This is a genomic window from Amycolatopsis sp. M39, from assembly GCF_001651785.1.
GTDB lineage: Bacteria > Actinomycetota > Actinomycetes > Mycobacteriales > Pseudonocardiaceae > Amycolatopsis > Amycolatopsis rubida.
In genome coordinates this window covers 166,150-221,840 of record NZ_LWSF01000001.1, presented here as the reverse complement: position 1 = coordinate 221,840, position 55,691 = coordinate 166,150, and the positions used below count along the sequence as shown (strand labels likewise).

57 protein-coding genes and 1 tRNA gene (2 of these 58 only partly in view) are annotated in these 55,691 nt (G+C 69.0%); 28 read left to right on the top strand and 30 right to left on the bottom strand.

Annotation, left to right across the window (positions count from 1 at the left end; genetic code table 11):
* Positions 1-906: the 3' portion of a dolichyl-phosphate-mannose--protein mannosyltransferase gene (locus tag A4R44_RS01140; protein ID WP_067575533.1), read on the top strand. It extends 663 nt beyond the left edge of the window; the window shows 906 of its 1,569 coding nt (coding positions 664-1,569); the start codon falls outside the window, past its left edge; it ends in the stop codon at positions 904-906.
* Here A4R44_RS01140 and A4R44_RS01135 read toward each other — a convergent pair.
* Positions 857-1,636 carry a helix-turn-helix domain-containing protein gene (locus tag A4R44_RS01135; protein ID WP_232791454.1) on the bottom strand — a complete coding sequence of 260 codons (780 nt, stop codon included), beginning with the start codon at positions 1,634-1,636 and terminating at the stop codon, positions 857-859. The two genes, A4R44_RS01140 and A4R44_RS01135, sit on opposite strands and share 50 nt — an antisense overlap.
* 55 nt (positions 1,637-1,691) lie before the next feature.
* Between A4R44_RS01135 and A4R44_RS01130 the strand changes: the two genes are divergently transcribed.
* Positions 1,692-2,258 (top strand): class I SAM-dependent methyltransferase, encoded by a 567-nt coding sequence (locus tag A4R44_RS01130; protein WP_067575532.1) that lies wholly within the window; start codon positions 1,692-1,694, stop codon positions 2,256-2,258.
* A gap of 41 nt (positions 2,259-2,299) precedes the next feature.
* On the opposite strand, the gene A4R44_RS01125 is transcribed toward A4R44_RS01130, so the two are convergent.
* Positions 2,300-4,021 (bottom strand): serine/threonine-protein kinase, encoded by a 1,722-nt coding sequence (locus tag A4R44_RS01125; protein WP_067575531.1) that lies wholly within the window; start codon positions 4,019-4,021, stop codon positions 2,300-2,302.
* Positions 4,022-4,238: 217 nt separating this feature from the next.
* On the opposite strand from A4R44_RS01125, the gene A4R44_RS01120 reads away from it, so the two are divergent.
* Together A4R44_RS01120 and A4R44_RS01115 are read left to right on the top strand one after the other, a co-directional pair.
* On the top strand, positions 4,239-6,113 hold the full coding sequence (locus tag A4R44_RS01120; RefSeq protein ID WP_067575528.1) for a propionyl-CoA synthetase: 1,875 nt from the start codon (positions 4,239-4,241) through the stop codon (positions 6,111-6,113).
* A 393-nt stretch (positions 6,114-6,506) separates the two neighbouring features.
* Positions 6,507-8,081, top strand: a complete 1,575-nt coding sequence (locus tag A4R44_RS01115) for a beta-N-acetylhexosaminidase (RefSeq protein ID WP_067575527.1) — start codon at positions 6,507-6,509, stop codon at positions 8,079-8,081.
* On the opposite strand, the gene A4R44_RS01110 is transcribed toward A4R44_RS01115, so the two are convergent.
* The 4 genes from A4R44_RS01110 to A4R44_RS01090 form a co-directional block, all read right to left on the bottom strand.
* On the bottom strand, positions 8,058-8,747 hold the full coding sequence (locus tag A4R44_RS01110; RefSeq protein WP_093575521.1) for an MOSC domain-containing protein: 690 nt from the start codon (positions 8,745-8,747) through the stop codon (positions 8,058-8,060). The genes A4R44_RS01115 and A4R44_RS01110 overlap by 24 nt on opposite strands.
* A 273-nt stretch (positions 8,748-9,020) precedes the next feature.
* Positions 9,021-9,416, bottom strand: a complete 396-nt coding sequence (locus A4R44_RS01100) for a hypothetical protein (protein ID WP_067575525.1) — start codon at positions 9,414-9,416, stop codon at positions 9,021-9,023.
* A 153-nt stretch (positions 9,417-9,569) separates the two neighbouring features.
* Positions 9,570-9,941, bottom strand: coding sequence for a DUF779 domain-containing protein (locus A4R44_RS01095; RefSeq protein WP_067575524.1), 372 nt, complete (start codon positions 9,939-9,941; stop codon positions 9,570-9,572).
* Positions 9,941-11,464 carry an aldehyde dehydrogenase family protein gene (locus tag A4R44_RS01090; RefSeq protein ID WP_067575522.1) on the bottom strand — a complete coding sequence of 508 codons (1,524 nt, stop codon included), beginning with the start codon at positions 11,462-11,464 and terminating at the stop codon, positions 9,941-9,943. The genes A4R44_RS01095 and A4R44_RS01090 overlap by 1 nt, the downstream gene beginning before the upstream one ends.
* 106 nt (positions 11,465-11,570) lie before the next feature.
* Here A4R44_RS01090 and A4R44_RS01085 point away from each other — a divergent pair, with 106 nt between their 5' ends.
* Complete coding sequence (locus tag A4R44_RS01085; protein WP_067575521.1) at positions 11,571-13,043, top strand: helix-turn-helix domain-containing protein; 1,473 nt, start codon at positions 11,571-11,573, stop codon at positions 13,041-13,043.
* Between the two features lie 3 nt (positions 13,044-13,046).
* Here the strand turns inward: A4R44_RS01085 and A4R44_RS01080 are convergent, their stop codons facing one another.
* The 3 genes from A4R44_RS01080 to A4R44_RS01075 form a co-directional block, all read right to left on the bottom strand.
* Positions 13,047-13,958, bottom strand: a complete 912-nt coding sequence (locus A4R44_RS01080) for an NAD(P)-dependent oxidoreductase (protein ID WP_067576505.1) — start codon at positions 13,956-13,958, stop codon at positions 13,047-13,049.
* A gap of 22 nt (positions 13,959-13,980) precedes the next feature.
* Entirely contained in the window at positions 13,981-14,316 is a 336-nt protein-coding gene (locus tag A4R44_RS45175) for a DUF1963 domain-containing protein (protein ID WP_095213138.1), read from the bottom strand.
* A 205-nt stretch (positions 14,317-14,521) separates the two neighbouring features.
* Positions 14,522-15,166, bottom strand: coding sequence for a lytic polysaccharide monooxygenase (locus A4R44_RS01075; protein ID WP_067575520.1), 645 nt, complete (start codon positions 15,164-15,166; stop codon positions 14,522-14,524).
* Positions 15,167-15,324: 158 nt separating this feature from the next.
* Here A4R44_RS01075 and A4R44_RS01070 point away from each other — a divergent pair, with 158 nt between their 5' ends.
* From A4R44_RS01070 to A4R44_RS01055, 4 genes are all read left to right on the top strand, one after another.
* The gene (locus A4R44_RS01070; protein WP_067575519.1) at positions 15,325-16,110 is read left to right on the top strand and encodes an SGNH/GDSL hydrolase family protein; all 786 of its coding nucleotides are present in this window, start codon (positions 15,325-15,327) and stop codon (positions 16,108-16,110) included.
* Positions 16,107-16,685 carry a TetR/AcrR family transcriptional regulator gene (locus A4R44_RS01065; protein WP_067575517.1) on the top strand — a complete coding sequence of 193 codons (579 nt, stop codon included), beginning with the start codon at positions 16,107-16,109 and terminating at the stop codon, positions 16,683-16,685. The genes A4R44_RS01070 and A4R44_RS01065 overlap by 4 nt, the downstream gene beginning before the upstream one ends.
* 213 nt (positions 16,686-16,898) lie before the next feature.
* Positions 16,899-18,041, top strand: a complete 1,143-nt coding sequence (locus tag A4R44_RS01060; RefSeq protein ID WP_067575515.1) for a sensor histidine kinase — start codon at positions 16,899-16,901, stop codon at positions 18,039-18,041.
* Positions 18,038-18,688 carry a response regulator transcription factor gene (locus tag A4R44_RS01055; protein ID WP_067575514.1) on the top strand — a complete coding sequence of 217 codons (651 nt, stop codon included), beginning with the start codon at positions 18,038-18,040 and terminating at the stop codon, positions 18,686-18,688. The genes A4R44_RS01060 and A4R44_RS01055 overlap by 4 nt, the downstream gene beginning before the upstream one ends.
* On the opposite strand, the gene A4R44_RS01050 is transcribed toward A4R44_RS01055, so the two are convergent.
* Positions 18,655-20,082 carry an NAD(P)/FAD-dependent oxidoreductase gene (locus A4R44_RS01050; RefSeq protein WP_067575513.1) on the bottom strand — a complete coding sequence of 476 codons (1,428 nt, stop codon included), beginning with the start codon at positions 20,080-20,082 and terminating at the stop codon, positions 18,655-18,657. The genes A4R44_RS01055 and A4R44_RS01050 overlap by 34 nt on opposite strands.
* Positions 20,083-20,217: 135 nt before the next feature.
* Between A4R44_RS01050 and A4R44_RS01045 the strand changes: the two genes are divergently transcribed.
* Both A4R44_RS01045 and A4R44_RS01040 read left to right on the top strand, forming a co-directional pair.
* Positions 20,218-20,949, top strand: coding sequence for a DUF2786 domain-containing protein (locus tag A4R44_RS01045; protein ID WP_067575511.1), 732 nt, complete (start codon positions 20,218-20,220; stop codon positions 20,947-20,949).
* A 16-nt stretch (positions 20,950-20,965) separates the two neighbouring features.
* Positions 20,966-21,667 (top strand): GNAT family N-acetyltransferase, encoded by a 702-nt coding sequence (locus A4R44_RS01040; RefSeq protein WP_067576504.1) that lies wholly within the window; start codon positions 20,966-20,968, stop codon positions 21,665-21,667.
* Here the strand turns inward: A4R44_RS01040 and A4R44_RS01035 are convergent, their stop codons facing one another.
* Positions 21,668-22,597 carry a LysR family transcriptional regulator gene (locus A4R44_RS01035; RefSeq protein ID WP_067575510.1) on the bottom strand — a complete coding sequence of 310 codons (930 nt, stop codon included), beginning with the start codon at positions 22,595-22,597 and terminating at the stop codon, positions 21,668-21,670.
* A gap of 203 nt (positions 22,598-22,800) precedes the next feature.
* On the opposite strand from A4R44_RS01035, the gene A4R44_RS01030 reads away from it, so the two are divergent.
* Entirely contained in the window at positions 22,801-24,507 is a 1,707-nt protein-coding gene (locus A4R44_RS01030) for a 2-isopropylmalate synthase (protein ID WP_067575506.1), read from the top strand.
* Positions 24,508-24,628: 121 nt separating this feature from the next.
* On the opposite strand, the gene A4R44_RS01025 is transcribed toward A4R44_RS01030, so the two are convergent.
* From A4R44_RS01025 to A4R44_RS47700, 3 genes are all read right to left on the bottom strand, one after another.
* On the bottom strand, positions 24,629-25,276 hold the full coding sequence (locus A4R44_RS01025) for a response regulator transcription factor (protein ID WP_067576503.1): 648 nt from the start codon (positions 25,274-25,276) through the stop codon (positions 24,629-24,631).
* An 11-nt stretch (positions 25,277-25,287) separates the two neighbouring features.
* On the bottom strand, positions 25,288-26,619 hold the full coding sequence (locus A4R44_RS01020; protein ID WP_067575505.1) for a sensor domain-containing protein: 1,332 nt from the start codon (positions 26,617-26,619) through the stop codon (positions 25,288-25,290).
* Positions 26,620-26,785: 166 nt separating this feature from the next.
* Positions 26,786-26,938 (bottom strand): hypothetical protein, encoded by a 153-nt coding sequence (locus A4R44_RS47700; protein WP_157904803.1) that lies wholly within the window; start codon positions 26,936-26,938, stop codon positions 26,786-26,788.
* Positions 26,939-27,721: 783 nt separating this feature from the next.
* Between A4R44_RS47700 and A4R44_RS01015 the strand changes: the two genes are divergently transcribed.
* Together A4R44_RS01015 and A4R44_RS01010 are read left to right on the top strand one after the other, a co-directional pair.
* A complete protein-coding gene (locus tag A4R44_RS01015; protein ID WP_067575504.1) occupies positions 27,722-28,288 on the top strand; it encodes a TetR/AcrR family transcriptional regulator in 567 nt (188 codons plus the stop codon).
* Between the two features lie 23 nt (positions 28,289-28,311).
* A complete protein-coding gene (locus A4R44_RS01010) occupies positions 28,312-29,487 on the top strand; it encodes an MFS transporter (RefSeq protein ID WP_067575503.1) in 1,176 nt (391 codons plus the stop codon).
* Here the strand turns inward: A4R44_RS01010 and A4R44_RS01005 are convergent.
* A complete protein-coding gene (locus A4R44_RS01005) occupies positions 29,440-30,354 on the bottom strand; it encodes a polysaccharide deacetylase (RefSeq protein ID WP_067575494.1) in 915 nt (304 codons plus the stop codon). The two genes, A4R44_RS01010 and A4R44_RS01005, sit on opposite strands and share 48 nt — an antisense overlap.
* A 56-nt stretch (positions 30,355-30,410) precedes the next feature.
* Between A4R44_RS01005 and A4R44_RS01000 the strand changes: the two genes are divergently transcribed.
* Positions 30,411-31,205: an IclR family transcriptional regulator gene (locus A4R44_RS01000; RefSeq protein WP_198545131.1), complete on the top strand. Its 795-nt coding sequence runs from the start codon at positions 30,411-30,413 to the stop codon at positions 31,203-31,205.
* Between the two features lie 44 nt (positions 31,206-31,249).
* Complete coding sequence (locus A4R44_RS00995) at positions 31,250-32,341, top strand: NADH:flavin oxidoreductase/NADH oxidase (RefSeq protein ID WP_067575491.1); 1,092 nt, start codon at positions 31,250-31,252, stop codon at positions 32,339-32,341.
* Positions 32,342-32,999: 658 nt separating this feature from the next.
* On the opposite strand, the gene A4R44_RS00985 is transcribed toward A4R44_RS00995, so the two are convergent.
* Positions 33,000-33,731: an SDR family NAD(P)-dependent oxidoreductase gene (locus A4R44_RS00985; RefSeq protein ID WP_232791453.1), complete on the bottom strand. Its 732-nt coding sequence runs from the start codon at positions 33,729-33,731 to the stop codon at positions 33,000-33,002.
* Positions 33,728-34,045, bottom strand: coding sequence for a hypothetical protein (locus tag A4R44_RS00980; RefSeq protein ID WP_067575486.1), 318 nt, complete (start codon positions 34,043-34,045; stop codon positions 33,728-33,730). Before A4R44_RS00980 ends, A4R44_RS00985 begins: the two co-directional genes overlap by 4 nt.
* A 70-nt stretch (positions 34,046-34,115) precedes the next feature.
* Here A4R44_RS00980 and A4R44_RS00975 point away from each other — a divergent pair, with 70 nt between their 5' ends.
* The 3 genes from A4R44_RS00975 to A4R44_RS00965 all read left to right on the top strand — a co-directional run bounded on the left by A4R44_RS00975 (position 34,116) and on the right by A4R44_RS00965 (position 36,714).
* Positions 34,116-34,949: a LysR family transcriptional regulator gene (locus A4R44_RS00975; RefSeq protein WP_067575484.1), complete on the top strand. Its 834-nt coding sequence runs from the start codon at positions 34,116-34,118 to the stop codon at positions 34,947-34,949.
* 148 nt (positions 34,950-35,097) lie between these two features.
* Positions 35,098-35,637 (top strand): helix-turn-helix domain-containing protein, encoded by a 540-nt coding sequence (locus tag A4R44_RS00970; RefSeq protein ID WP_067575482.1) that lies wholly within the window; start codon positions 35,098-35,100, stop codon positions 35,635-35,637.
* Between the two features lie 189 nt (positions 35,638-35,826).
* Complete coding sequence (locus A4R44_RS00965) at positions 35,827-36,714, top strand: carbohydrate-binding protein (RefSeq protein ID WP_067575480.1); 888 nt, start codon at positions 35,827-35,829, stop codon at positions 36,712-36,714.
* On the opposite strand, the gene A4R44_RS00960 is transcribed toward A4R44_RS00965, so the two are convergent.
* Positions 36,711-37,667, bottom strand: coding sequence for a LysR family transcriptional regulator (locus A4R44_RS00960; RefSeq protein ID WP_067575478.1), 957 nt, complete (start codon positions 37,665-37,667; stop codon positions 36,711-36,713). The two genes, A4R44_RS00965 and A4R44_RS00960, sit on opposite strands and share 4 nt — an antisense overlap.
* A gap of 885 nt (positions 37,668-38,552) precedes the next feature.
* On the opposite strand from A4R44_RS00960, the gene A4R44_RS00955 reads away from it, so the two are divergent.
* Positions 38,553-40,313 carry a chitinase gene (locus A4R44_RS00955; RefSeq protein WP_067575476.1) on the top strand — a complete coding sequence of 587 codons (1,761 nt, stop codon included), beginning with the start codon at positions 38,553-38,555 and terminating at the stop codon, positions 40,311-40,313.
* 453 nt (positions 40,314-40,766) lie between these two features.
* Here A4R44_RS00955 and A4R44_RS48745 read toward each other — a convergent pair whose 3' ends face one another.
* The 7 genes from A4R44_RS48745 to A4R44_RS00925 all read right to left on the bottom strand — a co-directional run bounded on the left by A4R44_RS48745 (position 40,767) and on the right by A4R44_RS00925 (position 46,014).
* Entirely contained in the window at positions 40,767-40,976 is a 210-nt protein-coding gene (locus A4R44_RS48745) for a hypothetical protein (RefSeq protein WP_198545130.1), read from the bottom strand.
* 676 nt (positions 40,977-41,652) lie between these two features.
* Complete coding sequence (locus A4R44_RS47695; RefSeq protein WP_157904802.1) at positions 41,653-41,805, bottom strand: hypothetical protein; 153 nt, start codon at positions 41,803-41,805, stop codon at positions 41,653-41,655.
* A gap of 162 nt (positions 41,806-41,967) precedes the next feature.
* Positions 41,968-42,040: transfer RNA gene (locus A4R44_RS00945), tRNA-Ala, on the bottom strand.
* A 73-nt stretch (positions 42,041-42,113) separates the two neighbouring features.
* Positions 42,114-42,932: a gephyrin-like molybdotransferase receptor GlpR gene (glpR, locus tag A4R44_RS00940; protein ID WP_067575474.1), complete on the bottom strand. Its 819-nt coding sequence runs from the start codon at positions 42,930-42,932 to the stop codon at positions 42,114-42,116.
* Positions 42,933-43,093: 161 nt separating this feature from the next.
* On the bottom strand, positions 43,094-43,753 hold the full coding sequence (locus A4R44_RS00935; protein WP_067575472.1) for a GNAT family N-acetyltransferase: 660 nt from the start codon (positions 43,751-43,753) through the stop codon (positions 43,094-43,096).
* 3 nt (positions 43,754-43,756) lie between these two features.
* Positions 43,757-45,112: a gephyrin-like molybdotransferase Glp gene (glp, locus tag A4R44_RS00930; protein WP_202507365.1), complete on the bottom strand. Its 1,356-nt coding sequence runs from the start codon at positions 45,110-45,112 to the stop codon at positions 43,757-43,759.
* Positions 45,109-46,014 carry a UTP--glucose-1-phosphate uridylyltransferase gene (locus tag A4R44_RS00925; protein WP_067575470.1) on the bottom strand — a complete coding sequence of 302 codons (906 nt, stop codon included), beginning with the start codon at positions 46,012-46,014 and terminating at the stop codon, positions 45,109-45,111. The genes glp and A4R44_RS00925 overlap by 4 nt, the downstream gene beginning before the upstream one ends.
* Positions 46,015-46,038: 24 nt before the next feature.
* Between A4R44_RS00925 and A4R44_RS00920 the strand changes: the two genes are divergently transcribed.
* The 4 genes from A4R44_RS00920 to mscL all read left to right on the top strand — a co-directional run bounded on the left by A4R44_RS00920 (position 46,039) and on the right by mscL (position 48,870).
* Positions 46,039-46,629: a 5-formyltetrahydrofolate cyclo-ligase gene (locus A4R44_RS00920; protein WP_067575468.1), complete on the top strand. Its 591-nt coding sequence runs from the start codon at positions 46,039-46,041 to the stop codon at positions 46,627-46,629.
* 628 nt (positions 46,630-47,257) lie between these two features.
* Positions 47,258-47,587: an FmdB family zinc ribbon protein gene (locus A4R44_RS45165; protein WP_095213135.1), complete on the top strand. Its 330-nt coding sequence runs from the start codon at positions 47,258-47,260 to the stop codon at positions 47,585-47,587.
* A 129-nt stretch (positions 47,588-47,716) separates the two neighbouring features.
* Positions 47,717-48,376: an SAF domain-containing protein gene (locus A4R44_RS00915; RefSeq protein WP_232791452.1), complete on the top strand. Its 660-nt coding sequence runs from the start codon at positions 47,717-47,719 to the stop codon at positions 48,374-48,376.
* A 74-nt stretch (positions 48,377-48,450) separates the two neighbouring features.
* On the top strand, positions 48,451-48,870 hold the full coding sequence (gene mscL / locus A4R44_RS00910) for a large-conductance mechanosensitive channel protein MscL (protein WP_067575466.1): 420 nt from the start codon (positions 48,451-48,453) through the stop codon (positions 48,868-48,870).
* A gap of 4 nt (positions 48,871-48,874) precedes the next feature.
* Here the strand turns inward: mscL and A4R44_RS48740 are convergent, their stop codons facing one another.
* Together A4R44_RS48740 and A4R44_RS00905 are read right to left on the bottom strand one after the other, a co-directional pair.
* Entirely contained in the window at positions 48,875-49,048 is a 174-nt protein-coding gene (locus tag A4R44_RS48740; RefSeq protein ID WP_167545491.1) for a hypothetical protein, read from the bottom strand.
* Between the two features lie 64 nt (positions 49,049-49,112).
* On the bottom strand, positions 49,113-49,613 hold the full coding sequence (locus A4R44_RS00905; protein ID WP_009083558.1) for a molybdenum cofactor biosynthesis protein B: 501 nt from the start codon (positions 49,611-49,613) through the stop codon (positions 49,113-49,115).
* 123 nt (positions 49,614-49,736) lie between these two features.
* On the opposite strand from A4R44_RS00905, the gene A4R44_RS00900 reads away from it, so the two are divergent.
* Both A4R44_RS00900 and A4R44_RS00895 read left to right on the top strand, forming a co-directional pair.
* Entirely contained in the window at positions 49,737-50,795 is a 1,059-nt protein-coding gene (locus A4R44_RS00900) for an NAD-dependent epimerase/dehydratase family protein (RefSeq protein ID WP_067575464.1), read from the top strand.
* Between the two features lie 56 nt (positions 50,796-50,851).
* Entirely contained in the window at positions 50,852-51,700 is an 849-nt protein-coding gene (locus tag A4R44_RS00895) for an MBL fold metallo-hydrolase (RefSeq protein ID WP_067576499.1), read from the top strand.
* 18 nt (positions 51,701-51,718) lie between these two features.
* On the opposite strand, the gene A4R44_RS00890 is transcribed toward A4R44_RS00895, so the two are convergent.
* The 3 genes from A4R44_RS00890 to A4R44_RS00880 are packed head-to-tail and all read right to left on the bottom strand — an operon-like array spanning position 51,719 to position 54,878.
* Positions 51,719-52,768, bottom strand: coding sequence for a sensor histidine kinase KdpD (locus A4R44_RS00890; RefSeq protein ID WP_067575462.1), 1,050 nt, complete (start codon positions 52,766-52,768; stop codon positions 51,719-51,721).
* A complete protein-coding gene (locus A4R44_RS00885) occupies positions 52,765-53,466 on the bottom strand; it encodes a response regulator transcription factor (protein WP_067575460.1) in 702 nt (233 codons plus the stop codon). Before A4R44_RS00885 ends, A4R44_RS00890 begins: the two co-directional genes overlap by 4 nt.
* An 8-nt stretch (positions 53,467-53,474) precedes the next feature.
* Positions 53,475-54,878, bottom strand: coding sequence for a hypothetical protein (locus A4R44_RS00880; RefSeq protein WP_067575458.1), 1,404 nt, complete (start codon positions 54,876-54,878; stop codon positions 53,475-53,477).
* A 159-nt stretch (positions 54,879-55,037) separates the two neighbouring features.
* Here A4R44_RS00880 and A4R44_RS00875 point away from each other — a divergent pair, with 159 nt between their 5' ends.
* Complete coding sequence (locus A4R44_RS00875; protein WP_067576498.1) at positions 55,038-55,682, top strand: glycosyltransferase family 2 protein; 645 nt, start codon at positions 55,038-55,040, stop codon at positions 55,680-55,682.
* Positions 55,679-55,691, top strand: partial view of a DUF2064 domain-containing protein gene (locus A4R44_RS00870; protein WP_067575456.1) — the start only. 659 nt of this gene lie beyond the right edge of the window; the window shows 13 of its 672 coding nt (coding positions 1-13); its start codon is at positions 55,679-55,681; the stop codon falls past the right edge of the window. Before A4R44_RS00875 ends, A4R44_RS00870 begins: the two co-directional genes overlap by 4 nt.

Genomic DNA, 55,691 nt, shown 5'->3' with positions numbered 1-55,691 from the left:
CGGTGGTGGCGGTTCGCGGCCGGGCTGATGATCGGCCTGACCTTCGGTGTCAAATGGTCGGCGCTGTACTACATCGCGGCGTTCGGCCTGCTCACCGTGTTCTTCGACGTCGCGGCCCGGCGTGCGGCGGGCGTGCGGCGGCCGTGGGTCGGCACGATCCGGCGCGACGTCGCGCCCGCGCTGTGGGCGATCCTCGTCGTGCCGGTGCTGATGTACCTGGCGGCGTACTGGGCGTGGTTCGCCAGCGAGACCGCGACCGACCGGCATTACACCGAGATCAAGAACCTCGGCCCGGGCATGTTCGGCTGGATCCCGCCCGCGCTGCGCTCGCTCGGCAGCTACACCGCCAACGTGCTGCATTTCCACGAAACCCTGCTGACGCCCAAGGACAATCCGCATCCGTGGGAGTCGAAGCCGTGGACCTGGCCGATGGGCCTGCGGCCGATGCTCTACTACTACGACGGCAACGTCACCGGCTGCGGCGAATCGCGCTGCCTTGGCGCGACGATGCTGATCGGCACCCCCGCGATGTGGTGGCTGGCCGTCCCGATGCTCGGCTGGGGTCTGTGGCGCTGGTTCTTCCGCGCGGACTGGCGCTACGCCGCCGTGCTGACCGCCTACTTCGCCGGCTACCTGCCCTGGTTCACCAACATCGACCGGCAGATGTACTTCTTCTACGCCACGCCGATGGCCCCGTTCCTGGTGCTCGGCCTGGTGCTGGCCCTCGGGCAGATCCTCGGAAGCGCCAAACGCGGATTCGAACGCCGGGGCACCGGTCTGCTCGTCGTCTCGCTCTACGTCGGGCTGGTGGTCGCGAACTTCGCCTGGCTGTGGCCGGTCCTCAATGGCATCCCGATCACGAACGCCCATTGGCAGGCGGAAATGTGGCTGCCTTCGTGGCGCTGAAGTAGGCGCCCGGCGGCACTCCGACCGCCCGGCGGAAGGCGGCGACGAACGCGCTCGCCGTCGCGTATCCGACCCGGTGCGCGACGGTCGTCATCGGCGTTCCCCGCGCCAGCAACGGCAATGCCGCGCGCATCCGCGCTTGCGTGCGCCAGGTCCCGAACGTCATCCGGCAGTCGCGGACGAACGCGCGGGACAGCGTCCGCTCGCTCGCACCGACTTCCCGGCCGAGCTCGGCCAGGCTGCGCGAGTCGGCGGGGTCGGCGAGCACCGCGTCGGCGACGTCCCGCGCTCGTGGATCGGCAGGCGCCGGGACGACGATCGGCGCCACGTCCATCGGCTCCAGCAGATCGAACGCGACGGCTTCGGCACGGCGGCGGGCGTCGTCGCCGATGCCGTCCGCGGACAGGTGCTCCAGCAGCTCCCGCAGCAACGGCCGGACGATGACGATTCGCGGCGACGGCCAGTCGACCGGGCACTGTTCGGGATCGGCGTAGATACCGCGCAGCTCGACGTTCCCGGCCGCGCCGGTGCGATGCCGGACACCGACCGGGATCCAGAGCGCGCGCGTGGACGGCAGCACCCACTGCGCGTCGCCGACCATCACCGCGGCGACCCCGCGCGCGGCCCAGACCAGCTGGTGCGCCGGATGTTCGTGCCAGGGGAACCAGGCTCCGGCCGCGATCGGGAGGTCGCCGAGCAGCATCGCGCCGGTTTGACCGTACTGCGACATGAGGTGACAGCCTATCGTCTTCCGGTCAGCGCGGCTCGTCCCTAGCGTCGGGACCATGCCGATGAACCTGATGCACCGCAAGCTCTGCAGCTCGGAAAAATGGGCCGCCGCGGTGGCCGAGGTGCTGCCGGACTGGCTCGCCCGCTTCGACCTGGGCGACGACGTGCTGGAAATCGGGCCGGGTTTCGGGGCCACCACGCGGGTGCTGGTCGACGCTCTCCCGCAGCTGACCGCGCTCGAAATCGACCCCGCGTCGACCCGGCTGTTGCAGGAGAAATACGGGGACCGGGCGGACATCGTCGAGGGCAGCGGCGCGGAAATGCCGTTCGAGGACGGCCGGTTCTCCGCGGTCGTGTGCTTCACGATGCTGCACCACGTGCCGACCGACGAACTTCAGGACCGGATCTTCGCCGAAGCGTTCCGGGTGCTGCGGCCCGGCGGCACCTATTGCGGGGTGGACAGCCAGCTCAGTTTCGGATTCCGGCTGCTGCACATCGGGGACACGATGAACGTCCTCGACGCGGAAGCCCTGCCGGGGCGGTTGGCGACGGCGGGGTTTGAGCAGGTGCGGGTGCGGGTGGAGCGGAAGCGGCTGGAGTTTTCCGCGGTGCGGCCGTCGTGAGTGTTGATCACGGTGCGCACCGTGATCAACACTCACGAGCGTCAACGGGGTGAGCGGCGAGGCACGATCTGCGTAACCGGCCCGTCAAGCGCCTTGCCCGCCCGGCTCAGCCAGCCGTCGACCTCGCGCCGCACCGAGTTCAGCGTCGGGCGGCGGCGCGGCTCCGGGTCCAGCGAGGCCGCCAGGATCCGCGCGTGCACTGAACGCTGCGGCAGGTGCGTGACCGGATCGGCCCGCGCCGCGGCCATCAGCGCGGCCATCGGCGTCTCGCGGGTGCCGCGCGGCGGCTGGCCGGACAGCGCGTAGCTGACCGTGGCGGCGAGCTGCCAGGCGTCCGACGCCGGGCTGGCCGGGGAGCCCATCGCCTGCTCCGGCGCGACGAAATCGGGCGTGCCGATCATCATTCCGGTGGCGGTCATCTTGGAGTCGCCCTGGCTGCGGGCGATGCCGAAGTCGATGAGGTGCGCGATGCCCGCCGGGTCGAGGATGACGTTGGACGGCTTCACGTCGCGGTGCAGCACGCCCCGCTCGTGCGCCGCGACCAGCGCGCCCGCCATCGTCGACCACAGCCGTCCGGCGGCGACGTCGTCGATCGGGCCCTGTCCGTCGACCACCTCGGCGAGCGGTCGGCCCTGGAGGTACTCCATGACGAGCGCGAGCCCGTCCGGTTCCTCGACCAGGTCGTACACGCGGACGCAGTTCGGGTGGTTCACCACGGCCAGCGCCCGCGCCTCGCGCTGCATGCGCTCCTCGGTGTCGCGGTCGGGCGCGTGCGCGATCTTGAGCGCGACAGTGCGGTTGAGCTGCGTGTCGACGGCTTCCCAGACCGTGCCGAACCCGCCGTGCCCGAGCTGGCGGACGCGCCGGTACCGGCTGCTGCCCGCGTTGCGCGAACCGGGCGGCGGCGGGATCGCGCCGGGCGCGGCGGCCAGCATCCCGGCGGGCGGTGGCTCCGGAGCGGACGCCAGCGCGGTGGCCGGGTACTGCTTGTTCTGCGGCGGCGGAGGCGGCGGCAGCTGCTCCCGGCGCGACGGCGGCGGCGCGGCGGGCGGTTCGTCGCGGCGCGGCTCCGGCCGGTTGATCACCGACCACGGCGGCGGGCCGACCAGCGCGACCGGGATCAGTCCCAGGATGCTGAACGGAAGGAACCCGAGCCAGAAGTGCACGGCGGTGTTGGCCGACATGCCCGAGGTCGCGACCGCCATGACCACGAAGGGAATCCAGAAGAACCGCGACGGCCACTTCGGCCCGCGGCGGAAGGCGGTGCGCGCCTGCAGCATCACGAACAGCAGCGAGCCGACCGGCAGCACGGTGAAGGCGAGCAGGTACAGCGCGTAGGACAGCTTGAGGCCGCGCGGGTAGAAGAGCGTCTCGAAGACGTTCGGCCCGCCGCCGAGGTAGGTCTTCTGCACGCCGATGAACGAGCAGTAGTTCGTGCTCAGCTTGGCGGTTTCGGAGGCGGACAGCCCGCTCGCGCTACCCGCGTTGGCCGCGCGGAAGGTCTCCGAGATGCCCGAGGCCATCAGCCACGGCAGCACCAGCACGCTGACCACGCCGATGAGCCCGAACACGGTGAGCGTCGTCGCGTCGTACCGGTTGCCGGTCCCCTTGCGGACGATCGCCACGATCAGCGCCCCGGCCGCCGGGAAGAGCGCGACGAGCGCACCCGCTGTGGTCGTCGCCCACACCCAGTCGCCGGGGCAGAACCCCGGGCCGAACAAGGTGTGCGCGAGCGAGAGCAGCGCGCTCGCGATTCCGCTCACCGGCTGGTTCCCCTCACTGTCAGTGTTGTCTTCGTGCCGCTGCGCGGCCGTTCCCCACGGTCCAGCTTAGGACGCACACGGCCTTCGCGAGGTTGCCGGGTCGCGCCGGGATCGTGATCCGCCGCATCGATGTCGCCTGACCTCGCTGACCTGCGTTCCGCCGGGGGAAAGGCCATTATGAGGGCAGATCCGGCCGGCTGAAGTCAAAGGAGACCACGTGGGCGCGTACACCGAGACTTATCGGCGCAGCCTGGACGACCCGGAGCGGTTCTGGCTCGAAGCGGCCCGGGCGATCGACTGGACGCAGCGGCCCACCCGCGCGCTCGACTCGTCCGCCGCGCCGTTCTACCGCTGGTATCCCGACGGCGAGCTGAACACCTCCTACAACGCGCTCGACCGGCACGCGGACGGCGGCCGCGGCGCACAGGACGCGCTGATCTGGGATTCGCCGGTCACCGGACGCAAACGCCGCTACACCTATGCCGAGTTGCGCGACGAGGTCGCGACCTTCGCCGGCGCGCTCGCGTCGCTCGGGGTGACCCGCGGCGACCGCGTGATCCTCTATCTGCCGATGATCCCGCAGGCCGTCATCGCGATGCTCGCCTGCGCGCGGATCGGCGCGGTGCACTCCGTGGTGTTCGGCGGGTTCGCGCCGAAGGAACTGGCCGCGCGGATCGAAGACGCCAAGCCGAAGCTGATCCTCGCCGCGTCGTGCGGGATCGAGCCGACCCGGGTCGTCGAGTACAAGCCGATCATCGACGCCGCTCTCGAAACCACTGAGCACCAGCCGGAGCACGTCGTGGTGTTCCAGCGCGAGCAGGCGCGCGCGGAACTGTCGGGCGCCGACCTCGACTGGACCGGCCTCGTCGCCGACGCCGACCCGGTGGATCCGGTTCCGGTGAAGGCGACTGACCCGCTGTACATCCTCTACACGTCCGGCACCACCGGGCGCCCGAAGGGCGTCGTGCGCGACACGGGCGGGCACGCGGTCGCGCTCGCGTGGTCGATGGGCGCGCTGTACGACATCCACGCCGGGGACGTCTGGTGGACGGCTTCCGACGTCGGCTGGGTCGTCGGGCATTCGTACATCGTCTACGCGCCGCTGCTGGTCGGCGCGACAACCGTGCTGTACGAAGGAAAACCCGTCGGGACTCCGGACGCGGGTGCGTTCTGGCGGGTCATCTCCGAGCACGGCGTGCAGGCGCTGTTCACCGCGCCGACGGCGTTGCGCGCGGTGAAGAAGGTGGACCCCGACGCGGACGAGCTCAAGAAGTACGACCTGGCCCAGTTCCGCACCCTGTTCATGGCGGGCGAGCGGCTCGACCCGGAGACCTACCACTGGGCGCACGACATCCTCGCCACGCCGGTCGTCGACCACTGGTGGCAGACCGAAACCGGCTGGCCGATCGCGGCCAACCCGCGCGGGCTCGAACCGATGCCGGTCAAACCCGGCTCGGCGACGAAACCGGTGCCCGGCTGGGACGTGCGCATTCTTGACCAGGCGGGCGAGGAACTGCCGGCAGGCCGCGAGGGCGCGATCACGCTGAAACTGCCGCTGCCGCCGGGTTCGCTGCCGACGCTCTGGGGTGACGACGAGCGCTACCGCGAGGCGTACCTGTCGCGCTACCCCGGCTACTACCTGACCGGCGATTCGGGCTACCTCGACGAGGACGGCTACCTGTTCGTCATGGGCCGCACCGACGACGTGATCAACGTGGCCGGGCACCGGCTCTCGACCGGCTCGATGGAGGCCGTGCTGGCGTCGCATCCAGCGGTCGCGGAGTGCGCGGTCATCGGGGTCGCGGACCAGCTGAAGGGTCAGGTGCCGCGCGGTTTCGTGGTGCTGAAGTCCGGCGTGGAGGTGCCCGAGGAGCAGTTGCGGGACGAGCTGGTGGCGCTGGTTCGCCGGGACATCGGGCCGGTGGCGGCGTTCCGGGACGTCTCCGTGGTCAATGCGCTGCCGAAGACGCGCTCGGGGAAGATCCTGCGCAAGACGATGCGCGGGATCGCCGACGGTCGTGACGAGGCGGTTCCGTCGACGATCGAGGACCCGTCGGTGCTCGACGCGCTGCGGGCGATCCTGCGGCCCTGAGGACCGCCCAATGCGGTTTTCTCGGTGGCGCGGTGGGCGGCGGTTCGCGGTCGGGGCGCTGCGGCGCACCGGCCGGCGAGACGCGCCGGGCGGCTTTTCTGCTCCTGAAGCCGCGCGGCCCCAGCGCGCGAAGCTGCCCCTTGCCGCTGACCCCGGCCGGGCTGGCGCGAACGTCTGTGAGGGGAACCCTGGCGAGACCACGCGACCCGGCCCGATGCCGCGCACCCAATGCGGCATCGGGTGCACTGCGGGCATCCCGGCGAACGGGCTGCGGGCATCCCGGCGAACGGGACATCCGGCACCGGCCGACCCTTTCGGGCGTTGTCAGCCTCCCGGGTAGTGGTCTATACCTCTTGGAGTCCGCCTTCTCCGCGACGCGACCGGAGGTATGCCGTGAGGAAGACCCTGTCCAGGGCCGTGCTTGGGGTGACCGTGCTCGGGCTCGCCGCGGTGGGAGTGCCCGGGCCTGCCGCGGCGACTCCCGCGCCCAGCGAACGGCAGGTCACCGATCTCGTACCGGTGCCGGTGCACGCCGTGGCGAAGGCGGACGCCACCTTCCGGCTCACGCCGCTGACCGTGATCCGCGCCGGGCACGGCACCGGCGAGGTCGCCGCGTACCTGCGCGGCCTGCTGCGGCCCGCGACCGGCTTCCCGCTGCCGGTCGTCCCGGTGAGCCCGGGATTGTCCGCGATTTCGCTCGACCTAGGCCACGCCGACCCGCGCGTCGGCGACGAGGGGTACCAGCTCGATGTCACGAAGAACGGCGTCCGGCTGCGCGCCAACACCTCCGCCGGGCTGTTCACGGGCGTCCAGTCGCTGCGGCAGCTGCTGCCGTCAGCGATCGAGGCGAAGACCGTGCAGCACCGCACGTGGACGATCGCGGGCGGCAGCGTTCTCGACTACCCGCGCTTCGCCCACCGCGGCGCGATGCTCGACGTCGCGCGGCACTTCTTCACACCAAAGCAGGTGAAGAAGTACATCGACCAGATCGTCCAGTACAAGATCAACACTCTGCACCTGCACCTCACCGACGACCAGGGCTGGCGCATCGAGATCAAGAGCTGGCCGCGGCTGGCGACCGAAGGCGGAAAGACCGCGGCCTACGGCGACCCGGGCGGTTACTACACGCAGGAGCAATACCGCGACATCATCGCCTACGCCGCGAGCCGCCACGTGACGGTCGTGCCGGAAATCGACATGCCCGGACACACGAACGCCGCGCAGTCGGTGTACGCGGAGCTGAACTGCGACGGGGTCGCCGTCCCGCCGCGCACCGACATCGAGGTCGGCTACAGCTCGCTGTGCATCAATTCGCCTACGACGTACCGATTCGTGGCGGATGTGATCCGCGAGCTCGCCGCGATCACGCCGGGCGAATACCTCAGCATCGGCGGCGACGAAGCACATTCGACGTCCGCCGAGGACTACAAAACCTTCTACGAGAAGGTAAGCCCGATGGTCGCCAAGTACGGCAAGCTGATCACCGGCTGGCACGAAATCGTGAAGACGCCGCTGCCGACGTCCGCCGTACCGCAGTACTGGGACCAGGGCGGCCCGAACGAGGACATGGCCGCCGCCGCGGCGCGCGGGAACAAGTTCATCATGTCGCCCGCCAACCACGCTTATCTCGACATGAAGTACACCGAATCGACGAAACTGGGCCAGGATTGGGCCGGCCTGGTCGAAGTCCGCGACGCCTACGAATGGGACCCGGCGACGCTCGTTCCCGGTGTCGAGGAGAAGTCGGTCGCCGGTGTCGAAGCTCCACTGTGGACGGAAGCCATCCGGACCGGCGACGACATCGAGTACATGGCCTTCCCGCGCCTGCCCGGCGTCGCGGAAATCGGCTGGTCGCCGCGAGCGTCCCGAACCTGGGACGGATATCGGGAGCGAATCGCCAAGCAAGCGCCACGCTGGCAAGCACAGGGAATCGGCTTCTACCGCTCACCGCAGGTCGACTGGAAGTAACCCCTTCGCCCGGTCCACTTTGGACTTGATCCCTTCGCGATAGCTTTCGGGCAGTGCGGTCGACGTCAGCACGCGCTCGGCCAGCTCCAGCATCGGCCCCGGCTCAGGCAACCGCGCGTAATTCGCTGACGCGACGAGGAAGGTCTCCGCGACGGTCGGTCCCTCGGCCCGCTCCACGAGGTCGAGCGGCCCGGCCGCCGGGACCGTGCCCGGGCGCAGCACGCGCAGATACCAGCCGCAGCGGTTCGTGCTGATCATCGCGGGCACGACATCCTTGCGCCCGGTCCGCATCGCGAGCTTGAAGCACGGATGCCGCGGCTGGGCGATCTGCACGAGCGCGTCGCCCCAGCCCCAGACGTCGCCGATCCGCGCGTCGCTCTCAAGCGCGCCTTCTACGGAGAGGTTCTCGCCGAAGTCGCCGTGCGCCACGGAGTACCCCTCCGCGGTCCACACCGGATAGTGCTCGACCGGGTAGACGTAGACGGCTTTGTCGGGACCGCCGTGCACCGAAAGGTCGGCTTGGCGGTCGCCGTCCAGGTTGAGTTCGGACAGCGCCAGTTCCGGATCGCCGACCCGGGTTTTCCGGATGGCGCTCAGGACCGGCTGGTCCCGCTGGCGGCCGAGGACGGTCGGCTCGCCCACGTAGACGTCTTTCAGCGACAGCATGCGGTGAACCTAGCAAGTTTCCCCGGCCACTTGGAGCGGCCGGGGAAGCCAGCGGCAGGACTCCGCACGTAGACCGTCTCCTCCGTACCGGATTTCACGAACGCTGAGAACGTCGCGTGGTACGGCGTATCGAGGTGGGGGTAAAGGCCGGCCTTCGCCCAGCCGACCTCCCGCATCTCGTCCGCGTCGAACGAAGGCCGCGCCATTGCCAAGGAGCTACGGAAAGATTTCACGGCATTCCCCCTGAACACAAAAATAGCGAACTGATGATTATCAGCAGGAACTGGCCGGGATTTCCCGGACCGCAATTCGACGAGCGGGGTGAACCCGCGTGGCGACGTCCTTGACCACCACGGTCGCCTTGAGCCGGTGCTGGTCGCCGGTGACGGCGTAGACATCCGGCACGTCCATGGTGAGGTAGCCGGACTCTCCGGTGATGCGGAAGCGAAAGAAGTCGTTCGCCGCGGCACGGCTCCACACCTTGACGAGCGTGCCGCCGGAGGCGCAGTCGGCGAACAGGATGTGCCCGTCGCCCTTCAGCAGCCGAAGGTGGTACTGGGCATAGATCTGATCCGCGCCGGGATAGTCGAAGCCTTCGACGATGGGCGACGGAGCGTCGTCGGCCGCGGCGATCCCGGAAAGGAATGGAAAAACGGCAATGAAAAGCATTGCCGTGGCGAGTATCCGCCCGGACAGTTTCCCTGACATCCCCGAACCACCAGGAAGCTTAATGACACGCCCAACCAGGCGTCGACAAACAACCGGCGACACCCGGTGAGCGGGAAACACTCACCGGATGCCGCCGCAGCTGGCCTGCCCGGTTTATCCGTTCAGCTCCGCCGATTCCTCGTCACTGAACAACCGGGACCGGATCAGGAACCGCACCCCCTCCGGGGCCTCCAGCGAGAAGCCGCTGCCCCGCCCCGGCACCACATCGATCGTCAGATGCGTATGCCGCCAGTACTCGAACTGGGGCCCCGACATCCACACCGGCACCGCGTCGATGCCGTCCACTGTCAGATCGCCCAGATGCACGTCGCGAGAACCGACCCGGAATTCGCCGATCGGGTAACACATCGGGGCGCTGCCGTCGCAGCATCCGCCGGACTGGTGGAACATCACCGGCCCGTGGACTGGCACCAGCCGCCGCAGGAGGTCGGCGGCGGCCGGGGTCAGGCCCACCCGCTCGGGCATCAGAAGAAGCCCAGCGCCTGGTCGGAGTAGGAGACCAGCATGTTCTTCGTCTGCTGGTAGTGGTCCAGCATCATCTTGTGGTTCTCGCGGCCGATGCCGGAGGCCTTGTAGCCGCCGAAGGCCGCGTGTGCCGGGTAGGCGTGGTAGTTGTTCACCCACACGCGGCCGGCCTGGATGTCGCGGCCCGCGCGGTAGGCGGTGTTGCCGTCGCGGGACCAGACGCCGGCGCCGAGGCCGTACAGGGTGTCGTTGGCGATCTTCAGCGCGTCGGCGTAGTCGTCGAACTTCGCCACGGACACCACCGGGCCGAAGATCTCCTCCTGGAAGATGCGCATCTTGTTGTCGCCCTCGAATACCGTCGGCTGCACGTAGTAACCGCCGGACAGGTCGCCGCCCAGGTCGGACTGCTCGCCGCCGGTGAGGATCTTCGCGCCCTCCTGCTTGCCGATGTCGATGTAGGACAGGATTTTCTCGAGCTGGTCGTTCGAGGCCTGTGCGCCGATCTGCGTCTCGGTGTCGAGCGGGTTGCCCTGCTTGATCTTCTTCACGCGCTCGACCGCGTCGCCGAGGAACCGGTCGTAGATGCCGGACTGGATCAGCGCGCGCGACGGGCAGGTGCAGACCTCGCCCTGGTTCAGCGCGAAGAGCGCGAAGCCTTCCTGCGCCTTGTCGTAGAACGCGTCGTTGGCCGCGGCGACGTCGTCGAAGAAGATGTTCGGGCTCTTGCCGCCCAGTTCGACGGTCACCGGGATGATGTTTTCGCTGGCGTACTGCAGGATCAGCCGCCCGGTCGTCGTCTCGCCGGTGAAGGCGACCTTGCGCACGCGGTTGCTCGACGCGAGCGGTTTGCCCGCCTCGACGCCGAAGCCGTTGACGACGTTCAGCACGCCCGGCGGGATCAGGTCGCCGATGATCGACAGCAGCAGGTGGATCGACGCCGGGGTCTGCTCGGCGGGCTTGAGCACGATCGCGTTGCCCGCGGCCAGCGCCGGGGCGAGCTTCCAGACTGCCATCAGCAGCGGGAAGTTCCACGGGATGATCTGGCCGACGACGCCGAGCGGCTCGTGGAAGTGGTAGGCAACCGTGTTGTCGTCGATCTGCGAGATACCGCCCTCCTGGGCGCGCAGCGCGCCGGCGAAGTAGCGGAAGTGGTCGATCGCGAGCGGGATGTCCGCGGCGAGGGTCTCGCGGACCGGCTTGCCGTTCTCCCAGGACTCGGCGACCGCGATCTTCTCGAGGTTCTGCTCCATCCGGTCGGCGATCTTGAGCAGGATGTTCGCGCGCTCCTCGGCCGAGGTGCGGCCCCAGGCGGGCGCGGCGCCCTCGGCCGCGTCGAGCGCCCGGTCGATGTCGGCCGCCGTCCCGCGGGCGATCTCGGTGAAGGTCTTCCCGGTCACCGGCGTCGGGTTCTCGAAGTACTGCCCGCCGGCCGGCGCGACGTATTCGCCGCCGATGTAGTGGTCGTAGCGGGTTTCGTAGTCGACGACGGAGCCGTCGGTGTTCGGTGCGGCGTATACGGCCATCTTGCCCTGCCTCGTTGCTGGTCGGTGACGGTCGGCGACGACCGTAGGCCGGGCAACGTTGCGCCGACGTTGCAACCGTGTGACCAGGGTCTCTACTCTCGTTGATGTGGCGGAGCTGCCCGAAGCCGATCTGCTGCGCGATCCGGAGTCGTACGCGCGGCTGCTCCGCCATGTCCGCGAGGCGGTGCTGTCCGGGACCACCGCGCCGCGCTCGCCACGGTCGGTGGTGTCGGCGTCGTGGGAGCGCTCGCTGGCCGCGCACGTCGACCCGGACGCCGGAGAGGCCCCGCTGATCTGCGAGCCGGACGAACTCACCGACCTGCGCGCGGAGCATCCGCTGGCCCCGGTGCTGCCGCTGTTGCGCGAGATGCTGGTGAGCATCGCCGACGACGCCGAGCACATGATGATCGTGACCGACGCGAACGGGCTCATCCTGTGGCGTGAGGGCGCGACCGGCGTGCTGCTGCGCGCGGACCAGGTCGCGCTCACCGAGGGCACGCGATGGAGCGAAGAGGCGATCGGCACGAACGCGATGGGCACCACGCTGGCCACCGGGCAGCCGGTGCAGATCTACTCCGCCGAGCACCTCGTCCGCCGCTATCACACGTGGACCTGCGCGGCGGCCCCCGTGCGCGACCCGGACACCGGCGCGTTGCTCGGCTCGATCGACGTCAGCGGACCCCTTCGCACGGTGCATCCGGCGATGTTGTCGCTGGTCACCGCCACGGCGCAGCTTGCCGAGGGACGGCTGCGGGCCCAGCTGGCGGTCCGCGACGAGAAGGTGCGGCGGGCGAACATGCCGCACCTGGCGTCGTTGCGCGGCCGCCCCGGCGCGCTCCTTTCGGCGGGCGGGCGGGTGCTGGCCGCCGAAGCGTGCACCCTTCCATCCACTGTGGAGGTACGAAAAGGCGGCGGCACCGTGACGCTGCCGGACGGCCGGGTCGCCACCGTCGACCCGCTCGACGAGGGCTACCTGCTGCGCATCGCCACGTCCGGCTCCGCGACCCGGCGGAAGCTGTCGCTCGAATACCTCACCGACGGCCCCGGATCGACCACTGTGGACGGTCGAGACATCCCGTTCACTTTGCGGCACGCCGAATTGCTGACTCTGCTTGCCCTTCAGCCACGCGGTTTGCCGGCGGAAAAGCTGGCGTTGCAGCTGTATGGCGAAGCTGGCAATCCGGTGACCGTGCGCGCCGAAATCCACCGGTTGCGCACGCAGCTGGGCACTGGGGTGTTGCAGACGCGTCCGTACCGCCTCGCGGCCACAGTGGACGCGGATTTCCTGCGCGTCAAAGCCGCCCTGCGCACCGGAGACGCCGCGGCAGCGGTCCGGTCGTTCCGGGGCCCGCTGCTCGCGGATTCGGAATCGCCCGCGATCCTGGAGGAACGCGAGTCGATCAGCGCGCAGGTCCGGCAGCTGGCGTTGAACAGCGGGGACGCGGATACGCTGTGGGCGTTCTGGGAAACCTCCTGTGGTGCTGATGATCTGGCGATCCTGGACGCGCTGTCCGCGGTGCTCGCACCGTCGGATCCACGGTTGGCGGCGGTACGGACGCACCGGGCTCGGCTGGGCTGATTCTTACCGCGCCACAGCGGTTTCCCGAATCGCCTCGTCCACCGGAGCCGGGTAATTCAGCTCCAAATACAACTCCCGCAGCAACAATCCGTCCATGTGCCGCACCGTCAGCCCCGGCTGTTTCCCGCTCAGCCCGTTGAGGAATCCGCCGAGTTTGACCGCACCGCGCACTGGCCAGGACGGCAGCGGCCGCACCCGGCGCGGTCGTCCCGCTGCCGCGGCCAGCCGGGCGAACATGTCGGTCCACTGGAGATTTTCCTGTGCTACCGGGACATCCGCGCCCGACGCCTGCTCCAGCGCATCCACCGTCGCGACGCCGACGCCGCGCGCACTTGTCGCCGCGGTCCCGCCGGGAGGCGCGAAGAGCGGGGAGTTGGAACGGACCCACTTGACGATCGGCACCGACCACTGCGGCACCCGGTCCTCCGCAACACCGAAGACAAACGGCACCTCGATCACCGCCACCGGCAACCCCGGCCCAGCCGTTTCGCGCGCGACGCGGGCCTGCTCCAGCCGACTGCGCACGTACGGATGCTTAGCAGCCAATCCCCACTCAGGGCGTACGCGATCGAAGTACGTGTAATACGACCCGAGCACTGCCGCACGCGTACAGCCTGCTTCGCGCGCCGCGCGCAACAACGCGACGACAGGTGCGACGTTGCCCGCGCGCAACCGAGGCTCGACCGGTCCTCGTCCGACTGCACGGTCGTCCATGCCACCGGCGAAGACGACACCGTCGTATCCGTCGAGCGCTTCGCGCAGTTCGGCGTGCGAAGCTTTCGAGACGTCGAGCGTCCGGTCGACCCCTTCACGTGCCGTACGCGCGACGGCGGTCGTCTCATGACCGCGGTTCCGCAGCTCGTCGAGCACATGTTGGCCCAGCAGACCGCTGCCGCCTACCACCAAGATCTTCATGGTTCGTTCCATTCGGGCTTCGTCAGCCGCACTGCATCGAGCAGCGGGGCCGGATGAGCCAGTACAGCATCTCGACGTCGCCCCACATCATGTCAGTTTCCTCGGCGCTGTCGAACTGGGCGAGCAGCACCCAACGGGCCGCTTCCTCCTTGAGGTGAGCTGTCCGAACACGTGACGGCTTCGGTGGTGCGGTCCAGCCGGACGCGCCCTCGCTCCGGGGCGGTGGCCACGATCTCCGCGAAAACGTCGCGGGTAGGGCGCGAGGCCGGACGAGGGCGTTCGTTCGGCGACCGGAGTGCCCGCGGGCACGAAGAGCACCCGATAGCCGTCGGCGTCGCCGGGCAGAATGTGCTGGCAGCGATCAGGTGAGCAGCGGCGGTCGAACCGTTTCGCCGCCACCTCAGCGGGCAGACGATCCTGAGCGAGAGCGCTGAGCCGATCCTTCCGTGCCGGCACGCCGCCATGATGGCGCAGCGCACCGGCGAAACCGCTTGCGCGGTGCCCTCCGGTCCGGCCGACCTTGCCCGGCAGAGGTTTTCGCTGCCTCTGCCGGGCCGCCGCGATCAGGTGAAGATCACGTCCGAGCAGGAGTAGAAGGCCTCGCCGGAGTCGGGCCAGTGGCGTTGCCAGATCGAGTAGATCAGGTGCCTTCCGGTGCGCCCGCCGGGCAGGTTCGCCTGGAGCTGGTAGGCGTTGCCCGCGATCGGCGGGTTGTCCTGCCGGTAGAACGGGGTGTCTTCCAGGTCGGACCACTTGAGCGGTTTCGCCGGGTCGTAGCCGGGCTTGGTGACGTACAGCTCGAAGGTGCCCTCGTGCGCGGCGGTCAGCTGGTACTGGAAGGTGTACGGGCCGCTGCTCGGCAGCGTGGTCGCCGGCCAGTCGTCGCGGGCGAGGTCGAGCCCCTTGTACTTGTCCCGGCCGGCGCTGCACAGCTTGCCGTCCGGGATGATCTCGCGGCTGTGGCCGCTGGCGTCGCCGATGTTGACCTCGTCCCAGTCGTAGATCGGCCAGCTGTCGCCGACCGCGACGGCGGCCTTGCACGCGGCGGACTGCGGATTCTCCGGACCCTCCTGGAAACATTGCATGATCCGGCTGATCGGGTTGCCCATCGAGCCGTGCGCGAGGGCGGGGACGGCGGTGAACACCGAGACCGTGCCGAAAACGGCGGTCAGTATCCCGGCTTTGACGGCGGAGCGGGAAAACTTCATCGCAGGATTCCTCTCCTGAGAGGTCTAGACCACACCCACGGTAAAGGCGCGGACACACCGGCTTGTAGGCCCGAAAGTCGGACACCCCGAGGTAGACACCGTCTACTTACTTTGATAGACAGTGTCTACAACATGAACCAGGGGTTACGGAGAGCGGAATGGGTTTCCACACGTTCGTCGCCGTCGGCGACAGCTGCGCGGAGGGGCTGGACGATCCCTATCCGGATCACAGTCAGTACCGCGGCTGGGCGGACTACGTCGCCGGGCGGCTCGCGCGCGACGAAACCGCGTTCCGCTACGCCAATCTCGCCATTCGCGGGCGGCGGCTGGACCAGATCGCCGCGGAGCAGCTGCCCGCGGCCGAGCGGCACGAACCGGACCTGATCGCGTTGTTCGGCGGCGGCAATGACGTGCTGAGCCGCGGCTGGGACGCTCGCACCGTCGCTCGTCGCGTCGACACGGCGATCCGGCAGTGCACGCACGTCGCGCCCACCGTCGTCACCTTCACCTTGAGCGACATCGCGCATCGCATGCCGCTGGGCGGGCGGATGCGGCCGCGGGTCACCGCGCTCAACGACGCTATCCGCGAGGCTTCGGTCAGCTACGGCGCGAAGCTCGTCGACCTGTGGCAGGACCAGGCCGCGCACGACTCGCGCTACTTCGGGCCGGACCGGCTGCACCTGTCGCAGGCCGGACACCTGCGCGTCGCCGGCCACGTGCTCGACCGGCTCGGCGTCGCGCACGACGGCAGCTGGCTGCGGCCGCTTCCCGGAGCCCCGGCCCAGGGCAGCGCGATCGCCGACCTGCGCTGGCTGTGGCAGGAGGTGCTGCCGGTGGGGATCACGCGGCTGCGCAACCGCCTCACCGGCCGGTCCCCTGGCGACGGCTTCCTGCCGAAGCGCCCGGAGCTGCTGCCGGTGGCCTTCTCCGAAGCTCAGGCATGAGCGCACGACAGCGGTTGATCCGCACCGCGGCGGATCTGCTCGTCGGCTCCGGCGTCGAGGCCGTGACGTTGCGCGGTATCGCGAAGGCAGCAGGTGTGTCGCACGGTGCGCCGCTTCGTCACTTCTCGGGACGCGCGGAGCTGCTGTCCGCCGTAGCGACGCTTGGCTTCACACAGCTGCTCCATCGCGGCACACAGTTGCCTGACGGCACTCCGCGCGAACGCGTCACGGCCGCCTGCCACACGTACGTCGACTTCGCGGTTACGAACCCCGCGATGTTCGAGCTGATGTTCCGTCGCGACCTCATCGACCCGGAGGAGCCGGGGTTGGTCGCGGCCAGCAGCGCCGTCTTCGACACCTTCGCCGAGCTAGTGCGGCTCGACCGCGCCGAAGCGGACGACGACCGGCTGCGTCCCGGTACGGATCCCCGGCTGGTCGCAGCGTCGCTGTNGTCGCTGTGGGCCGCGTTGCACGGTCTCGCGCAGCTGTGGTTGTGGGGCGGGCTGGCCGGAGCCAGCTTCGCGCCTTCGCCGGAATCGGCGTTGGCGGTGACGCTCGACGCGTATCTGGGGTGAAGCTCAGCGGAGAGCCCGGAATCCTCCCCACCCCTGGCTCTCCGCCGAACAGCGGGAATGGGATGACCATTCAGCACCGACCGTAACGCTCGATCCCGTCCGCGGAATCCGCCCTTCGCCGCAGCCCTGGGTAAACCCTGGCGGTAGGCGGCCTGCCGCGATCGCGGTACGGAATTGGGAAACCGCCGGTCAGGAAGGTAGTTTCGGCGTGTGATGCGGATCCTGCGGGCGCGGCCGCTGGGCACGGATTCGCTGCTGGCGGCTGCGGTCGGACTATTCCTTTTCGCCGGGGCGGCGGTCCACCACGGTTCCCTCGGCGACCGGCCGGGACTATTCGGACTGCTGTTCGCCGCGGCGGGCGCGGTGCCGCTGGCGGTCCGGCGGCGCTACCCGATCAGCGTGCTGCTCGTGGTGACCGTGCTGGTCGGCGCGTTCGCGCTGGCCGGGTACCGTGCGACGCTCGGCCGTCCTGACCTGCTGATCGCCGCGTACACGGTGTGGGCGCGTTACCCGGCGCGGCAAGCCTGGCCGCCGTCGCTGTTCGCGGCTGCCGGTTTCGAGGTCACGATGCTCCTCGGCGACAGCGCGAACCCGATCGGCGACACGGTGATCGCGGTGCTGCAAGCCTCCGCGACCGTCCTTATTGGACACTCCATCTATCTCCGCGGGCTCGCCCTGCACGCGACCGCGGAACGTGCCGACCGCGCCGAACTGGCGGTCGTCGAGGAGCGGCTGCGCATCGCCCGCGAGCTGCACGACGTTGTCTCGCACCATCTGTCGGTGATCTCCGTGCAGGCCAACCTCGCGCGGTACGTCTTCGAGTCCGCACCGGACACCGCACGTGGCGCGCTCGACACGATCACCGGCACGACCACCGAGGCGCTCGACGAACTCCGCCGCCTGCTCAGCGTGCTGCGTCCACCGCACCACGAGCCGGGCGAATACCGCCCACAGCCGGGTCTCGAAGAGCTTCCCTCGCTGGTCGGCCGGGTCCGCGAGGCCGGGCTGACCGTGCGGCTGCGGGTCGCCGGAACGCGGCGGACGTTGCCTTCTGGGCAGCAACTGTGCGCGTACCGGGTCGCGCAGGAAGCGCTGACGAATGTCCTGAAGCACGCGCCGGGTTCCTTCGCCACGCTGGACGTCGAGTACCTCTCCGACGCACTGCGGCTGAGCGTGGCCGACTCCGGCGGCGGTCCGCGCGCCGAGGGCAATCCCGCCGGTCACGGCCTCGTCGGCATGCGGGAGCGGGCACGTATGTACGGTGGCGAGATCGAAATCGGACCGCGCGAGCCGGCGGGGTTCGAGGTGGTGCTGACCCTCCCGTACCCGGACCGGACCGGCGGAGAACCGAAGTGACCAGTGTGCTCGTGGTGGACGACCAGGATCTCGTCCGCGCCGGCCTCGTCGCGCTGCTCAACGCCGCGCCGGGCGTCGAAGTCGCCGGCGAGGCGCGCGACGGGCTGGAGGCCGTGCACGAGGCGGCGCGGCTGCGGCCCGAGGTGATCCTCATGGACATCCGGCTGCCCGGCCTCGACGGCGTGTCGGCCACCGCCCGCATCCTCGCCGGGTCGGAGAACCCGCGTGTGCTGATCCTGACCGTCTTCGACCTCGACGAATACGTGTACCGCGCGCTGCGGGCCGGCGCGGCCGGGTTCCTGCTCAAGGACAGCCCACCGGAAACACTGATCTCCGGCATCCAGGCAGTGGCGCGCGGGGACCTGCTGTTCGGCCCGACAGTCACGCGGCGGCTGGTGGAGGCGTACACGAGCGCGCCGCCCGCGGAGCCCGCACCGGAGCTGAGCGGGCTGACCGAGCGCGAACGCGAGGTGCTCCGGTTGGTGGGCACGGGGATGCCGAACGGGGAAATCGCGACCCGGCTGCTGGTCAGCGAGGCGACGGTGAAGACGCACCTCAACCGGCTCATGCCCAAACTCGGCATCTCCAGCCGGGCACAAGCGGTCGTCGTCGCCTACGAAACCGGCTTGGTCCGGCCAGGGCGATAGCCGAACTCGTTGCGCAGCACGCGTTCCGCGGCGTGTTGGCCGGCCATTCCGTGCACCCCCGGCCCGGGCGGGGTCGCGGCCGAGCACAGGTAGACGCCGCGCAACGGGGTTCGGTACGGGTCCCAGCGCAGGACCGGACGGCCCAGCACCTGGCGCAACGTGACCGCGGCGGCCGCGATGTCCCCGCCGACGTAATTGGCGTTGTAGGCCTCGAAATCGCTCGCCGGGATCGCCCGCGAGGCGAGGATCGTGTCGCGGAAACCGGGGGCGAAGCGTTCGACGCGGCGGATGATCGCGGCGGTCGGGTCGAGCGAATCTCCGTGCGGGACGTGGGCGTAGGCCCAGATCGGCTGTTTGCCTGGGCGGCCGCGCGAGGAGTCGGCGATCATTGGCTGGGAGAGGAGGACGAACGGATCCCGCGCCCGCTTTCCGGCAGCGACCGCGTTTTCCGCCGCGTGCACCTCGGCTTTTGTCCCTCCGATGTGGACAGTACCGGCTCGGGCGAGTTCCTTTTCGCGCCACGGGATTGCTTCGGAGACCAAGAAGTCGACCTTCGCCGCGGCCGGTCCGTAGCGGACGTTCTCCAGCGCTCTGCGGTACTGCTGGGGCAGCAACGACCCCGCGATGTCGAGGACGCCTTTAGGCGCTAAGTCCAAGAGGACAGCACGCGCGTGCGCTAACTCGCGTACGTCGGTGACGCGCGCGTTGGCGCGTACGCGGCCACCGTGGGCCTCGATGTCGGCGACGAGAGCATCGGTGATGCGTTGCGAACCGCCGCGGGGAATTGGCCAGCCTGTGGTGTGCGCGAGATGGGCCAGCAGGACCGCGATACCGCCGCCGATGAGTGAGGGCAGCTTGCCGAGCGCGTGCGCCTCGACGCCAGCTATGAGTGCTGCCGCTTCCTTGCTCTTGAAGGAATTCGCCATGAGAGCGCGCGTCGCGATGTACGCCGCCGTACGCGGATGCGGGGGGCGGCGAAGGTCGCCGAGGAGCACTTCGGTGATCTCAGCACTGTGCTCGATCAGTGGTGCCATGAAGCGACGCCAGCGCGCACCTTCGGTTCCTAGCCGCGCACAGGTGCGGTCGAGGTCCGCGTACGCGATCGCTGTGGTCTTCTCGTCGATCGGGTGCGCGTACGGGATTTCGGGATGGCAGAGGTCGAGATCGAACTGCCGGAGGAACGGCGAAGCCGCGGCCATCGGATGGACTGCCGAGCAGATGTCATGGATAACGTCAGAGTCGAACAACCGTTTCGACCGCGCCCCGCCGCCTGGCCCGTCCGCCGCCTCGTACACCTCGACCGACAACCCCGCCCGCGCCAGCAGCACAGCCGCGGCCAGGCCGTTCGGCCCCGAGCCGACGACCGCGACGTCCAGCGTGACGGGCGGAGACACGTCCCGATCGTAGGACCGCGACGAACCGGGCGCCCAGTGTCACGCCCGAACATCTGATCGAATATTGTCGTACCCCACGCCTACCGTGCACCCCATGCCGGTCCGCACGGGCCGCGCCTGCTGGAGAGGGGGGTCATGCCCGACCACGACACGCTGCTGGAGCGCGTGCGGAAGCTGCTGGCCAAGGCCGAGGATCCGGCCGTCACGCCCGCCGAAGCCGAGTTGTACAACACCAAAGCGGCGCAACTGATCGCGCGGCACGGGATCGACAACGCGATGCTGGCCGCGTCCGGTCAGAGCGGCGACGACATCACGGTGCTGAAGCTGCCGATCTCCAATCCCTACAGCCGCGACAAAGCCAGCCTGCTCACCAGCATCGCGTACCCGTTGCGCTGCCGGACCTTGCTGCACCGGGTCGGCCAAGGGGTCGAAGAGGTCACTGTGTTCGGCTTCCGCACCGATCTCGCGCGGGTCGAGCTGCTGTTCACCAGCCTGTTGCTGCAGGCGAGCACGCAGCTCACGCGGGTGCGGCCGGAGGAACGGGTGTTCCGCGAATCGCTGGCGGCGTATCGGCGGACCTGGCTGCACGGGTTCGCGCGTGCGGTGCACGAGCGGCTGACCGCGGCGGAGGAGAATGCCGCGCGGACGTACTCCGATGTCGCAGGCGGAAAGTCGGCGGAACTGGTGGTGCGGGACCGGACGGCGTTGGTGCAGCAGGCCTTCGACCGCGAGTACGGCGACCTGCGTTCGGCGGGCCCGCGCCGGTTGTCGGGATCGGGGTACCGGGAGGGGCACCGGGCCGGAACCCGGGCGAATCTCGACCCGGCGGCGCTCGGAAGGCGGAGGTCGGCGCTTCCGGTGCGCTGAACTGGAGGGCGTCGTGCTGCGCATCGAAGACCTTGCCACCCGGCCGGAGCTGCGCGTTCCCGCGCTCCAGCTGGGATTCGTCGGCGGAGAGTTCCTCGGCCGAGGCCTCACCGCCGGGCTGGCCAGCTCTCGGCGGATTGCTCCCGAGTTCTTCCTGGTCCTCCTCGACGACGGCGTTCCGGTAGCGCGAGCGGCGGCGATTCCCGTCGCTTTCCCCACCCCGGAGCGACCGGAACTGCCTGACCACGGCTGGGACGGCGCCCTCGTCTGGGCTGCCGAAGACTACCTCGACAGGCGGGAACCCACCACGCTGGTCGCACTGGAGGTATACGTCGCGGAATCCGCGCGCGGGCAAGGCATTGCCGCCCAGGCGCTCGTGGAGTTGCAGAACCGGGCACGCCGGGCTGGGCTTTCCCGGCTGGTCGTGCCGGTGCGGCCGACCGGCAAACCACCCATGGAGTCCATTGTGGACTATCTCGGCCGGGGAGCCGATCCCTGGCTGCGCAGTCACGAGCGGCTGGGCGCGGAGTTCCGGAAGATCGCGCCGTTCGCGATGACCGTCACCGGCACGCTCGCGCAGTGGGAGCAGTGGACCGGCATCCGGCTCAACGACGGTCACACCGTCGTGCCCGGCGGAATCGCACCGGTGCTCGCGTCAACGGAACAGGATCTGGGCGGGTACGTCGAGCCGAACGTCTGGTACGAGCATCCGCTCTGATTACGCCTGCTCCCAGCCGGGCAGCCAAACCCCGTCTCCTGGTTCCTGTCCGGTCACCAAGTGATCACGCAGTTTCCGCACGTCCGGATGCGCGGGCTCCCGCCGCCACAGCAGCGACATCGGGTACACCGGCGTCGGGTCCACCACCAGCACCCGGCGGAGGTCGTATTCGTCCGGCCAGAAGTAACGCGAGCCAGCACCCACGAAGGTCGACAGGCCGGGCGACGTCGCCAGTTCGTCCAGCATCGTTTCGTTGCCGAAGACCGGGCCGGACACGTCGATGGCCAGGTCGAACGCCGCGGCCAGCTCCGCGTAGTACGCGCCCCATTCCGTGCTCGCCGACAGCCCCGGCATCCAGATCCGATGGCCGACGAGCTTCGCGATCGGTACCGACGGCAGGTCAGCGAACGGATGGCGCGGGCCGACCAGCAGCTCGTGCGCGTCGTAGTCCACCACCCCGCTCGTCACGCCGCCCGGCAGGTCGCGCTTCGGCACACCGCGGAACGCGGCGTCGACCGAACCGGCCGCGACCGCGGCGACGGCTGCGTCGAAGCTCAGCTCGGCACCAGTGGTCACGACCTCCAGCTCCACCTCCGGGAACGCCCGGTGGAAGCTCAGTGCGAGATGCGCCGACTTGGTCCGCCGGTTCAGCACGTCCACCCGCAGCGGACGCTTCTCCGGACGCACTGCGGCGAGCGCGCTTTTCTCCGCGTCGAGCAGCACCCGCGCGTGCGGCAGGAACGCCTCGCCGTCGCTGCTCAACCGGGCTCCGCGGGCGGTGCGGGTGAACAACCGCACGCCTAGCTCGCGTTCCAGCGCACCGACGCGTTTGGACACTGCTTGCTGCGTGATCCCCAGCTCCGCGGCCGCTTCCTGGAACTGCCCTCCGTCCACGACGGCGACGAAGGTCCGCACGAATTCCAGCTCCACGGGCCAATCCTAAGCGCTCGCGCCGCCCGCCGCGGCGGCTTGCCCTAACCCCGCTACTTGTCTGAGGAGTTGTGCTACGCTCCGCCTCGATGTTCACGCGCTTCCTTCTCCTTCGCCGCCACGGCGGGGCCTGACCGGACCGGCCCCCCGCCGTGGGGCAAGCACGCGCGCCGGTCGGCTTCCGACCACCTGAAGGACCGCAGATGAACACCGTTGGGAACCGGCAGCGAGCCTCCCGCATGCCGTCGTACCGCTACCGCGACGTCTACCAGCGCGTCGACGTCCCCAACACCGGCCGCGCCTGGCCCGGCAACCGAATCACTCAAGCCCCGCTCTGGGTGCCGGTCGACCTGCGCGACGGCAACCAGGCACTGGCCGAACCGATGGACCCGGCGCGCAAACGCCGGTTCTTCGAGCTGATGATCAGCATGGGCTACAAGGAAATCGAGGTCGGCTACCCGTCCGCCTCGCAGACCGACTACGACTTCGTCCGGCTGCTCGCGGACACCGAGCTGGCTCCGGAAGACGTCACCATCGTCGTGTTCACCCCGGCGCGGCGTGACCTGATCGAGCGCACCGTCGAGTCCGTTCGCGGCATCCGCAACGACGTCGTGATCCACCTGTACACCGCCACCGCGCCGACCTGGCGCACGGTGGTCCTCGGCCACGATCAGGCGTCGCTGAAAGAACTGATCCTCGACGGCGCCCGCGACGTTCTGCGCGCGGCCGGCGACCTGCCGGACATCCGCTTCGAGTTCTCCCCCGAGGTCTTCAACCTCACCGAACCCGACTACGTCCTGGAAGTCTGCGACGCGGTCACCGAAACCTGGCAGGCGAGCCCGGACCGTCCGGTGATCCTGAACCTGCCAGCGACCGTCGAGATCGCGACGCCCAATGTGTACGCCGACCAGATCGAGTACATGCACCGCAACCTCGCCCGCCGCGATTCGGTAATCCTCTCCGTGCACCCGCACAACGACCGCGGCACCGGTGTCGCCTGCGCCGAACTCGCCGTGCTGGCCGGAGCCGAACGCGTCGAGGGCTGCATCTTCGGCAACGGCGAGCGCACGGGCAACGTCGACTTGGCGACGCTCGCGCTCAACCTGCACGCACAGGGCGTCGACCCGATGATCGACTTTTCGGACATCGACGAGATCCGCCGCACTGTCGAGTACTGCAACCGGATCGAGGTCCACGCCCGGCATCCGTACGTCGGCGACCTCGTGCACACCGCGTTCAGCGGCACCCATCAGGACGCGATCAAGAAGGGTTTCGCCGAACATCACGCGCGCGCCGCGGAAACCGGCGTGCCCGCGCACGAACTGGACTGGCACGTCCCGTACCTGCCGATCGACCCCGCCGATCTCGGCCGCGACTACGCCGCCGTGATCCGGGTGAACTCGCAGTCCGGCAAAGGCGGAATCGCCTACCTGCTGGAAAACGAGTACGGAATCACGCTGCCACGGCGGCTGCAGATCGACTTCGCGCGCCGCGTCCAAGACCACGCCGACGGCTCCGGCCACGAGGTGACCGCGACCGAACTGTGGCAGCTCTTCGAAGCCGCCTACCTCCAGCCGAACCCGGCAATCGCGTTGTCTCGCTTCGAAAACTCCGCCGACGAACACACCAGCATCACCCTGCGCGTCGACGGGATCGAGCACACCAGCACGCACACCGGAACCGGACCGGTCGAAGCGCTCACCGCGGCGCTCGGCGAGCACGGGCGAAAGGTGGACATCGTGGCCTTGCACCAAACGAGCATCGGCTCCGGCAACCACAGCGAAGCGTTGACTCTGCTGGAGTATCGCACTGACAGCGGTACACAATGGACAGCCGGGCGCGATCGTTCAGTACTCGCGGCCAGCTTGACCGCGGTGGTGAACGCGGCCCACTGTGCCGATCGTTACTAATCCGGCCACAGCCACGGCCGAATGACTTCGCTGCAACGGTTGCGTGCCGCTTCAGGGTCGGCCTGCTTTAGCCCGGATCAGAAAACCCAGCGGTGCGAGCGCGAACCGCGCTCGCACCGCCTCAGCCGTTACCGCGAAGAAACGCCAGCACCGCCAGCACCCGACGGTTCCCGTCATCCGTCGGCGGGAGGTCGAGTTTCGACAGGATGCTCCCGACGTGCTTGCCCACCGCGGCTTCGGACACCACCAGCCGCCGGGCGATCGACGCGTTGGAGTGCCCCTCGGCGATCAGCGACAGGACTTCCCGTTCCCGCGCCGACAGCCGGGCGAGCGGGTCGGCCCGGCGGCGCAGCAGCTGGCGCACCACCTGCGGATCCACCGCCGTGCCGCCGTCCACGACCTGGCGCAGCGTCCCGACGAATTCCTCGACGTCGACCACCCGGTCCTTCAGCAGGTAGCCGACCCCGCGCCCCTCGGCGGAGTCGAGCAACTCGGCCGCGTGGTGGTGTTCGACGTATTGGCTCAGCACCACCACGGCCAGCTCCGGGCGCGTGCGGCGCAGCTCGACCGCGGCACGCAGCCCCTCGTCCGAATGGCCGGGCGGCATCCGGATGTCGGTGAGCACCAGGTCTGGAGCGTGCTCGCGCACGGCGGCGTGCAGGCCCTCGGCATCGCCGACCGAGGCGACGACCTCGAAGCCGAACCGCTCCAGCAAACCGCACAATCCCTCGCGCAGCAGCACCTCGTCTTCGGCGAGGACGACCCGCATCGGCTCGCCCCTCAGCACGGCAGCTCCACTCGCACGACGGTCGGCCCGCCGATCGGACTGCGCACCCACATCCGTCCGCCCAGCACGGCAATCCGGTCGCTCAACCCGGTGATCCCCGTGCCGCGTGACGGCTCAGCACCGCCAGCTCCGTTGTCCCATACCTCAATGGTAAGCACCCGGCCGGCAATTCCGGCGGTCACCGAGGCGCAACTGGCCGCGGAATGCTTGGCGACGTTGGTCAGCGACTCGGCCACCACGAAGTAGGCAGTGGATTCCACCGATTCCGGCAATCGCACCGGCACCACCACGTCCACGGTGACCGGCACCGCGCAGCAGTCGGCGAGTTCCTCCAACGCGGCGGGCAAACCGAGTTCAGCGAGCGCGCGCGGGTGGATTCCGTTGATCAGCTCGCGTAGCTCGACCATCAGCTTCTTCGCCTGGTCATGCGCGTCCGACACCGCTTTCGCCGCCGCGGAATCCGGTGGCAGATCGACCTTCGCGAGCCCGAGTTGCAGGCTCAGCCCGACCAGCCGCTGCTGCGCGCCGTCGTGCAGATCGCGTTCGATGCGCTTGCGTTCCGCGTCGAACGCCGACAACAACCGGGTGCGGGATTGCGACACCTCGGTCAGCTCGCCGCGGAGCTTCTCAGCGGCCCCGTCGGTGAGCAGCGAACGGGCCAGCATCGCGTGCAGACCAGCGAAACCGGACAGCAGATAGCCCGACAGCACGAGCAGCACCACACCGGCCAGCGCGTACGGCACCGCCGCCCCCGGGGTGGAAACCTCAGTGAAGCCAACGGAAATCGTGTCATTCGCGTTGACGAGCAGCGGACTTGCCACCAGAACCACCGCGAACAACGCGACCATTCCGGCCACTGAGTACAACGCGGGAATCGCAGTGCACAACAGAACCGCGTACCCGAGTTCGCGCCAGGCCGCCGGTTCGGTGTACCGGGTCCGCATTCGGGGCCACCAGCCCGGTTCGCCGATCGGTCCCAAGGGGACAGTCACCGGATTGAGGTCGACCATGCGCAGCCGCTGCCGTTCGACCCCGGCGACCACCGCCGCCCAGGCCGGGCCCGCGCTCAGGAACAACAGCATGCCGAACACCGAGAACACCGCGACGAGCCCCAGGTCGGAGGTTTGCCCGTGCACGACGCGGCTGACCAGCACCGCGAGCGGCAGCAGGCAGCACCCGAACGGAAGGCCGAACAGCAGCGTCATCGGCCCGGTGCTGAGCCCGTAAAGCAGCGCCCGCCACGGCCAGGAGGAAATCAGGAACGTCCGATGCGGCAAGGCATCCAGCACAGTGCGCGGTTTCGCGGTCGTAGAGACGGTAGCCACGAGATCCAGATTAGCCAGCGTGCTGCCCGGGTTCGATCAGCTTTCCCATAGTCTTGGAGGTAGGGCTAGGCATACCACGGGGGCAGGTTGCCCGCCCGCGCGAGCAAGCGGCGCAGGGGCGTGCGCGTGAACATCCGCATCGCCATCGCGTTCCGCCGCGCCTGCCTCACAGTGTCGGGAGCCCACCGCTTGAGCGTCGTCGTCCCCAGTGGACGAACCGGCGCATCCGGGTTTCGTGACTGCCGAGGTCGCCTGCCTCGACCGCAGCGGCCAACGCCTCCGTGCCCATGATCGCCACCGCGGTGCCGTGCCCGGCCATCGGCGAGCAGCACCGCCCGCCCAGTGGACCGCGACGGAGCGGCGACCTTCACCAGCTCGTCGCAGTAGAATCCGGGGTCGTGCGCGATCGCGTCGAGCGCTGACGGCAGGTGCCAATCGTCCGCTGTCCCGGCCCGTTTGATGCTGTCCGCGACGAATTTCCGCTGCGCCGCACCACCTCGGGCAAAGTCTTCGCGTCGCGGGGCGCGTACCGCGATCAACGCTTGGCCACTGGCGCGCCCCGGTCGGATGGCGACCATCACCCCGCCGCCAGCGGACATCCGCATGTCGGAGCCGAATTCGCGGGGAGGGAAACACCCGTGTCCTGACAGGTGACCGGGTCCCCTCAGCAACCACCAGGAGGTCCGCGCCGATCCGGTCTCCACCCGAACGCCAGCGGCCGTGACGTCGACGTCTACCAAGTGTTCTCCATAGTGGACGTCCGCGGTGGACGCCTTCTCCAGCACCGCGTTCAGGTCCCCGCGACCAATCTCGACGTCCTATGCGGGCATCCGCCACAACTCGCGACCGTCCCGGCCGACCGAGACCATCCGCTCCTCCGCCGCCCGCGACGCGAGCACGTCGTCGAGCAGCCCCATTCGCGAAGGACGTCCTGACCGTGCCCGCGCAAGCCCACCGTGTGGCCGCCGATCGGCGGCCCGTCCGCGCGTTCGAGCACGGCGGCGCTGATCACTATCCTTGGTGTTTTCACTGGTCTGAAGGTGATGCCAGCCTAGAACATTGTGCAAGACGTCGTCTCAGACAGCCGGGTGAGGTGTGGCCCGTGGGCAACCGAGAGGATCTTCTGGAAGCCGCTCGCGTCTGCTTGCGCGAACGCGGCCTGAGCACGACCGCACGCGACATCGCGTCCGAAGCGGGCGTCAGCCTGGCCGCGATCGGCTATCACTTCGGCACGAAAGACGCGCTGCTGGCGCAAGCCGCCACCGAAGCCATCGGCGACGCACTGGGCGCTTGGATCGAACAAACCCTCCGCGAGACCCCGGCCGGAGCCGAACCCGGCAAGACTTTCGCCGAGTTCTGCGGACGACTGCCCGAGGCGTTCGCCTCAGTGCACACCCACCTGCTGACGTCGCTGGAACACTTCACGCGTCTCGTCCGTAGCGGCGATCCGCAGACAACGATGGCACCGGCGATGCGGCAGAGCACCGACGCGCTCACGAAGATCCTCGGCGCCGTCCATCCGCAACTTCCGCCGTCCGAGCTGGCCGGGCTTGCGCAGCTGTACCACGCGGTGCTCAACGGCGCGTCCCTGATCTGGCTCGCCGCACCGGATTCCGCTCCCACCGCACCCCAGTTCCAGCACGCGGTCTCGGCATTGACTTCAAGTTAACTTTAAGTTCTACCTTCGGCCTCGTGACCGAAACGACTGACGCCGGAGTACGGCGCCCACCGAGATCCCTGCTGGCGACGCTGCTCGGCGTCAGCACCATGACCATCATGGCCAGCGCCACGATCACGCCCGCCCTGCCGGGCATGCAGCGGCACTTCGCCGCCGAACCGCACGCGGAACTTCTCGTCCGGCTGGTGCTTACGTTGCCAGGGCTGGCGATCATGGTGTCCGCGCCGTTGCTCGCCAAGCTGAGCGGCCGGACCGGACGCGTACCTCTGCTGCTCGCCTGCCTCGCCCTCTACACCGTCGGCGGCGGATCCGGTCTGCTGCTGGATTCCCTTCCCGCGCTGCTCGTCGGACGGGCCGTGCTCGGGATCGGCATCGCCGGGATCATGACCACGTCCACCGCATTGATCGCCGACCACCATGATCCCGAGGAACACGGCCGGGTGCTCGGATTACAAGGTGCGGCAATGGGTTTCGGCGGCGTCGTCGCACTGCTGCTCGGCGGATTGCTGGCCGCGCTGGACTGGCGGGGGCCCTTCGCCATTTACCTGCTGGCGATTCCGATGCTGGCGCTCGTGCTGCGATTCGTTCCCGACGCACCCGGCCAGCCAGCCGACCCGACGGACACCACCACTGCCGCGTCGCCGTGGCAACCGCGCCTGCTCGGATTGTACGCGCTGATCTTCATTGGCGTCGTGGTCTTCTACACCGTTCCGACGCAGGCTCCGTTCTGGCTGGCCGAAGTCGGCGGCGCGGGACCGGCTGTCGCCGGAGCCTTGATCGCCGCGGTCAACCTGGTGATGACCTTGGTGGGACTGAACTTCCGCCGGCTGCGTGCCCGCTGGTCCTTCCCCGTGCTGGCCATCGCGATGTTCGCCGCGTTCGCCGTCGGGCTGGTCGTCCTGGGTAGCGCGGGTGCGTTGTGGACGGCTGCGCTGGGCATGGTCGTGGTCGGACTTGGCGTGGGGTTGCAGAACCCGACCGTCAACGGATGGCTGGTCTCCACCGCGTCGCGTGGGGTTCGGACCAGGTCGCTGGGATTGCTGACCTCCGCGTTGTTCCTCGGACAGTTCTCGTCGCCGCTGATCGCGCAGCCGGTGATCGACGCCGTCGGGATGGGGACGACGTTCGTTCTGGCTGGAGCGTTAGCCGCGGCCGTCGGCATTGTCGTGGCTGTCATTCATCGGCGTTGACACGTAGTCGACGACTTGCGCGTGCGTAGCGAACCAAACCCCGTCGTGCGAAGCGATGTGCTCCAGCAGCTCGGCGAGAATCGTGATGCGGGAACGATGTCCGATGATGTGCGGGTGCATGGTGAGCTGGAAGAGGCCGCCCTCGGCCAGCGCGAGGTCGAACTCGTCGCGCCAGATCGGCAGCACTTCCCGCGGCGGAGTGTAGGGGCGCTGCGAGCCGAAGCGGTTCATCGTGAAATACGGCGCGTCGTCGCGGATCCATTCCACCGGAAGCTCGACGATGCCGGTCGGTTCGCCGTCGGCGAGGATCTCGTAGCAGTCGTTGTCCGCCATCAACGAGGAGTCGTAGGCTAGGCCCAGTTCGCGGATGATCGCGAGGGAGCTTTCGGAGAAGTCCCACGACGGGGTGCGGATGCCGACCGGACGCGTGCCGGTGAGCCGTTCCACCGTGTCGGCGGCCCGGAAGGTGAGGTCGCGTTCGGCGGCGGGCGGCAGTTGAGCGTTGCTTTCGTGGATCCAGCCGTGCAAGGCGACCTCGTGTCCGGCGTCCACATAGGACTGTGCCTCGCCGTCGTGCAGCAACGCCGAAACCGCGGGCAGGAAGAACGTCGACGGCGCCCCGAACCGCTCCAGCAGCTTCAGCACCCGCGGCACGCCGACCCGCGAGCCGTACTCGCCTTGCGAGAGCTTGCCCGGCAGCACGTGGCCGTCGCGCAGCGAGATCGTCTCGTGGTCGGAGTCGAACGACAACGCCACGGCCGCCCGCGCCCCGCCCGGCCAGGATTCCGGCCGCAACGGCCGCCCGGCACGCACGCGATCGACGTGGCCCCGCCAGGTCTGCTCGTTCCACTGCCACGGTTCGGTCATGCTTCCTCCCCCTGCGACGCGAGGCTTCATCGTATCGCTGTGCCACGATGAGGCACATGCACGACGAGGAGGCCGACAAACCGGCCAGCGGGGTCCGGACGATGAACAGCGTCCTCAGCACGCTGCGAGTTTTCGAGGAAGTCGCCCAGCGACAGCCGATCGGCGTCTCCGAGCTGGCGCGTTGCACGGAGATCCCGAAGAGCACCGTGCAGCGCGGGCTGATGACGCTTCAGCAGGCAGGATGGCTGAAAGTCGTGGACGCCGAACGCGCTCGCTGGGGCGTCGCGCCGCGGGTGCTGGCGCTCGGTCTGCGCGATTGCGGAAAGCCGGACCTCAAGGAGGTCGCGGGCCCGGTCATCAAACGGCTCGCCGCGGAGACCGACGAAACCGTCATGCTGGCCGAACGCGACGGCGACAACCTGGTCATCGTCGCCACCCAGCACACCGACCAGATCGTGCGGGTTGTGCTGGACGTCGGCACGCGCATCCCGCTGCTGGCCACTTCCGGCGGCACGGCGATCATGGCCCGGCTCGACGAATCCGAGGTCGAGGAGCTGTTCACCCACGAACTTCCCGAGTTCGCCCAGAACCCGGGACCGGATTTCGTCGCCCTCCGCCGCGACATCGCCCTGACCGCGAAGCGCGGATACGCGCTCAACGGGTCCTCGTCGTGGTACCGCCCGCAGGTGTCGTCGATCGGTGCGGCCATTACGGATCCGGCCGGACGGCCGGTGGCGACGATCACCCTCGCGATTCCGGACATGCGCTACACCCGCGCGCAGGAGAAGACCTTCGCGCCGCTGGTCGTGGCGGCAGCAGCAGAGGTCAGCCGCCTGCTCGCCGAGAACTGACACCTGTGTGCCGCATTGCGGAATGAGGCGTACCGTCTAGTGGCATGAGTGAGTTCAGTGCGTCCAGCGCGGAGTTCCCGGAGACGACCCCGTTGCGCTTGCGCGATGTCACCTTCGGCAACCGCGTCTGGATGTCCCCGATGGCGCAGTACGCGGCCGGCCCGGACGGGCTGCCGACCGAATGGCATCTCGCGCACTACGGCCCCCGCGCGATCGGCGGCGTCGGGCTGGTCATGGTCGAGGCCACCGCGATCAGCCCCGGCAACCGGTGCACCGCGGCCGACCTCGGGATCTGGAACGAGGAACAGGCGCTCGCGCACCGGAGGCTGACCTCGTTCGTCGCGGGCCACGGCGCGGTGCCCGCGGTGCAGCTGAACGCCGTCGGCCGCAAGGGATCGCACCAGGTCCCGTGGGTCGGCGACGGGCAGAACGGACCGGTGCCGGTCGTCGACGGCGGCTGGGAGCTGATCGCGCCGTCGGCAATCCCGTTCGGCGACCTGGCGGTGCCCCGCCCGGCCACCGCGGCTGACCTGGACCAGGTCGTCGAGGACTTCGCACACGCGACCCGGATGGCCGAACTGGCCGGTTACCAGGCCGTCGAAATCCACGCCTCGCACGGCTATCTGCTGCACCAGTTCCTGTCCCCGCTGTCCAATCACCGCACCGACGAGTACGGCGGGAGCCCGCGGAACCGGATGCGCTTCCCGTTGCGCGTGGCCCGCGCCGTGCGGGAGGCGTTCCCCGAGGACAAGCCGGTGTTCGTTCGCATCACCGCCACCGACTGGGTCGAGGGCAGCATCGCGCTCGACGACGCCGCGGAGTTCGCCAAGGAACTGGCGGCCATCGGGATCGACCTGCTCGACGTGACGTCCGGCGTGCTCGTCCGCGACCGGGGCGCCCGCCCGCCGAGCCGGGAAGGCGTGAACGTCGATTTCGCCGCCACGCTCAAGGAAGCGTCCGGGCTGGCCGTCGCGCCGGTCGGCCAGATCACCGATCTGGCGGCCGCGGGCCAGATCATCCGCGAGGGCAGGGCCGATGCCGTGCTGATGGGCCGCTCGCTGCTGCGCGACCCGTACCTCGCCCTGCGCAACCAGCCCAAAGACGCCTGGCCCGTCCGCTACCACCGCGCTTTCTGATGGACTGCACCATGAATCACGAAACCGGCCGTCCGGACGGCACGAGAATCCATTACACCGCGACCGGTCCCGCCGACGGACCCACGCTGACGCTCATCCACGGCTGGGGCTGTGACCGCGGGGACTTCGACACGATCGTCGAGCACGGCGACTCACGGTCGCGGTCGAGACCGCCCGGCTGCTTCCGGACACGGTCACCCGGGTAACCGCGCTTGAGGTGTTGCACTACTTGAATTTGTTCCCCGCGCAGAGCGAGGACGACGTGCAAGCGTTGCCGCGGCCGTTCCGGGAGAACTTCGCCGGCGCGATGCGCGGCATGGTCGAAGCCGGTGCGCCCGAGGGCACCGATCCGTCCTTAGTGGACCGTTACACCGAGAAGATGGGCTCGGCACGCCAGCCGGCTGGACTGCACTCGCTCGAAGGCCTGGTGCGCTGGGACCTGGACGCGGCGCTGCGCGAGGTCGCCCAACCGGTCGCGCTGTTCGCCGTGCGCTCGATCATCGCCAAGGAGGCGATCGAGCGCTACGGCGACCGGATCCGGATCGAGCTGGTCGACCTCGGCAGCCGCCACTTCCCCGTCGAATCCTCCGCCGAGACCGCCAAGCTCCTGACCGGCGAACTCCAGGCGCGGTGCAGGTGGGCCGCGCACCGTCAAGAGCTACGCCCGCCGTCCGCCATCGACCGACAACGTCGTCCCGGTGACGTACGACGCGGCGTCCGAGCAAAGCCAGACCACGGCCGCGGCGGCTTCCTCCGGAGTGGCCAGCCTGCCGAGCGGAGTGATCGCCTCCTGCCGGGCGATCACAGCGGGGTCGGCAGCCCACTTGTCGAACCCCGGCGTCCGAGTCGGCCCAGGGCACACCGCGTTGACGCGGATGCCGTCTGCCGCGTAGTCCACCGCCGCGACCTTGGTCAGGCCCACAATCCCGTGCTTCGCCGCGACGTAAGCCGGCGCGTTCGGGATCGCGTACAACCCGCCGTTGGATGCGACGTTCACGATCGCGCCGCCCTTCAGGTGCGGCAGTTCGTACTTCATGCAGAGGAAGGTCCCGGACAGATTCACCTGCACGACGCGCTCGAACTCGGCGAGGGTCAGCTGGTCGACGCGTTTATGCGACGACAACCCGGCGTTGTTGACCGCGAAGTCGAGCCCGCCGTACGCCTCGACTGCCTGCTTCACCGCGGCCTGCACCGAAGACTCGTCGCTGATGTCGACCTGGACGGCCAGCGCTTCCCCGCCGTCCTTCTTGATCATCTCGACGGTTTCCGCCGCGGCCGCCTCGTCGATGTCCAGCACGGCCACCGCTGCCCCGGTGCGCGCGAACCCGATCGCCGCTGCCCGGCCGATCCCGCTGCCCGCCCCGGTGACGAGCCCACACCGCCGGTTCACCCGAGCGACTCGTGGTTCGCCCAGGCCACGCGGTACGAATACCGCGCCTGCCACTTCTCGATCACCTCGTGCAGTTCAGGTGCGGTGAAGCTCTTGGCCAGCGTGTCGAGGTCGGCGAGGGTGACCTGGACGATCGCCGTCGCGATCAGCGCCGGGATGGCGTCTTCACCGGGGATCGGCAGGTGGCGCCTGGTCTGTACCGACTCGGCGAACCCGGTCGCCAGCATGGCCTGTTTGATATCGCTGAGGTACTGATCCAGCTCACCGTCGGGTAGCGGCTGTTCGAACGAAACAAGCATCGTGTGCGTGATCATGCTTCAAGTTTTGCCCTGGTTCCGACCGGAAGTCCAAGACCGATTCGCTATTTGGCGATAACCTGGAGGCATGGCTGAGCTGGAGACGCGCGAACTTGAGTACTTCCTGGCGGTCGCCGACGAACTGCACTTCGGCCGGGCTGCCGTACGGCTGTCGATCGCCCAGCCAGCGCTCTCGAAGGCGATCCAACGCATCGAAACCCGGCTCGGCGTGCAACTGTTCGCCCGCTCAAGCCGCCACGTCGAACTGACCGCGGCCGGCGAGGCGCTCCAGGAACACGGACGGCACGCGCTCAACGCGGTCAGCGCCGCCGCCCGCAACGCCCGCCGCGCCGGGGAAAGCCACCTGCGCCTGGTGCTCAAACCTGGCGGGGACGCCGGACTGCTGTCCGGAATCCTCGCCGAGTACTCCCATCATCCCGACGCGCACCAGGTCGACATCCTCTTCAGCGGCCCCGCCGACCGCGCCGACTTCCTCCTCAGCGGCCGCGCGGACGTCGGCCTCCTGTTCGTCCCGTTCGACAACCTGACCAGGCTTGCGCACGAAACCCTGCACGCCGAGGACCGCGTGGCCATCGTCCCCAGCACGCACCGGCTGGCACAGCACGCGTCCGTCCGGCTGTCCGATTTGGACGGAGAACCGCTGCCGTCCTGGAAGGGCGTGCCCGGCCTCGACGGAACCGGCCCGGAGGTGGCTGACGTGGTCCAGCTGCTGCACCTCATCTCGCTGGAGCGGATGGTCGGCGTACTGCCGCGGTCTTTGGTCGACCAGGTCCCGCCGGATGTGGTCTGCGTGCCGATCGCGGACGCTCCGCCCAGCCAGCTGGTGCTCGCCTGGAATGAGCAGGACCGGCGGCCGCAGGTGGCCTCGTTCGTGAACGCGGCGCTGAATTCGGTCCGGTGAAGCTCGGTTGAAAGCCGCCAGCGGCAACCTGGCAGGGGCTTCCGGGCCTGAACACGCGAGCAGGCGAAACATCCGCCCGCGGTCGATCGCGGACAGCCGTCGGGCTAATTGCGTTCAGTCCTGCGGCCAGAAGTGTCATGCTGGCCTGGTGGAGGACATCATCGCCGCGGTCGGACCCCGGCTTCGGCACTTCCGGCGGCAACGGAACCGCACCCTGGACGAACTGTCGAACGCGACCGGCATCTCCATCAGCACCCTCTCCCGTCTCGAATCCGGCCAGCGCAAGGCCACCCTCGAACTGCTGCTCCCCATCGCCCGCGCGCACCGGGTCCCGCTGGACGAACTGGTCGGCACCGCCCCGCTGCAACCGGTCACGCGCAGCGACCGGACCGTCGTACCGCTCACCCGGCAGCCCGGCCGGCTGCAATCGCTCAAGATGATCTTCGACGCCGCCCGACGCGAACCCGAACCGCGCACTCATCCCGGTCACGAATGGTTCTGCGTGCTCAGCGGCAAGGGCAGGCTCGTGCTCGGCGAACACGACGTCGTCCTCAAAGCGGGCGAGGTCGCCGAATTCGACACCCGGATTCCGCATTGGTTCGGCAGCACCGGCGAGGGTCCGGTCGAAATCCTCAGCATGTTCGGCAGTCAGGGCGAGCGCATCCGCGTCCGGGCCAAGACACGCTGATTGCTCCATGTGGCGGCATAACCCAAGGCGTAGGGGAAAACCTATGCCCGCGCTGACCTGCGCCGATCCGAACCCACCATCGAAAGTCGGTGCCTAGCACCAAAAATCCCGGCTTAACATCCGTGTCCCGCGGACGGACACCCTTTTCCCTCCGCGCGTTTCCTTCGCCCACGACGAGGAGATGCATCGATGCGGAAACTCTTTGCCCTGCTCACTTCCGCCCTGGCGGCCGCGGCCGTCGTCGCCGGCAGCCCGCCGGTTTCCGCGGCGCCGGACAGCGGGGTGGTGCCCGGGCTGACCGGGGCCGCCGCGAAAGCCGCCGCCGGGACCGCGGCGGACAAGTTCCTCAAACTGCGTCGCGAAAAAGCCGGCCGCTCCGTCAAACCGCGGCTCGACGCGCAGCAGCACACCTTCTGGGGCCCTGAACCGCAACTCTCCAGCGGCGCGGACGGAATTCTCGTCACGCACAGTGTCGTCCCCGACCTCCGGCTCTCGAACAGCGCGGACGTCGTTTACGCCCCGACGGTCAAGCCCACCGGGCATTCCTGCATCGAGGTCGTCACCGCGTACGGGCTCGACCAGGGCGGTCAGGTCTGGGCCTGGGACTGGTGCGGGACGATCGGACCGGCGAAGGTAGTCCCACTGGACAGCTCGTTCCTCTCCACCTACACGTCCACAGTGGATGGACACCCGGCGTTCACCGTGCAGGAGGTCCAGACCGACGCGGGCAGCAACCGCTGGACCGCCTCGCTCTACAACGTGAAGACCGGCAAGTGGGACGACCTGTTCTCGCAGAGCGGGAGCGACCAGAGCACCCTCAACGAGGGCTGGGACATCTTCGAGCTGTACTCGACCGTCGACCCGTCGACCGGCCAGGCCTACTACTGCTCGGACGCCAAGGGCAAGGTGTTCGAATCCAGCCAGCTGCAACTGCGCATCGGCGGCCAGTGGACGCCGGCGACGGAGTCGAACTCGCCGTTGCAGCCGACCGCCAACCCGAACCCCAGCGACTACAGCTGCTCGTCGCTGCGGTTCGAGGTGCCGACGCCGAACAGCAACTGGCGCGTCACCGTCTAAGCCCCGGCTGGCAGGGGTGCGTGCCACCAGCGGTCGAACGCGGCACTGCACCCCTGCCGGTCGGCGTAATCGCGGGCCACCTTCCGGGATATCTCGCCGGCCCGGTCCGCGACCGCCGTGCCCGGCCGGTAACACAACCGCAGCTCCTGCCACAGCGGTGCGTCCTCGATCGCCCGCACCACGATCCCGCCCTGCCGATCCTCGCGAGTCGCCAACGCCGGCGCGACCGCCATGCCCTCGCGCACCAAGTCCAGCAACGTAGCCAGGCACTGCGGCCGATGCGGCTGATCGAGTACGACGCCGCGCTGTCGGCAGACCTCCTGCAAGTACACCGACCACCGAGTCGTCCACGGCGGATCGTCCGCCCAGGGATACCCGGCCAGCTCCGCCAGCGGTATCTCCCCGCGCGAGGCCAGCGGATGATCTTCGGCCAGAATCACGAAAACCGGCTCCCGCGCCTGCACCACGATGCTCTCGACGCCGTCCGGAACGATCCGGTCCGGAAGCGGCGCAAGATAAACCAGCGCGAGATCAAGCTCCCCGTCCGCGAGCGCCGCCAACGTCCGGGCTTCGTCCTGCTCCTCATGCACCCGGACCCCGGCACACCACGGCTGATCCCGCAACCACCTCGCCAACGCGAGATGCAAAAACCCGCTATACCCGCCGATGCGCACCGCTCCACCCGGCTCCCGCCGCACGCCGGCCCGCTCGGTCAGCGCGGACATCCCGGCCAGCACCGCCCGCGCGTCCGCGACAACGTCCTCGCCGAGCGCCGTGGGCACACACCCGGTCGGCGAGCGCGCGAACAAACTCCCGCCGACCGACCGCTCGACGCGCCGCAGCAACCCGGACAACGCCGGTTGAGACACGTGCAACGTCTTGGCCGCGCGAACGAGACTGTGCGCGTCGGCGATGGCCACGAGCGCGCGCAGATGGCGCAGTTCCAGCTCCATGACTCCTCCGGCCGCAACCCCTCTCGCCTGGTCACTGTAACGCCGCAGATCGTGAGGAATTACCGACGCGAGTCGGTACTCGGCCGCGAAATCACTCCTCCGCTGCCAGACGGGGTTCCGTTGGAGAGGGAGAACTCCGAAACGCTGGAGGAACCGCCGCCGCGCGCCGTCGGCAGGGCTGAAGACCACCGAACTGGCCGATGCCACCTGGGCGAACGTCCTCTCCCTGCCATCGCTGGCCTGGAGGCCGCTCCTGGCCGCGAGGAACCCTTGCGGTACTCGACTGACGCCTCCGCGGCCGAAATCCGAGGAGACTTTTCGCGACGGCAAGAACACGCGCCGCCCTAGCACCAGCGATCCTGGCCGCGTGCGGTTCGACCGAAGCGGCCAGTTCGCCGGACCAGCCGCCTCGGCGCCGAACAGCGCTCCCCAGCCGTCCGGGACGCGGCAGCCCGCGTCCGGTACCCGGCCTACCAGACCGCAGTCGAACGCTGGGTCAGCCAGATCCTGCGGAAGCACTACGCGAAAGCCTGCCTGTCAGCGCTCCCGTGCTGCCGCCCGGCAAAGACGCTGTGCAAGAGCGCCGAGCCGCTGCACGACGCCTGGGCCAGGCCCGGCGGCACGCTGCCGCTACCAGGAAAGTCACCGTGGACGAGGCCAACGCGTCCGGAGAGGTCAAGCTCGACGGCCACACCCTGCGCAGCCTCGAACTCGTCGGAGCCACCGGCTCACCTTCAAGGCGGAAGCCCGAGGGCGCCTAGTACGTCCAGGGCTTCGACCTCAACATCTGATCCCGACTTTCGTCGGTCCGATAGGTCTGGACAACTTCGCGAGTGGTCTAGACAATAACGAGCCAGGGGGTCGCATCGGACCGGAGGAACCGCAATGAAGCGTGCTCGTTTCCTCGTCGTGCTCCTGCTAGCCGCAGCCGGACTTGTCGTCGGCGGGCCAGCGCAGGCGGCGAACCTGCTCGCCAACCCCGGTTTCGAAGCCGGTTCGACATCCGGCTGGACCTGCCCGGCAGGTGCCGCCGTGAAGACGCCGGTGCACTCGGGAACCTATGCCCTAGCCGTCGCCCCCGGTGCTTCTGACCAGGGTCAATGCACCCAAACGGTGCCCGTGCGCCCCAGCACGACCTACTCGGTTTCCGCCTGGGTGCAAGGCGCGCCGGTCTACCTCGGCGTCACCGGCGGCTCCTCCACGTGGACCAACGCATCCGCGTACAGCCAGCTTTCGCTGTCCTTCACCACCACCGCGAACCAGACATCCGCGGAGCTGTACCTGCACGGCTGGTACGGCGCCGGCACGTACCACGTCGACGACGTAGTACTCGACGGCCCTGGCGGCGACACGCCCGACGCCCCCGGCGTCCCAGGAAGCCCGACCGTCGGCACCGTGGCCGACACGTCGATCGCGTTGAACTGGGGCGCAGCCGCAGGCACCGTCACCGGCTACCGCGTCTACGAAGACAACGCCCTGCGCGCCACCGTGGCCGGCACGTCCACAACGCTTTCCGGCCTGACCGCCTGCACCTCGCACAGCTACTCAGTCACCGCCTACAACGACAAAGCCGAATCCGCCCACACTCCCACAGTTTCCGCGACCACCAGCGGCTGCACCAGCACCGGCCTGCCGAAACACTCATTGATCGGCTACGTCCACGCAAGCTTCGCGAACGGCTCGGGGTACCTGAAGCTCGCCGACGTCCCGAGCGCGTGGGACATCATCGACCTGGCCTTCGCCGAACCAACCTCGGTGACCTCCGGCGACGTCCGCTTCAACCGCTGTTCCGCCACCGAATGCCCCGGCGTGGAAAGCGACGCGGACTTCATCGCGGCGATCCGCGCGAAACAGGCGCAGGGCAAGAAGGTCCTGATCTCGATCGGCGGCCAGAACGGCGAAGTCCAGCTCACCACTACCGCCGCCCGCGACAACTTCGTCAACTCGGTCGCGGCGATCATCGACAAATACGGCCTTGACGGCTTGGACGTCGACTTCGAAAGCCAGTCCCTGTCCCTGAACTCGGGCGACACAGACTTCCACAACCCGACCACACCAGTGATCGTCAACCTGATCTCGGCTTTGAAGACCCTGAAAGCCCGATACGGAGCCAAATTCGTCCTGACGATGGCCCCCGAAACGTTCTTCGTCCAGGTGGGCTACCAGTTCTACGGAGGCGCCGGCGGCGGCGACAGCCGTACTGGTGCGTACCTGCCGGTCATCTACGCCCTGCGCGACTCGCTCACGGTGCTGCACGTCCAGGACTACAACTCGGGCCCAGTCATGGGATTGGACAACCAGTACCACACCATGGGCGGCGCGGACTTCCTGATCGCGATGACCGACATGCTCAAGTCCGGCTTCAAGGTCGCGAACACCGGCCAGACTTTCCCCGGCCTACGCGAGGACCAGATCGCCGTCGGCCTCCCCGCAGCCGTCAGCGCAGGCAACGGCTACGTCTCTCCGTCCGAAGTCCAAACCGCCGTGACCTGCCTGGCCCACGGAACCGGCTGCGGCTCATACACCCTGCGCGGCGGGCCGTCGCCCGCACTGCGGGGGTTGATGACTTGGTCGGTGAACTGGGATCGGTACTACAACTGGGCTTTCCAGAACGCGCACCGGCCGTTCCTGGACGGACTCGGCTGAGCGATCGAAAGCACGATGTGAGGCCTAAACGCGGATGGCCATGGGGACACCTGCCGGAAATTCTCCAAGGTTGCTCTTCAGAGCGATATTTGAGATGGAAATTGAGGTGATCCGCGCATCCGGCTGCGCGGGTTTCCCGAAAAGAGAAAACAATGCATCGCATTGAACTTCATACCCCAAGATTAAGTCTGCTCGATTGCGAGCAAGCGCAGCTGGACATTGCTGGCGAAACTGCCCATCCTTGAAGCCGAACAGACAGTCCTCGGGAAAGCTTTCGCGCGCAGACGCTGACGAAGCCCGCCGTGAAGCTCTTCCGCACAAGCCCGATGCTCAAAACGTCCGCACCAGCGCCATCTGCTTTAAAATCGACGACTTCTCCGCCCTTCATTATTACGGCGGCAACAATATAGGCACTGATCCTCCTTATGGTCGGACCCGCACGAAGGGGAACCGTCATTCGCGACCCCGCGAGCCGAACAGTCCGTCCAGTGCGCCTAGCACGCGATCAACCGCCGCATCGAGCAGCACCGTGTCATCCGCAGACGACCAGTAGGCGACCGTCCGGGCGAGTTGCTCTCGCCAGAACGACTCCGGATCGGCAACCTCGAACCCCAGCGAGGCGGCGAACTGAGCGAACCCCTTGCCAGGCTGGCCGTCAACCATGCTGGTGACCAGCGAACTCAGCAGCGGCCGACCGTGCTCGTGTTCGTATTGGCTGACCCGGCCTAGGGCGTCATTGAGCCCGCCGGAAGGGTGGCCGGCTCATCGGATAGCGCCACCGGCCGGCTGGATCAACCAGCGGCCCAAGGTCTCGGTAGTAGATGCGGGCGTCCTCGGGCTGGTCCGGGGACCCCGCCCGAGCGCAGTCGCGCAGCCGCCGCCAGATAAGCCGCTCGTCGGTCGTGAGCTGAATCAAGAGACCTCCGGACCATCCGGACGGCGCAGCCTCTCCCCTCCGTTGCGATCCGGGTCGGCTCGTGATCGTCGAACGTTACAAAATTGGCCGGCGACCGGTAACAATCGCAGTGATGCGGCGCTCCGCATCAAGCGCCGCAGAAGCGCAGGCCCGCATGCGCCGGAGTACTTCGGCAACCTCGGTGCCGTGCCCTCCCCAGTTCGCTCCGGGCAGTGCGGCTCTCTCGCTTCCGCGATGGTTGTCGACGATCTGGACGGAATACTCCATGGCGCACAGCGGCAACCCGCTGCCGGAACCGAAAATCCCTACGCCGTCCGCCAACCGGAGTCCCCGAAAGCGACGGCCAGCTCCTCCGGACCTCGCAGTAGTCACCCAGCGCCAGCACGGTCCCGTCCAGCCAGAACCGCGCCCGCTCCGCAGTCGTCAAGCCATCCACGATCGCCTCCGCGCCAACCCGGTGCGCCAAGCCCGGCAACTCCCGCAGCACGCCAGCCCGGGCGCGTCGGGCGCGATCCCGTTCAGCAGCCCGGAGTCCAGCCGCACGCTGAGCACCGGCCGCGCGCCCAGGCCGGACATCGGCCCGCAGGTTGTCCCTGGCCTCTCCAACAACCCATTTCGAGAAGAATGATCGCCCGCAGGTCCGCGAGGTCACGACCCACTACCACTGCTGTACTTTGCCGCTGTACAGGCACGAAAAAGGCCCTTCCCGATTTCCCGGAAAGGGCCTCTGACTTGCGGTGGAGCTGAGGGGAATCGAACCCCTGACCTTCTCGATGCGAACGAGACGCGCTACCAACTGCGCTACAGCCCCTCAGGAGCGTGAGCCCCTGTTGTTCAGTGCTTGGAAAGCTTAGCAGCGCCCTCCAGGCACCGAACAGCGGGGGTCACTCTCCTACTGCCCGGCGGTACGGGCTCGCACTGGGCTCGGCGAGTTCCTCGAACGCGGGATCCTCGTCGTCCAGGTCGACCACGACCGCCTGGCGGCGAATGCGGGACATCGGGGACGGTTTGCGCTCCACGATGTCGCGCGGCACCTCGGGTGCGACGACCTCGACGTCCTCTTCTTCCTCCGCTTCGAGGGAGTCGTACGCCTCGTAAGAGGGAGCAGGAGCTGTCGTCGAGTAACGGGCCATCCGGCGCTGCCGGATCTCGTTCTCGATGCGGACCTGACGGCGGAGGTACACGAGGTAGCCGACGAGGGCGAGGTCCACCGCGGCGTGCGCCCACCACGCGAGCGAGATGGCGAATCCGGCGATCGCGGCCGTCACGACGGCGGCGATCAGCAGGATCACGACCACCCGCTGACGGAACGCGTACTTCGCCTTGGCCGCGATCTCCGCTGCCTCCGGGTCGAAGCCGCCCCGGCCAGGCCGGTAGCTGCGGCGTTCGCGGCGCGGCTCGGCGGCGCGTTCCGCGCGCGAGGGCTGCGGGAGCGGCTCCGGTTCGGCTTCGGGCTCGGCGTCCAGGTCAGCGTCGAGTTCCGCCTCGAGTTCGGCGAGATCATCCTCCACCGAAGGATTCGCATTGTCGGGCATGGCGTCGTCCTCCTGTCCCTCGTTGCGAGCACTGCCCCTTCGCACTACCCGGGCGGCCAGCGCGGAGGTTGGCGTCCGCGCGACTTGCTGGCGTTTGCGAGCCACCATGGGCACGAGAACGACGAGCCATGCCGCGGCGAGCGCGACGATGATCACCGAGCTGGGCATCTCCCGTCACCTCCCCCGATCCTCTGCTGTAGTCACGCTAGCCACAACAGTCACACAGGAGGCGCAGACTCGCCGGGTTCGATCACGAAAATGCATCACCGCATTAGGTGAATCTCACAGGATGTGGTAACGCGTGATCGGTTTAGCACGCGTAGTCACCGTTAGGCCAGGTCGGCGCGGCCGGACGCCACCAGCCGGGACACCAGGCCGTCGCCGGTCTCCTCTTTTGTCACGGCGAAACACAGGTGGTCACGCCAGGCTCCGGCGACATCGAGGTACCGCTCGAACAGCCCTTCCTGCCGATATCCGGCCTTGGTGAGCACGCGGATGCTGGCGTTGTTCTCCGGCCGCACGGTGGCTTCCAGCCGGTGCAGCCCGGCGGCATCGAAAGCGTGATCTGTCACGAGGGCGACGGCCGCGGTGGCCACGCCTCCCCGGACGATCTCGGACGACACCCAATACCCGATCCAGGCCGACCGGAGTGCGGCGCGGATCACATTACCGACAGTGATCTGCCCCGCGAACTTTCCGTCAACCGTGATCGTGAACGGCAGGCACTGCCCCCGCCGCGCGAGCCCGCGCAACGCCGCCCATTGCGACGGCCACGACCAGAACGCGTTGCGGTCGGCCCACGGCCCGATCCCGGTCGGCTCCCACTCCTCAAGGTGCTCGCGGTCCCGCAGCCGGACGCGGCTCCACTCGCCGGCGTCGCGCAACCGCACCGGGCGCACGGCCAGCACGCCTGCCGGGATCCGCAGGGGGCCGAGCGTGGCGGGCCAGCCGGGATGCCGGTTTTCGACCGAGTCGGCGAGTGCGGCCACGGATCAGGCGCGCTGGGCGAGGAAGGTGACCTTGACCTGGTCGCCCGCGGCCACCTCGGTGAGATCTTCCTCGACGGTGATGAGGCAGTTGGCCTCGGCCAGCGACGCGAGCAGGTGCGCCCCCGAGGTCCCAAGAGGCTGCACCAGGTACTCGCCGTTCGCCTCGTCGCGCAGCAGCTGGCCGCGCAGGTAGCCGCGGCGGCCCTTCGTCGAGGTGATCGACGACAGCAGCCGCGCTCCGACCACCCGGCGGTGCGGGTTGCGCGTGCCGCGCGCGGTGCGGATCAGTGGCCGTACCAGCACCTCGAACACCACGAGCGCGCTCATCGGGTTGCCCGGGATGAGGAAGGTCGGCACCGAGTCCGGGCCGAGCCTGCCGAAGCCCTGCACCGATCCGGGGTGCATCGCGACCCTCGTCAGGTCGATGTGCCCGAGGTCGGACAGCGCGGCGTGCACCTCGTCGCCGGAAGACCCGCCTGCCCCGCCCGCGACGACCACGATCTCGGACATCAGCAGCCGTCCTTCGACGACCTCGCGCAGCCGCTTCGGATCGCCCGGCACGATGCCGACCCGGCTCACCTCGGCGCCCGCGTCGCGAGCGGCCGCCGCCAGCGCGTACGAGTTGACGTCGTAGACCTGGCCGACCGACGGCGTGCGGTCGATGTCCACCAGCTCGTCGCCGACCGACACGATCGACACTCGCGGCCGTGGGTAGACCAGCACCTTCGCGCGGCCGACCGCGGCCAGCAGCCCGACCTGCGCGGAGCCGATGGTGTCGCCCTTGCGCACCGCGACATCGCCGATCTGCACGTCCTCGCCGGCCCGCCGCACGTAGCCCGCTGACGGCACGGACCGGGTGATGGTGACCTTGGCCTGGTGGCCGTCGGTGTAAGCGGTCGGGACCACGGCGTCCGCGAGCGTGGGCAGCGGCGCGCCGGTGTCGACCCGCACCGCCTGGCCTGGCTGCAACCGTCGCGGCTGCCGCGAGCCAGCCGGGATTTCGCCGACGACCGGCAGCTGGACCGGTTCCTGCCCGGCGGTCTGCACATCGACGCTGCGGACCGCGTAACCGTCCACCGCCGCCTGGTCGAACCCGGGCAACGCGTGCTCGGCGACCACTTCCTCCGCGCAGAGCAGGCCCTGCGCTTCGGAGATCGCGACGCGAACCGGACGCGGGCGCACAGCGGCGTCGAGGGTGAGCGCGATCTGCTCGTCGACCGAGCGGAAATCGCCGGGCTCGGCGGATTCTTCCGGCGAGGCGACGATTTCCGCCGATTCCGCCGCGGGGACGGCCTGGACTGCCGGTTCGGCCACGTCTTCGGTCGGGACGGCGGGGGTGGAATCGAGGGAGTCCGTCATGGGCGATCGTTTCCGATCCGTTCGGTCAGCCAGGTGCGCAGCGACGGCCCGTAATCCGGGTCCTCAAGCGCGAAATCGACGGCGGCGCGCAGGAATCCGCCCGGGTTGCCCAGATCGTGCCGCCCGCCGCGGTGGACGACGATGTGCACCGGGTGTCCCTCCTGGATCAGCAGCGCGACGGCGTCGGTGAGCTGCAGCTCACCGCCCGCGCCGGGCTCGATCCGGCGCAGCGCGTCGAAAATCGCCCGGTCGAGCAGATACCGCCCAGCCGCGGCGTAGGTCGAGGGCGCGTCCTCCGGCTTGGGCTTCTCGACCATGCCGTGGACCTGCTTGACGTCCGGGTCGTCGGTGTCGGTGACGTCGAAGACGCCGTATGGGGAGATCTGCTCCTTCGGGATGTCGAAGGCACAAAGCACGCTTCCGCCGTACTGGGCGCGAACGGCCGACATCCGGTCGAGGACCCCGGCGGGCAACACGAGGTCGTCGGGCAGGAGAACGGCGACAGCGGTGTCTTCGTCGGTGAGGTTCGGCTCGGCCTGCGCGACAGCGTGCCCGAGCCCGAGTGCCTGTTCCTGGATCGCGACCTCGACGTCCAGCAGCTCCGGCCCGCGGCGCACCTTCGCCAGCAGTTCGGTCTTGCCCTTGTCCTCTAGCGTCTTCTCCAGGTCCGGCATCGCCTCGAAGTACCGGACGACAGCTTCTTTGCCCGGCGAGGTGACGATCACCAGCCGCTTCGCTCCCGCGCTCGCCGCCTCGGTCGCGACGATCTCGATCCCCGGCGTGTCGACCACTGGCAGCAGCTCTTTGGGCACCGCTTTCGTAGTCGGCAGGAATCGCGTGCCGAGGCCTGCGGCAGGCACGATGGCGGTTCTGAAGGTCTGGGTGGTTGAGGCGCCCGTCATGGGCGCAAAGCCTAACCTGGTCTCATGCACGAGCCGGGCAATGAGACCCCGAGCAAGGCGGAGTGGCGGACACGAATCCTTCGCGCCCGCGCCGAACTGCCCCCCGAAGCCCACGCTCGCGAGGCAGCCGCCCTGGCGGCAGCGGCATCGTCGATCCACGCGGAAACGGTGTGCGCGTACCTCCCTTTCGGCACCGAACCCGGCCAGATTTCCCTGGTGAACGCCCTGGCCGCGCGCGTTCTGCTGCCAGTCATCCCGGACACGCCCGGCCCGCTCGACTGGGCCGAGTACACCGGCCCGGACGCCCTGGTCCCCGGACGCCTCCGCGGCGTCCTGGAACCATCCGGCCCACGCCTGGGCACCGCCGCGGTGGCCTCGGCACAGGTCCTGTTGATCCCAGCCCTGGCCGTCGACCGCCACGGCACCCGCCTCGGTCGCGGAGCGGGCTACTACGACCGCACCCTGACCGCCGCGCCCAACACCGCCCGCGTGGCTGTGGTGCGCGCGGAGGAGGTCGTCAACCGTCTCCCGGCCGAACCCCACGACGTGCCCATGACCGCCGTCCTGACGCCCTCCGGCCTCATCCAGCTGCCAACGGCTGCCGCTGCTCGGTGAGACTGCCGCTCGGCTCAGCGCGAGCTGCCGCTCGGCTCAACGCGACACAGCGCGAGCTGCCGCTTGGCTCAACGCGACACAGCGCGAGCTGCCGCTTGGCTCAACGCGACACAGCGCGAGCTGCTGCTCGGCTCGGCGCGGGCTCTGCTCGGCTCAACGCGGCTCGGCGCGGAAGTGGTCAAGACCACTCGATCGGTCACCGTGTTCGGCGCCGCCAACCGAACCCGATGACCGCCGTCATAGCCCACCGCCGAACCCGATGACCACCGTCGTGACCCGCCGCCCGAACCCGATGCCGCCGCCCAGCCACGAACCACCCAAACCACGCATCCGCACACAACCAACACCAGCACCCGTTCCCTCGCGACCGCCAAACCCGCCGCGAGCAAGCCCGCCCACAGACCTTGCAGGCCCCGCCAAACAGCCCAGCAACTGCCCACCCGACCGGACCAGCCGCAGTCCAGTCACCCAGCCGCCGCCACCCAGGACGCCCTGACCAGCACTAACCCGCCACCATCCTTTCCCCGCCCGCACTGTGAGCAAGGGGTAATTGCGCAGAGGGAATGCTGTCCAGCACAATTGGGTTAGCACTCTCGTAGGTCGAGTGCCAGTGCATGAAGGAGCTTCAGTGCCCACGTACCAGTACGCCTGCAAGGAATGCGACCACCGCTTCGAGGCGGTGCAGTCCTTCTCCGACCCCAGCCTGACCGTCTGCCCGCAGTGCTCCGGTCCACTGCGCAAGGTCTTCAGCTCGGTCGGCGTGGTCTTCAAGGGCAGCGGGTTCTACCGCACGGATTCGCGTGATTCGAGCAAGTCGAGCGCCTCCGCGACCCCGGCCAAGACCGAGAGCGCCACGTCCGACTCGTCGTCCACCACCTCCTCTTCGTCGACGTCTTCTTCGTCCTCGAACACATCCTCCACGACGAGCACGACAAAAACGGCTCCCTCGCCCTCCTGACCCCCGAGTTATCCACAAGGGGCCAGTTGTCCACAGGTTCGCGAATCGGCTCTTCCGGCCGGTTCGCGACGTCCTTAACGTCGGATTCGTGCGGCATCCCGCCGCACCGGAACCGACGAGGGGACAACCGTGAACACCTTGCTCAGCCGCCTTCCCGCGCTGCCTGACCTCCGTCTGCCGCGCGGGCGGCGAGCCCGGATGCTCCGCCGGTGTCTCGCGGCGGCCTTGTTCTTGGCCGGCCTGCTCGTCCTGTTTCTCCCGCCCTCAGCGCGAGGCGCACCCGCCACCTCGACGGTGGTCTCCGCGCGCGACCTGCCCGCGGGGTCGGTCCTGCGCGCTGCTGACGTGCGGACTGTCGCGCTGCCCGACAACCTCCGCCCGTCTGGCGCGCTCGCGGCCACTGACGCGGCGGTGGGTCGGCTTCTGTCCGGCGCGGCCCGCGCCGGCGAGCCCCTCACCGACGTTCGGCTTCTGGGCAACAACCTCCCCGTAACGGGTGAACCCGGCGCGGTCACCGTGGCCGTCCGGCTCGCGGACGCGGCCGTCGCCGAGTTGCTTCGGCCGGGCCAGCGCGTCGACGTCGTCGCGGGCGCGGATACCACAAATTCCGCGTCTGTGCTGGCCAGAGGGGCTTCGGTGGTCACCGTCCGGCGTCCCGACGATACCGGGAATCGCGCCTTGGGCCCGCCGCAGAAGGGTCCGCTGGTACTGCTCGCGCTGCCGACCCAGGTTGCCACGCAGGTCGCTGCTTCCTCGCTCGAACGACCGGTAACGGTTACTCTCCGCTAACCCGACCCTGTTCCGACGGGCGACAGCTGTTTGAAGACGGCCAGCCGCCTGTCCCGAATCCCCTGGGAGCAGCAGTGCTGAAAGGTTTCAAGGACTTTCTGATGCGCGGCAACGTCGTCGACCTCGCGGTCGCCGTCGTGATCGGCGCCGCGTTCACCGCGATCGTCACGGCGTTCACCAACGGCCTGATCAAGCCGCTGATCAGCGCGATCGGTGGTTCCGACGCGGCGCAGGGGCTCGGTTTCCGGATCCTCAAGGAAAACGGCGCGACCTTCATGGACTTCGGCGGCGTGATCAACGCGGCGATCAACTTCGTGATCGTCGCCGCGATCGTCTACTTCCTGGTCGTGCTGCCGGTGAAGCACCTACAGGAGCGGCGGAAGCGCGGCCAGGAGCCCGGCCCCGCCGAGCCCACCGACGTCGAGCTGCTCATCGAAATCCGCGACCTGCTGCGCGCGCAGCAGGGCAACGGCCCCTCCAGCCGCGGCAACTGAGGGTTCACTGATCGTGATGCGGGGGCCGGTTCTCGAGATACCACGAATCCGGAGTGGTCTCCGGGCTCCGGCCCCGCTCATCGGACGTGGTCTCCGGCAGGACGTCGCCGAAGATCTCGTCGACCCGGCGGCGGCGCTGGGCCTCGTCTACGCGGGGGCGTCGTTCCTCGTGCGGCATGGGTCCATCGTCCCACCTGTTGTTTGACAAGTGCAGAGAGACATCCGCCGCGAAACGGCCGGGCTCAGACCTCTTCGAGGCCGGAAAGCTCGTCGATCACATGCGGCACCAGCGAGGAGAGGGTCGCCATGCCGTCGCGTACAGCCGCACGTGAGCCGGCCAGGTTGACCACCAGCGTGCTGCCCGAAACTCCGGCCAGGCCGCGGGAGATCCCGGCGTCGACCGCGCCCGCGGCCAGTCCGGAGGCGCGCAGGGCCTCGCCGATGCCCGGGATCGGGCGGTCGAGCACCCCGGCGGTCGCGTCCGGCGTGCGGTCGCGCGGCGACACTCCGGTGCCGCCGACCGTGATCACCAGGTCCGCCCCGCCGATCACCGCCGTGTTGAGCGCGTTGCGGATGCCCGCGGTCTCGGCCTCGACCACCACGACGCCGTCGACGATGAATCCCGCCTCCTCAAGCAGCTCGGTGACGAGCGGCCCGGAGGTGTCCTCGTGCTCCCCGTGCGCGACCCGGTCGTCCACAATCACCACGAGTGCCCGGCCCAGCCGCTGTGCGCTCCGTTCCATGCCGACACCGTATCCGGTTCCGGGCTCGCTTCGCCGCCACGGGCCCGGTGATTTCTGACGATTCGGTGACGTGGTCCGCGCCGGCCGCGCGCGTCCTGGGGCAAGCGGCCTAGCGTCGGCGAGGTGCGAGTGCTCATCACCGGCGGCGCCGGGTTCATCGGGTCCCGGATCGCTGATCAACTGGCCGACGACGGCGACGAGGTCGTCGTGCTGGACAACCTGCTGTCCACCGCGCACGGCTCCACCACGCCGCCCGAATACACCCAGCGGCACCGCTTCCTCCGCGGTGACGTCACCGATACCGAGATCGTCGCCGAGCTGCTCGACGGTGCCGACGCGGTCTGTCACCAGGCCGCTGTGGTCGGGCACGGCGTCGATCCCTCCGACGCGCCCTCGTATGCGCTGAACAACGACTACGGCACTGCCGTGCTGCTGGCCGCGATGCATGCGGCGAAAGTGCGCAAGCTCGTGCTCGCCTCGTCGATGGTGGTCTACGGCGAGGGGCGTTACGCGTGTGCGGAGCACGGTGTCGTTCCGCCGTCGCCTCGCCAGCAGTCCGATGTGGACGCCGGACGATTCGAGCCCGCCTGCCCGCACTGCGGTACCGAGTTGGGCTGGCAACTCGTGCCCGAAAACGCCCCGCTGTTGCCTCGAAGCACGTACGCGGCAACAAAACTGGCGCAGGAACACCTCGCGGGCGCATGGGCTCGGCAGACCGGCGGCACGGTCTGGGCGTTGCGCTACCACAACGTCTACGGCCCCCGGATGCCCCAGAACACGCCGTACGCCGGCGTGGCGTCACTGTTCCGTTCGGCATTGGAGCGAGGCGAAGCGCCGACCGTGCTGGAGGACGGGCAGCAGCAGCGGGATTTCGTACACGTGGACGACGTGGCCCGAGCCAATGTCCTCGCGCTCCGGAACGACGGTCCGGAGGCAGACCTCACGCCGCTGAACATCTGTTCCGGACGGCCGCACAGCGTCGGCGACCTGGCCCGGGAACTGGCCCTTGCCTGCGCAGGGCCGGAGCCGCGGATCGTCGGCGGTGCGCGGCCCGCTGACGTCCGGCACGTGGTCGCCGACCCGGCCCGAGCACGGGAGCTGCTCGGGTTCCAGGCGGAAACGTCCTTCTCGGAAGGCATCGCCGCGTTCGCCACTGCGGAGCTGCGCGCCTCCGTCACCTGATGAGGTGAAGATCACGTTCCGGAATGAATCGGCCGTGCCGGATCTTGATGCTGGGCATGCGTTCCATCGTGGTGGGGGACATCGAAATCCACGCGCTGAGCGACGGACGGCTGCAGTTGCCGTCGTCGTTCTTCCCGGGACTTCGGGGCAAGCGCTCGGCGCCGAGCACCGTGCCCGTGGTCATCGGCGCATTCCTGATCCGGACAGGCGACCGCACCGTGCTGGTCGACACCGGCTTCGGACCGCGTGCGTCCGGCGAGCCGCATCTGCCGCAGCACTCCAAAGAGCAATTGCACCCGGTGGTCAGCGCCGCCGAGCCAGAACACACCGGAGGCTTGCCCGCGGCGCTCGCTGAAGCCGGGGTTGCCCGTGAAGACATCCACACCGTCGTGCTGACTCATCTGCACGCCGACCACATCGGCTGGGTCGCGCCGAACGGCGAGCCGTACTTCCCGAATGCCGAAGTGCGGTACGGCACGCCCGACTGGGCAGCGTTCATCGAACCGGCGGGGCGGCACGACCGCGGCCGCGTAGCGCTGGAAGCCCTTCGCGCCCAGGGCAAACTGCGTCCGCTGTCGGACGGCGAAGTGGTCGCTCCCGGCGTCACCGTCCGGCATGCGCCGGGGCACACGCCAGGGCATCACGTGCTGGAAGCCGCGGATCAGGACCGTCGCGTCGTCCTGATCGGCGACGTCTTCCAGATTCCGGAGCAGATGGCTGATCCGGCGATCGGCGGAGCGTCCGACTTCGATCCCGGGCAGGCGGAGCTGACCCGCCGCCGCTGGCTCGGCGAGGTGGCCGGCACCGGCGCGATCGTCGCGGCAGCGCATTTCCCGAAGGAGCCGTTCTTCCGGATCGCGGCGGACCGCACCGTGGAGCCGGTCTCGGCGGTTGCCGCTTCTTGACTGTCCACAATAGACATATCAGGAGACCGCCAACGGCAACCGCACCTCGAAGCGGCATCCTGGGCCGTGGTTCCGCACGCCGATCCGTCCCCGGTGTGCCTCCACCAGGCCCTTCGCGATCGCCAGGCCCAGCCCGCCACCGCTGGTGGTGCCGCTGCGGTCAGGGGTGCGGGCTTGGGTGCCGCGAAAGGCGACGTCGAAGACCCGGCTGATCTCGTCGTCCGGAATCCCGCCGCAGCCGTCGTCCACGGCCAGCAGCGCCTGGTCGCCGTCGATGCCGATCTGCACGGCGACCGTACCGTCCGGCGGAGTGTGCCGGATGGCATTGGACACGAGGTTCCGCACGATCCGCGCCAGCTCCGGATCGCTGCCGGACACCACCGGCCACGCCGAGGCGTTTTCCAGTACCCGCACGCGTTTGCGGTCAGCCACCGGTGCCTGTGCGGCGACCGCGTCGCTCACCACGTCGCGCAGCGGCACGGCCGACATGCTCAGTTCGAGCGCTCCCGCGGTGATCCGGGACAGCTCGAACAAGTCCCCCACCATGCCGGACAGCCGGGTGGTCTCGCCGCTGATGCGCTGGGCGTAATCAGCCACCTCGGCGCGCTCCGAAACCACGCCGTCTGCCAGCGCCTCCGCCATCGCCTGGATCCCGGCGAGCGGGCTGCGAAGGTCGTGGCTGATCCACGCGACCAGTTCGCGACGCGACGCCTCCGCCGCGCGTTCGCGTTCTCGCGCCTCGCGTTCCCACACACTGCGCCGCGCGATGACCCGGCCCAGCACCATCGCCGCGGGCACCGCCACCAGTGCCACGAGCAGGCACACCAGCAGTTCAGTGGTCAGGGCCTCGGTGAACATGAAGCCGCTCACGCCGAGGATCCCGATCAGCATCGCGGCGATCGGAGTCAGCACGAGCGTGGTCATCGTGGTGACCAGCGACCGGTGCCGCAGCAGGTAAAGCGCGAGTCCGCCCAGCGCTGCCACCGGCAAGGCGAACAGCAAGGCGAGCGGCAGGATGCGCAGAACGTGGACGAACATGTCCCACGCCGTCTCGCCCGAGCCGATCACGGCTGCGTCCGGTCGTAGCGGTAGCCGACGCCCCACACCGTCGCGACGCGGACCGGTTTGGCCGGGTCACGTTCGATTTTCTCGCGCAACCGGCGCACGTGGACAGTCACCGTGGACTGGTCGCCGAAGTCCCAGCCCCATACCTTTTCCAGCAGGTCAGCCCGGCTGAACGCGGTGCCGGGATGGGAGAGGAAGAACGCGAGGAGATCGAACTCGCGCGTGGTCAGCGGCAGCACCGCGCCGTCGAGCGTCGCCTGGCGGGCGGTCATCTGGAGCCGGAGGTCGCCGTCGGTCAGTTCAGCCGTGGGCGGCTCGGGCCGCGGCATCCGGGCCCGCCGCAGCACGGATGCCACGCGCAGGGTGAGTTCCTTGGGGCTGAACGGTTTGGTGACGTAATCGTCAGCCCCCAGCTGCAGTCCGGCGATCCGGTTTTCCTCCTCGCCGAGCGCGGTGAGCATGACGATCGGCACCTGGCTCGTCTGCCGCAGCCGACGGCACACCTCCAGCCCGTTCAGTCCGGGCATCATCACGTCGAGCACCACCAGGTCCGGCACGCGCTCGGCGAACTGGGCGAGCGCCGCCGTGCCGTCGCCAGCCAGGTCGACGGTGAAACCGGCGGTTTCGAGGTAGCGACGGACGACGTCGCGCACGGTCTCGTCGTCGTCCACCACGAGCACGCGGCCCGCTTGGTCCTCCATGCCTCACCTCACCAGTTCGTCAGCAGCAGGTGGTTGACCGCGAGCGCGACAACCGCCTGCCCGGCCAGCCACCAGCGGCGGTGGCCCGCCGGAAGCAGCGCCGTGGCCGGGATCAGCCACGCGCCGAACGGTAGCCAGATCCGTTCTACCTCAGCCTTCGACAGGCCGGACGAATCGGCGAACACGATCGTGAGCACGGCCGCCACCACGATCAGGAGCACCGGATCGCGCAGGATCGTCCGGCGAGAAGGCAGAAAGACCGCCGAAGCCACCCCTCGGCGGGCGGCTGCGACCACTGCCGGTCCGCAGGCGACCGCCACCGCGGCGAGGTCGGCCCACACCCAGTAGGAATACGGCCGCACCAGCGCCACGCCCTGGTAGTAGCGCTCGACCACGAGGTGGTAGCCGTCCACCCACCAGAAACCGGCGAGCGCGAACACGGCGACCACTGCCAATGCGCCAAGGACAGCGACAACCGCGGCCCGCCACTGCCTGCCGAGCACGGCAACGGCCAGCGCGATCAGGCCGAGCAGGACGAGGCCGTAGGAGAGGAAGATCCCGAAGCCGATGAGAATCCCGGCTGCCAACGCCGTGGGCCAGGCGTAACCACGGTGCTCTCGGAAGCCCACCGACGCGAGGGCGAGCAACCCGATACCGGTCGCAGTCACGCCAGCGAAGAGGCCGTCCGCGGACACGCCCAACCACACCGCGCCTGGGCTGAGCACGGCGAACGGAAGCGCCGCGCGGGCGGCGTCGGGACGGCCGAGCAGGGCGATCGTCGCCGGCACCGCGACCGCGACCAACGCGGCCACCAGCACCACGGCGGTCGATGCCCAGGCACCGCCGCGGAGACCGAGACGGTCGAGCCAGACGAAGACGAGGGTCGCGCCGGGCGGGTGGCCGGACACGTGAGTGGTCCACGAGTTCGGCTGGAAATCGAGGATGCGCGAGGAGAACTCGCGGAGGAACCGCGGGATGTCGGTGATGCCGGGGACTTCGTGCAGGTACTCCTGCGGAGTGGTGAGCCGGCCGGTGAAGCCGCGCGTCCAGCCGTCCACCATGGCGAGCGAGAAGATCCAGGCGAGGGAAGCCAGGTAGCCCGCGGCCAGGGCGCGCCGCCATCGCAGCCGGGCGGCCAGGGCCGGGCCGTGCAGGACGACACCGGCGGCGATCAGGACGGCGAACGCCGAGCCGGGGCCGACGTGCGGCAGCCAATGCGCGAACAACGGCGGCGCGAACGCGTAGATCACCACGTCCGAGCCTGGCCGGTTGTAGTACACGCCAACTGCGGTCGCGGCGGCGATCACCATGAGAGTGACGCCGACCGTCACGAGATCGGCGCGGAACCGGGGACGGACGGGAACCGGGGGCGACGGCTCGGCGAGCCGGGCAGCCTTCGTCGACTCGCTCATCGCCGGTCACGATAACCCCGCGCGCGGCCGTCCGGCAGGTTTTCGGCGGATCTGTGAGAAGTTGGTAAGATCTTGGCGAACGTCAGGATTTGGTAAGCACAGCAAGGGTTCTGCACTGTCCTTTCCAGACTTACCGTACGCCTCGTGAACGAATTCGGAGTGGACGTCGTCCTCCCCTGCCTCGACGAGGCGGCCGCACTGCCCGGCGTGCTCGCCAGCCTGCCGCCGGGATACCGCGCGATCGTCGTGGACAACGGGTCGCGCGACGGTTCCCCCGGCGTCGCGGCCGCGCATGGCGCGAAAGTCGTCGACGAGCCGCGGCGCGGTTACGGTGCCGCCGTCCATACCGGGTTGGAGAGCACTACCGCCGACATCGTCTGTTTCGCGGATGCCGACGGGTCGCTCGACCTGGCCGAGTTGCCGCGTCTGGTCGCCGCGGTCATGGATGGCGCTGACCTCGCAGTCGGGCGACGGGTGCCGGTTTCCCGGGCGGCTTGGCCGTGGCACGCAAGAGCAGGCAATGCCGTCCTCTCCTTGCTCCTGCGGTCCCGAGGACTGCCAGTGCGGGACATCGCGCCGCTGCGGGCGGTGCGTCGCCGGGAGCTGCTGGCTCTCGGCGTCGCAGACCGGGCGTTCGGCTATCCCCTTGAGCTGTTGGTGAAGGCTCAGCGCGCGGGCTGGGCGGTCCAGGAGTTCGACGTTGCGTACCGGGAACGGGCGCAGGGCACGAAATCGAAGGTGTCCGGTTCGGTGCGCGGCACATTGCGAGCGGTGCGGGACTTCGGGCGGGTGTTGGCCCGATGACATTCTGCC

What these genes read in the sequence shown, in the direction of transcription:
- A4R44_RS01135 (WP_232791454.1), bottom strand. Translation starts at nt 1,636, where the DNA reads ATGTCGCAGTACGGTCAAACCGGCGCGATGCTGCTCGGCGACCTCCCG.
- A4R44_RS01130 (WP_067575532.1), top strand. Translation starts at nt 1,692, where the DNA reads ATGCCGATGAACCTGATGCACCGCAAGCTCTGCAGCTCGGAAAAATGG.
- A4R44_RS01110 (WP_093575521.1), bottom strand. Translation starts at nt 8,747, where the DNA reads ATGCTGTCGCTGAAAGACGTCTACGTGGGCGAGCCGACCGTCCTCGGC.
- A4R44_RS01100 (WP_067575525.1), bottom strand. Translation starts at nt 9,416, where the DNA reads ATGCTTTTCATTGCCGTTTTTCCATTCCTTTCCGGGATCGCCGCGGCC.
- A4R44_RS01095 (WP_067575524.1), bottom strand. Translation starts at nt 9,941, where the DNA reads ATGCCCGAGCGGGTGGGCCTGACCCCGGCCGCCGCCGACCTCCTGCGG.
- A4R44_RS01090 (WP_067575522.1), bottom strand. Translation starts at nt 11,464, where the DNA reads ATGGCCGTATACGCCGCACCGAACACCGACGGCTCCGTCGTCGACTAC.
- A4R44_RS01080 (WP_067576505.1), bottom strand. Translation starts at nt 13,958, where the DNA reads ATGAAGATCTTGGTGGTAGGCGGCAGCGGTCTGCTGGGCCAACATGTG.
- A4R44_RS01075 (WP_067575520.1), bottom strand. Translation starts at nt 15,166, where the DNA reads ATGAAGTTTTCCCGCTCCGCCGTCAAAGCCGGGATACTGACCGCCGTT.
- A4R44_RS01070 (WP_067575519.1), top strand. Translation starts at nt 15,325, where the DNA reads ATGGGTTTCCACACGTTCGTCGCCGTCGGCGACAGCTGCGCGGAGGGG.
- A4R44_RS01060 (WP_067575515.1), top strand. Translation starts at nt 16,899, where the DNA reads ATGCGGATCCTGCGGGCGCGGCCGCTGGGCACGGATTCGCTGCTGGCG.
- A4R44_RS01045 (WP_067575511.1), top strand. Translation starts at nt 20,218, where the DNA reads ATGCCCGACCACGACACGCTGCTGGAGCGCGTGCGGAAGCTGCTGGCC.
- A4R44_RS01030 (WP_067575506.1), top strand. Translation starts at nt 22,801, where the DNA reads ATGAACACCGTTGGGAACCGGCAGCGAGCCTCCCGCATGCCGTCGTAC.
- A4R44_RS01025 (WP_067576503.1), bottom strand. Translation starts at nt 25,276, where the DNA reads ATGCGGGTCGTCCTCGCCGAAGACGAGGTGCTGCTGCGCGAGGGATTG.
- A4R44_RS47700 (WP_157904803.1), bottom strand. Translation starts at nt 26,938, where the DNA reads ATGGCCGGGCACGGCACCGCGGTGGCGATCATGGGCACGGAGGCGTTG.
- A4R44_RS01005 (WP_067575494.1), bottom strand. Translation starts at nt 30,354, where the DNA reads ATGACCGAACCGTGGCAGTGGAACGAGCAGACCTGGCGGGGCCACGTC.
- A4R44_RS01000 (WP_198545131.1), top strand. Translation starts at nt 30,411, where the DNA reads ATGCACGACGAGGAGGCCGACAAACCGGCCAGCGGGGTCCGGACGATG.
- A4R44_RS00995 (WP_067575491.1), top strand. Translation starts at nt 31,250, where the DNA reads ATGAGTGAGTTCAGTGCGTCCAGCGCGGAGTTCCCGGAGACGACCCCG.
- A4R44_RS00980 (WP_067575486.1), bottom strand. Translation starts at nt 34,045, where the DNA reads ATGATCACGCACACGATGCTTGTTTCGTTCGAACAGCCGCTACCCGAC.
- A4R44_RS00975 (WP_067575484.1), top strand. Translation starts at nt 34,116, where the DNA reads ATGGCTGAGCTGGAGACGCGCGAACTTGAGTACTTCCTGGCGGTCGCC.
- A4R44_RS00965 (WP_067575480.1), top strand. Translation starts at nt 35,827, where the DNA reads ATGCGGAAACTCTTTGCCCTGCTCACTTCCGCCCTGGCGGCCGCGGCC.
- A4R44_RS00960 (WP_067575478.1), bottom strand. Translation starts at nt 37,667, where the DNA reads ATGGAGCTGGAACTGCGCCATCTGCGCGCGCTCGTGGCCATCGCCGAC.
- A4R44_RS00955 (WP_067575476.1), top strand. Translation starts at nt 38,553, where the DNA reads ATGAAGCGTGCTCGTTTCCTCGTCGTGCTCCTGCTAGCCGCAGCCGGA.
- A4R44_RS48745 (WP_198545130.1), bottom strand. Translation starts at nt 40,976, where the DNA reads ATGGTTGACGGCCAGCCTGGCAAGGGGTTCGCTCAGTTCGCCGCCTCG.
- A4R44_RS47695 (WP_157904802.1), bottom strand. Translation starts at nt 41,805, where the DNA reads ATGTCCGGCCTGGGCGCGCGGCCGGTGCTCAGCGTGCGGCTGGACTCC.
- glpR (WP_067575474.1), bottom strand. Translation starts at nt 42,932, where the DNA reads ATGCCCAGCTCGGTGATCATCGTCGCGCTCGCCGCGGCATGGCTCGTC.
- glp (WP_202507365.1), bottom strand. Translation starts at nt 45,112, where the DNA reads ATGACGGACTCCCTCGATTCCACCCCCGCCGTCCCGACCGAAGACGTG.
- A4R44_RS00925 (WP_067575470.1), bottom strand. Translation starts at nt 46,014, where the DNA reads ATGACGGGCGCCTCAACCACCCAGACCTTCAGAACCGCCATCGTGCCT.
- A4R44_RS00920 (WP_067575468.1), top strand. Translation starts at nt 46,039, where the DNA reads ATGCACGAGCCGGGCAATGAGACCCCGAGCAAGGCGGAGTGGCGGACA.
- A4R44_RS48740 (WP_167545491.1), bottom strand. Translation starts at nt 49,048, where the DNA reads ATGCCGCACGAGGAACGACGCCCCCGCGTAGACGAGGCCCAGCGCCGC.
- A4R44_RS00905 (WP_009083558.1), bottom strand. Translation starts at nt 49,613, where the DNA reads ATGGAACGGAGCGCACAGCGGCTGGGCCGGGCACTCGTGGTGATTGTG.
- A4R44_RS00895 (WP_067576499.1), top strand. Translation starts at nt 50,852, where the DNA reads ATGCGTTCCATCGTGGTGGGGGACATCGAAATCCACGCGCTGAGCGAC.
- A4R44_RS00885 (WP_067575460.1), bottom strand. Translation starts at nt 53,466, where the DNA reads ATGGAGGACCAAGCGGGCCGCGTGCTCGTGGTGGACGACGACGAGACC.
- A4R44_RS00880 (WP_067575458.1), bottom strand. Translation starts at nt 54,878, where the DNA reads ATGAGCGAGTCGACGAAGGCTGCCCGGCTCGCCGAGCCGTCGCCCCCG.